Source organism: Paenibacillus sp. JT22N1, from assembly GCF_059692155.1.
In genome coordinates this window covers 57,202-102,859 of sequence record NZ_JCAUAW010000024.1, presented here as the reverse complement: position 1 = coordinate 102,859, position 45,658 = coordinate 57,202, and the positions used below count along the sequence as shown (strand labels likewise).

Genomic DNA, 45,658 nt, shown 5'->3' with positions numbered 1-45,658 from the left:
GGGTTCTGGGAGAGTAGAACGTTGCCAAGCAGTTTTCCCTGATAGCTCAGTTGGTAGAGCACTCGACTGTTAATCGAGTTGTCACAGGTTCGAGTCCTGTTCGGGGAGCCATTTTTTATAACATACCAGGCTTTTCATGGAGAGGTGTCCGAGCTGGCCGAAGGAGCACGATTGGAAATCGTGTAGGCGTCACAAGCGTCTCGAGGGTTCGAATCCCTCTCTCTCCGCCACCAATAAACTTTTACATAAGAAAAGCCTGTTTACGAGGCCCGTTGGTCAAGTGGTTAAGACACCTCCCTTTCACGGAGGTAACAGGGGTTCGAGTCCCCTACGGGTCACCATAAATTTTCTAGTTCCATCCCATGGAGGCTTAGCTCAGCTGGGAGAGCATCTGCCTTACAAGCAGAGGGTCGGCGGTTCGATCCCGTCAGCCTCCACCATATTTTATCCATAATAAAATATCATGCTAGTAATGTCGCGGGGTGGAGCAGCCCGGTAGCTCGTCGGGCTCATAACCCGAAGGCCGCAGGTTCAAATCCTGCCCCCGCAACCAAACTCTTTCTGAGAGTTGTTATACATAGTGTGGAGCTGTGGTGTAGTGGCCCAACATGCCTGCCTGTCACGCAGGAGACCGCGGGTTCGAATCCCGTCAGCTCCGCCATTTTTTTATTTCTGGACATGAGTCATTAGCTCAGTTGGTAGAGCACCTGACTTTTAATCAGGGTGTCGTAGGTTCGAATCCTACATGACTCAGTAGTATAGGGAACTTTAGACTATGTCTAAAGTTTCTCTGATTTTGCGGTCATGGCGGAATTGGCAGACGCGCACGGTTCAGGTCCGTGTGGGCTAACCCCCCGTGGAGGTTCGAGTCCTCTTGACCGCATCATACTCTACGAACGAAACCCTCCTTAGGAGGGTTTTTTTCTTTTACATGATATTGTTATCGCGTATGTATATGCTGAGAATAACGCTTGCAGGCCGAAAACCGTCAGTTACACTTGGAGAATGATATGCTGTTATCTGAGGCTGATCAATTGAGGCGTCTTCTTTGAGATAATGCATCTGCGGCAGTACGACAGCTCCGAGAGCGGATTCGTGAAGAAATCGAGATAGCAAAATAATGACGATAGACAGACCGGCTCCTTCCGGTTATAGTATCTGAATCTCTTTCGTAGATAGAGGAGGGTTCCCATGATCAAAAAAAGATTTTTTCTCAAGCTGCTGTCCGCCTATCTGGTGCTGGTGATTCTCTACACGCTGATCGCGGCAGGCTTGTTCATTTACCAGAGCAACGAACACGTCAACCGGGAACTGTACCGCAAGCAGGCGGTCTATCTGGAACAGATGCGCGATCAGGCGGATATGAAACTGCGCTTCGCACTTACGCTGTCGGACCAGATGAAGGAACAGGAATCGATTGTCGCGTATGCGCGTAATCCGCAGCGGGACTATGCGAACATTACGAGCATCTACAATGAGCTTCAGAAGAGCAGCAATGCGTTCCGTGACTTCGGTTACCGGATCGACATTACCAAGGACAATGACGATCTGGTTATCACGCCCAGCTACACGATTACAAAGGACCGGTACTGGAGCGAAATGGGCTTGACGCCTGAATCGGATGAGGCCGAGGACATGGGGGTGCGCCGGACGCCGAAGCCATACGAAGCCGATACCCTGATTACACTTACGAAAAAAGTGGAAGCGTTCTCGGGCAGTGCTTTGTACTTCTATTTATCCTTCCACGAACGTTATCTACTGCCGGTACTCGGGCTCGACGGCGAAAGTGCCATCGCCATTCTGGATGGGGAGCGGCTGCTCGCCTACAAGTCCGCTTTCCAACCTGAGCGGAAAGATGAGGTTCGCGACAACGTACTGCCGACGGTTCAGTCAGGAAAAGACGGCCTTTCGTTCCGAGACGGTCTGTCCGTGCATACGCTGCGCTCTCAGGTGTTGCCGACTTGGACGTTTGTCTACGTGGCGGAACGGTTCGCCCCCTGGTCGGCGATGAAGGAGCAGTTGACGGTAACGGGCTTTGTCTATGTACTGCTGCTGCTGCTCGGCGGGGGCCTAGCCTACTGGATTTCCCGACGGATGTACCTGCCGATCGGGCATGTCGTCAGTTTGCTGCGCTCGGATGATGACCTAGAGGAGAAGGAGTCGGAGGAAAGGGATGAATTTACGTTTATACGTGATACGACAGCCCGGATGAAGAGAGCTAACGAACAGATGCGGGAAGCGATGATGCAAAGCAAGGTTTCGCTCAAGGACAAGCTGCTGCGGGACTTGCTCCATGGCTTGCTGCCTCAGGAACAGGCGGCCGCTGAGCTGGAAAAGCACGGCCTCGTCTGGCTAGCCTCGCCAAGCATGGTAGGCGTGGTTGAATTCGCCAGCTACTCGGAGGTGGCGAGTCACTACACGAAGGAAGCTCTCGTCACGTTTAAGTCGCAGCTTCAATTGCTGCTCTCGGAGCGGCTGAGTGAGGAAGGCTTGTGTGAAGTATTCGATTTCGACTACCGCCGCATGGGCATCATGCTGCAGGGGGACGATAGCGAACGGGCGAAGCGGATCGTCAGCTCGGTGCTGATGGAGATCGAGGCAAGCGTCGGCTTGCGTCTGGTCGCTGCGCTGGGCGACCCGGTTCTGGCGGGCGGCGAGTGGGAACGGGCGTACCGGCAGGCGGTGCAGTGGCTGGATTATGGGGTACTGCGAACGTCCCGTCTCGTCATCGTCCGAAGTGATTTGGACGGCCAGATGAATGACCGGTTTTATTATCCTCTAGATGGGGAGCGCGAGTTGATCGGGAGTGTCATTCGCGGACAACGGGAGAACGTTTTCCTCCTGCTGCAGCGTTTGTTGGATGAGAATCGAAGCAGGGAGGCGATCGGCGGAACCGGCTGGACGCATTTCGTATACGCTCTACAAAATACGGTAAACCGGATTCTCCAGCAGTTGAACAAAGTACTGGATACGGATGAGGGTGAAGTGGCGGAGGCACTCCGGAAGCTTCATCATGCGGCTGAGGATGCCGAGGCAAGGTCTGCCTTGTTCGAGCTGTTCGAGCGGTTGATTGGACTCATTCATTCGGAGCAGAAGATGCTGGATCAGACACAGATGCAAAGCATCGTCGACTACGTGCATGAGCATTACACTCGCGACCTGTCTTTGTCGGAGATTGCGGAGATGCACCGATTCTCACTTGGCTATATTAGCGGAGCCTTCAAGAAACACACGGGTGAGAACTTCAAGGATTACCTAAACCTATACCGGGTGAAGAAGGCCAAAGAAATTATGGACACGGAGAAGGTGAAAATTGCCGAGCTGGCTTTGCGGGTGGGCTGCAATAACGTTAACACCTTCATTCGCATGTTCCGCAAATATGAGGGCATCTCACCCGGTCAATATGCGAGTAATAGCGGGTCTGAACGAAGCTAAATAGCTAAAACACGTCGATTTTTCTCCCCTTCGTGAAATGATGGTGATACCAAAATCATGGTGATAGACGCCCCAAACCCATTTCATTATAGTGAGGACTGTATCCGGGATACGACAAATGATCCTAGAAGTAGGGGGAGTTGAAAGCGCTTTTGGTGGTAACGATCAGAAAGCATGTTGTACAGGAATGGCGGCTGTATTTACTGCTGATACCATTCCTGGCTTGGTATGTGTTATTTATGTACAAACCGATGTATGGACTGCAGATCGCCTTCAAGGATTTCAGCCTGTTCAAAGGCATCGAGGGTAGCACCTGGGTTGGATTGGAGCATTTCAAACAATTTTTTAATGGCCCGTATTTCTGGAGAACGCTGAAAAACACGCTGATGCTCAGCTTATACCAGCTGATCTTCGCCTTCCCAGCGCCGATCGTGCTGGCGCTGCTGCTGAACGAGGTGAGAAACCGGCTGTTCCAGAAATTCGTCCAGACGTTTACGTATTTGCCTCATTTTATTTCCATCGTGGTGGTGGCAGGTATCGTCACGAACTTTCTCGCCCCTTCCACCGGTATCGTCAATTCCATTCTCCAGCTGCTGGGCGGGGAGAAGCTGTATTTTCTGACGAAGCCGGAGTACTTCCGGACCATTTATATTATTTCCATGGATATATGGAAGGAGATGGGCTTCGGCGCCATCGTGTACATTGCGGCATTGGCCGGGGTGAACCCGGCGCTGTACGAGGCGGCTAAGATCGACGGGGCTAACCGATTCCAGATAATATGGAACGTCACGCTGCCTTCGATCATTCCGACGATTGCGATCATGCTGATCCTCAAGATTGGACAGCTGATGGAAGTTGGCTACGAAGCGATTATACTGCTTTATCAACCCGCAACATATGAGACGGCAGACGTGATCAGCACCTATGTGTACAGGTCCGGCCTACAGGAAGGGCAGTACGATCTGGCGACAGCCGCCGGGCTGTTCAACGCCACCGTGAGTCTGCTGCTCGTTATTACGGCTAACCGGCTCAGCAAGAAGCTGACCGAGACTGGACTTTGGTAGGTGAATGGAATGAGAACCTCGTTAGGTGATAAATGCTTCAATGTGATCAATACGCTCTTGTTATCGGTGATTGGGCTTGCCTCGCTGTATCCGTTCGTGTATGTGCTGTCGGCCTCGCTGAGCTCTGGCGATGCGGTCGTATCCGGCAAGGTGCTGCTGCTGCCGGTGAACATCAATCTGGAGGCTTATGTCAAGGTCCTGATGCAGAAAAGCATCTGGGTGGCCTACGCCAACACGCTCTATTACACGGTCGTGGGCACGTTGGTAAGCTTGCTTCTGACGATTTGCGGGGCTTACCCACTGTCCAAGAAAAGGTTGAAGGGGAAGGGCGTCATCAACTTTCTGATCGCCCTGACGATGTGGTTTCACGCTGGGATGATTCCTTTCTATCTGAATTTGCGGGATATGGGCATGCTGAATGAGCGGTTTACCATCATTATCGCGTTCGCGGTGACGACCTTCTACGTGTTTCTGCTGCGTACGTTTTTCCAAAGCGTGCCCGTGGAACTGGAGGAGGCGGCTAAGATTGACGGCGCAGGCGATTATCGGATTTTATGGTCGGTGTACTTGCCGTTGTCCCGGGCTTCGCTTATGACCGTCGGGTTGTTCTATGCCGTTACGCGCTGGAATGGGTACTTCTGGGCGATGATCGTCCTGAAGGACAAAGATAAAATTCCGCTGCAGGTGCTGCTGAAGAAGCTGATTGTGGAAAACAACCTGAGCGAGCAGTTGGTCGATTTCGGCTCCGCGACACTCGTTTCCCAGGAAACGGTCATTTACGCCACTATTATTGTTTCCATCATCCCGATGATGGTTGTCTATCCACTGATTCAGAAATATTTTGCCAAAGGGGCCTTGGTTGGTTCGGTGAAAGGGTAAGTTGGCTCCACTACACAAAAGGGGGACGTACAAATATGAAGCAACAGGTATGGAAAAAAGGAGTAGGGGCTGCGCTGACGTTGGTTGTGGCTTTATCGGCGGCAGGATGCGGTAAGGATGCTAAGGAAGCGGTGCCTTCGTCTGCACCGAACCAAGGCACGGAGAAGGGCAAGCCGGTGGAGCTGACGATGCATATGCATTACGGCGATCGGTATATTTACGACAATAATTTCCCGGTATTCAAGGAAGCGGCTAAGCGTACGAATGTGACGTTGAAGGGAACCGCTTCGCAGACGGCGACCAACAGCAAGGAAATGTTCAATCTAATGATGGTATCCGGCGACATTCCCGACATTGTGCATTACAACGTGAAGGGGGATTTCAACAAATATGGCTCCGAGGGCGCGTTCGTTCCACTAAATGAGCTGATCGATAAGCATGCGCCCAATATTAAGGCGTTCCTGGAGCAGCGGCCGGATGTGAAGAAATTCGCTACGGCACCTGATGGCAAGATGTATTTCCTTTCGTTCGTCCCGGATGGACTGGTTGCCAAGGGCTGGTTTATCCGTCAGGATTGGTTGAAAGCGCTTAATATGCAGCAGCCGAAAACGGTTGACGAGCTGTACCAGGTACTGAAGGCGTTCAAGGAGAAGGACCCCAATAAAAATGGCAAAGCTGATGAAATTCCGTACTTCAACCGTGTGAACAAAGGAGGAGCACAAGATCTGCTGCTGTTCTGGAATTCATACCGTGGCATATATGCGGATCAGGGTAAAGTGAAGTATGGCCCTTATGAGGCAAACTACGAGACAGCGGTCGCGAATATTGCCAAGTGGTATAAGGAAGGTCTGATTGATCCAGAAATTTTCACCCGCGGGGCGAAGGCGCGCGAGGTGCTGCTCGGCGATAACGTCGGTGGCGTTTCACATGACTGGTTCTCCAGTACGGCGGGCTATAATGATACTCTCAAGGATAAAGTACCCGGCATCCTGTTCGCACCGATCGCCCCCCCGGCTAGCAGCGACGGGGTTGTCCGCGAAGAAACGAAGCGGGCTACGGTGAGCGAGAGCGGATGGGCTATTTCCGCCTCCAACAAGCATCAGGTCGAAACGATCAAATATTTCGATTTCTGGTTTACTCCGGAAGGACGGAGACTAATGAATTTTGGGATCGAAGGCGTGCACTACAATCTCGTAGACGGCAAGCCGAAATTCAAGGATAGTCTGCTGACAGGCAGTAAGCCAGTGCTTGAGGCGCTGCAGGCGGAGGGGGCGCAGATGGAAGTTGGCTTCTATCAGGATTTTGCCTATGAGGAGCAATGGACGAACAAGACCGCTCTGGCTGGAGTGAAGGAGTACAATGAGAAGAAATACCCGATCGAGCAGTTCCCAGTCCTGACGTTTACGGATGAGGAGAAGAAAAAGCTTGATTCGATCATGAAGAGCATCCAGACGTTCACCGACGAGAAGTTCCAGAAGTGGGTGCTGGGAACGGAGCCGGTAGCGGGCAACTTCGAGAAGTTCCGCCAGCAGCTTAAGGCGATGGGACTGGATGAAGTGATTAGTATTCAGCAGGCTGCTTATGACCGATATATGAAATAGGCTTTGCGATACGGAAAACAGTTGATGGTTCGCCCGGAAGACCGGGCGGACGGATCGGCTTATCAAAAGGAGAAAGAGGGGCATGGGATGAAGAGGATAAAACGGTTTTGGAGCGCGGGAGTAGCGGGGCTGCTTCTGTTTTCTTCAATGGCATGGGCACCGACGCAGGGAGCAAGCGGACAAGAGCTTAGGGCAGGCGAGATTTCTTCTGCTGCGCGAGAGGTTCAGGTTGCTTCTGCAACCGAAATTGTGAAAGCGCTTACGGTTGTAGCTGCCAGCGCCAGTATGAGTGATGAGAATATCCCTGACAACGCGATCGATCAAGATCTGACGACCCGTTGGTCGGCAAATGGCGTCGGCCAATGGCTGCAGCTTGACCTGGGGGCCATACAGACGATCGGCTATATCGGCATGGCCTTTTATCGCGGTGATCAGCGTAGTCTGAAGTTCGATATTCAGGTGTCCGCCGATGCCGACACCTGGACGACCGTGTTCTCGGGCAGCGGTAGCGGCAACTCGGTGCAACTAGAGGCGTTCGGTTTCACCCCGACGACGGGCCGATATGTGCGGATCGTGGGGCTCGGCACCGGATCGACGGACTGGAACAGTATTACCGAGGTCCAAGTATATAAGCCGCATCCGGACGGCTTCGTGCTGAGTCCGCTTGAGCTTCCCCCGACCGGTCCCGATCCTGCAGCGCTGCCTCATACAAAGCCGGGGCTGTATGAGCCGGACGAGACGTCCCATTCGGTACCCGAGCTTCCTGTGGTGACGGGGCGGACGCTTAATGTCGTGGATTACGGCGCGACTACGTCGGCTACCGGGACGGACGACGCCGTTGCGATCCGGGCAGCGATCGCAGCGGCGCAGCCTGGGGACGAGGTTTACTTTCCCAATGGGCATTACCAGTTGACCAGCACGGCGAACGACAGCGCTTCGCATCTGCTGCTGCACTCAGGCATTCAGCTTCGCGGGGAAAGCGAGGACGGGGTGCTGCTCGTCTCCGACCATGCCAAGAACATCGGCGACTATGCGACGAGCGAAGGAATCATCTTGCGTATCGCGGGTCAGCAGGGCATCGCCGTTCGGAGCATGACGCTGACGGCAAGCTGGCAGGGTGCGTATCCAACGAGCACAACGGTAGCCAATCCCGAGCGGGGCGGTCCGAAGACCGCTGTCTTGATTTCGGCGGCCAACGGGAATCCTTCGCAGGACATCATTCTAGACCATGTGACGATCGAGAAGTTCCAGCGCGTCGGCGTACTCGTCCGCAGCAGCCGCGATGTCGTTATCCAGTATGCCACGCTGCGCAATGCGACTGATACCGCCGAGGGCGGAGCTGGCTACGGGGTGTCGTTGGAGGGGTTGTCAAAGGAAAGCCGGTTGGGCCGGGCCAACGATTCACTATTCAACGTGGTTCGCAACAGCCGCTTCTATGGGCCGTCCCTTCGCCATGGTATCCTGCTGAGCAATTGGACGCATAATAATCTGATTGCGGACAATGAGCTATACCAGACGAAGCTGGACTCGATCGACATGCACGGCGAGGACGAATATATGAATGAATTCGTTGGTAACACAGTGATCGGCAGCGGCGAAGCGGGCATCGGCGTCGGCAATCCAGGGGCGACGCATGACGCAGCCGGACCGGGCAACTACATCCATCACAACCGTATCGAGAATTCGGCCCTGTATGGGATTCAGGTTTATCTGGGGTCACCAGATACGGTGATTGATCATAATGTCATCGCCAACTTCATGAAGCCCGGTACGACGGGAATCCGATTGAAAAATGCTCCGGGCACCCAGGTTCGGGATAATGTGATTGAGAACAATACGGGGCCGGGCTTCTGGGCTATTCATACTTTGTACGATATCGGGAATCCGAGCGACGGGGGCAACGGCGCAGGTGAGCCCCGCGACATCAGGATTGAAGGCAATCGGATCGTGGGCAATACGAACGGAATTTTCATCGAGGCGGGCACGGGGATTGTGCTGTCCGGCAATGAAGTGTCGGGCAATACGGGCATCGACTATGACAACCGGACGGTGACAGTGCGCGATTATGTGCCAGTGGCCGATGTGTCGGTCCGACAAGGGACATCGACCAATACGGGGACGGATAGATCGTTGATCATCCAGGGAGGCAATAACCTCTCCACGCGCCAGTCGTTTCTGAAGTTTGATCTGGGCGCCCTCACCGGATCTGTCAGCTCGGCCAAGCTACTGGTATACGGCAGGGCCTCGGCTACGGGCAGCGATACGGTGAACAGCCTGTATGGTGTGGACAGCGACGACTGGATCGAGTCCGGCAGCTCCGGCATGGTCTGGGCGAATAAGCCTGCGTTGGGCAGTAAGCTGTCGACGGCGCCCTTCACCAAGGATGATTATGCGTGGCGGGTTTTCGATGCTACGGATTATGTGAGAGCAAAGCTAAATACCGGTGGTGGTTACGCTGCGACCGCGGGGATCATGTCGCTTGCAGTTGTGCAGGATACTACTCTGGGCGTGTACACACTGTTCAACAGTCGGGAGGCAAGCGATCATCAGCCATACTTACGGATCGAGACGTCTGCAACGCGTGAGCTTGAGAGCGTCACACTTACATCCGACAAGCAGTTTCTAGGCATAGGCCAGCAGGCACAGCTGCAAACGGCTGGAGTGATGAACTCGGGCTTCGCGGCACAGCTTGGGAGTGCGTTGATCCGGTATGAGAGCCTTACGCCCGGCTTGGCGGAGGTCAATAACAATGGACAGGTTACCGCACTGGGCGAAGGCACAGCGGTCATTCGCGTTACGGTAACACTGAACGGAGTTTCGCGAAGCGCAGAAAGTTTTCTCCAGGTGATCGACGGCACCGTGACGAAGCTGCTGCCAACCGATGATGCTTATGTGCGTGGAGGCAGCTATGCTAACTCGAATTACAGGACGAGTAACCTCGAGATAAAGAAGGACGGCAGCGAGAGCTTTACCCGTGAAAGCTTCATCAAGTTTGATGTGAGCGGTCTGGATGGCGAAATTACGAATGCTAGGCTGATGATGTACGGCATTGGAAGCCCTTCTGCGGTCACAGCGGACGTGTACCGGACTAGCGCGGCTTGGTCGGAAGGGACGGTGACGTGGAATACGAAGCCCGCCCGGCTGGACCGGTTGGCCGGACTTGGACTCGCCGCCGATTGGGGATGGAGCGAGACCGATCTGACAGAGGCCATACGTCTGGTAAAAGCCGATGCCTCCAATGGGCAGCTCAGCCTAGGCCTGACGCTGCCGGTAGCGAGCATCAATGCCGTCATCGAGAGCAAGGGAAAGGCGAATGAGCCTTATCTGCTGATCACAACCAAGCAGGCTGAGCCAGATACGGAGCCGCCTGTGGCGAGCGTGGGCCAGCCGCTCGACGGAGCAGCCCTATCGGCTCAAGCGATCCGGATTCATTGGGAGCCGTACATCGACAATACTGCGGTCAAGGGCTATTGGATTTACCGGAATGAGCTGCCGTTGACGACAGTAGCTTCTGATGTATATGCGTATACTGATCAGCTTCTTACTCCGTCAACGACGTATGCCTATTCGCTCAGGGCGTTTGATGCCAGCGGTAATATCTCGGGGCTGAGCAATATCGTTACCATCACGACCATGCAGTCAGGCGGCCTTGAGTCTATAAGCTTATCCCATGTTGTGCCGTATGTGGAAGCGGGCAAGACTGCGCAATTGCAGCTTAGCGGGAAGATGGATGACGGCTCCTCTGCGGATATGAGCGTAGCTACTGTGGCTTATAGCAGCGATAACACGTCCGTAATGACCGTGGACGCGCTCGGACAAGTAACGGCGATCAAGCCGGGCAGCGCGAATATCACGGTGACCGTGAGCATTGGATCCACGATCAAGACGGCGTCCCTCACATTGACGGTCTTTGAAACGATTGCCCCCGTCTCTACAGCTACGATGTCGCCTGCACAACCGGATGGACAAAATGGCTGGTATGTACTGCCTGTAACGGTCAGTTTGTCGGCCACAGATCACTTGTCGGGAGTAGCATCAACCGAATACAGCCTGAATGGCGGGAGCACATGGCAGCTGTATACAACCCCGTTAGCCTTCGATCAAGACGGGCAATATAACCTGAGCTACCGTTCTACAGATCTTTCGGGTAATGTGGAAGCTCAGCAGACAGCTACTTTCCATGTTGACAGGACAGTGCCGACCGCTGCGGTAGCTTACAGCAGCGCAGCACCTACCTCGGACAGTGTGGTCGCGATCATTACGCCGAGCGAACCTGTAACGATCACGAACAACGGGGGTTCGAGCAGCTATACGTTCAACTTTAACGGAAGCTTCACATTCGAATTTATCGATGCCGCGGGCCATCAAGGCACTGCGACGGCTACCGTAACGAATATCGTATACAGAAGTACGGGGGTACCTGGGAAGCCCGTGCTCTCGGACGACAATGGGTACGATACAGGAATTCTTGATGGAAATTACAAGGTTACAATGAATATGTGGTGGGGCAATAACGGTAAAATCTATAAGCTCTATGAGGATAACTTATTAATCGAGATACAAATCCTCACGGACAACTCGCCGAGTGCCCAAACGACCGTAACGTCCGTTACCTACAAAAAGAATGGCACTTACCGGTATTATGCGGAACTTGTCAATGCATTCGGTACAACGAGAAGTGATGTGTTAACGGTGAACGTCACGCAAGCTGCGCCGGCCAAAACGGTCCTATCCCATGATAACTGGGATGGGGATGGAAATTTCAACATCAACATGAACATGTGGTGGGGCACGAACGGCACCACATATCGTCTGTATGAGAACGGCGTTCTGATCAATACGCAAACGTTCACCGATCATACGCCACAAGCGCAATTTGCAGCTACGATGATCCATAATAAACCGATTGGCACGTACGAGTATCGATGCGAGCTTGTTAATTATGCAGGAACAACATCCAGTGATAAGATTATTGTTCAAGTAAGCAAGTGATAGTTTGAGAAATGAAACAATGCGCCACCTCTATTCATTTTCTATGAATATTGGTGGCGTTCGTTTTGACCGATACTTTTTTCATGGTTTAATTCTGCATGCTTAAGGTTCTGTTCAGCTTCCGAAATCTATATAGTAGGCTTGAAATGAGGTTCATTCGAAGGTTTTGAACAAGCTCACCGTAATTTCAGTTGACATTGATTATTATTATCACTAATATCAATTGTAGTGATATATGCGATGGCGGGGAGAGATCGAACATGAAAACGATTAAATACTGCTGTAGAAATGAAAAATTCGGATCCAAACAAATATATAAGTCCTTGAAAAACGAATATCCGGACCTGAAGCAGAAGAAGAAAGACTGCTTAGGTAATTGCAAGCATTGTAAGAAAGAATGTATCGCCATGATCGGTAAAAAGGAACTGTTGTGTGCAGCTTCGCCTGACTTACTTTATGCTCAGATCAAACAAATTATTGCTGAATCTAGGGCAGAAAGCGTGATGGTTTGAACTTAACCCTTCTTAAATTGCTTCTTCCGTTTGTATTTGTATGCGGAGTTCTGGTAATCTTGTATGTATGGGGAATACGCAAGAGATAACCATACAGAAAGGGTGTGTGCATCTATGTTAAACGATACACTTACAGAAGCGCTCAATGAGCAGATGAACTATGAGTTTTACTCCGCGCACGTCTACTTGGCTATTGCTGGTTATTGTGCTGCGGAAAGCTTAGATGGCTTTTCAAACTTTTTTATTGTACAAGCTGAAGAAGAAAAATTCCATGCGATGAAAATTTTCAAATTCATAAATGATCGTGGAAAAAAGGTTAGCTTTGCTGGTATGGATACACCTGTGAATGAGTACAAATCGATCCTAGATGCTTTTGAACATGCTTATAAACATGAGCAAGAAGTAACAAGACGTATTTATCATCTATCAGATTTGGCATTGAACGATAGAGAACATGCGACTATGCAGTTCTTGAAATGGTTCATTGATGAGCAGGTAGAGGAAGAAGCAATGTTCGACAGCATTATTAATAAATTGAAACGCATTGATAAAGACAGTAACGCCTTCTACATGTTGGATGCTGAATTTGCTCAGCGTTCGTTCACGCCACCAGCAGCGGTATAATTACATACGACTTTTATGAGGATGAGACTTACCTGTTTCGCGAAATTTGGCGAAGGGTAAGTTTTTTTATGTCTACTGACATGCAGCTGTCAGGAATCCTTTTATATACTGGGAGAAAATGTGAAGGACGTGCATTATGGAAAAGTTAGATTTAGCCAAAACGTATAAAAGCTATTACACAGCACCCACGAAACCGCAATTGATCGAATTTGAGCCTATCTGGTATGTCACGATTCAAGGTCAAGGGGATCCGGACGGCATAGCCTTCTCAAATGTCACTGAAGCACTTTACACGCTTTCCTACAGCATCAAGGGAATTTATAAGAAAAAGGAGAAAGACTTTACTGTGGCCAAGCTGGAAGGCTTATGGTGGGTGGATGGGGATAGAAAAGCCCTGGATGTACCAAGGGAAGAATGGCACTGGAAGCTGTTGATCCGAATGCCAGATTATGTGAGGCCTGAGAATGTCGAAGAGGCCCGTTCTATTGCAATGACGAAGAAAAAGGAGCTAACCGTTATCTCGGATATCAAGTATGAAACCCTGCATGAGGGTACTTGTGTACAAATGCTTCATGTGGGGCCTTATGTAGCAGAACCGGAATCTTTGAAACAAATCGAGCTTTTCTTAATTGAACATAGACGGAAGATCTGCGGCCTCCATCATGAGATTTATTTATCAGACCCAAGAAAGGTGGAATCTTCCAAAATGAAGACGATCTTGCGATATCCCATAGCAGCTGCAGAAGTGGTGAAGGGGTGACTTTTGCGGTAAAATAGAAGAAAATGTCGATTGCACAGGGGAGGGACGGCAGATGCAGATACGTTATTTGGCGGGGGCTGTAAAAGTCTTTGGCATACTTGTCATCTTGTTCGGGTTTATGTATCCAGCTTCTGCTGTCCAAGCCTCATGGTTGGATCGGGTGAAAGACATCTATCAATTACCAGAGAATGTGGAACAAATTCAGAAGGACTATGAGGCAACAAAGCAGCAATTAGAGGATCAGAAGGACAAGCTTTCCGAAGCCATACGGCATTCGCAAGAAACTGAGGAACGGCTTCTTGGGCAAAACGAAACGCTTAAAAAGGAAAATGAACAATTGCAAGAACGCTTGAAGGCCATGGAACAAGTAGCCCTAGATAAAGAAAAGCGAAATCGGAAATTAACCTATATGGCTGTGACGGCTGTTTCGCTGGTTGTATTTTATTTTGTGCTGGGCCGCGTGTTTCGATTCATTGTCTGGCGGAGGCAGAAGCGCGGAATGAGATAGATGTAGTCTTACGAGGAGGTCGGTGTGTATGGAGGTATCTTTCGAGGAAGTAAGCTCACATGCAAAGATAGCCACGTTGTGCATCGAACTGGGGGAGTCTGTTCATGTGCTGCATCCGAACCAAATTGTCGCTTTTCAAGGGAAGTCTGAACAGAGAGAAGATTCGTTAATGAAGCTGCCGAGTATGTATAGGAAGAAGCGTTTTATCCAGTCACGGCTGCGTGGTCCTGCTAATGTAATGCTAGGGCTACCTGAAGGATATAGCATGGCTGTTGTACCTATAGGAGCGGATGATGATCTTCTGTATGAATTCCGACATGTTTTGTTTTACACAGAGGGAGTCAGCTACACATCTCATCTTCAAAATGTTAAGAATACACTGATTACGCAGGATCTTGTGAAAATGCAGTTTAAAGGTCCAGGCAAACTAGGTCTTCTGACTGCAGGACCGATTTACCAAATGGCATTGGATGTTAAGCAGCCCTTATATGTCGATACAAGCTGTCTTGTTGCCTATCCGCGGAATGCTCAGCTGCGTCTGTGTGTGTACGGCAATACACTGGCCAGTCAGCATATGAATTATCATTGGGAAATGACGGGGCAAGGCCATGTTCTCATGCAGCCATGTAAGCCTGATCGCAAATTGGATGAGCATATGAAAAATGACAGTTTACTGCGTCGCATTGCCAGAGAAGTACTGCCATTTGGCGGTATTTTCATCAAATAAAAAAAGGAAAGAAAAAACATTTGCATTTGACTTCGATTCCTGATATATTATTCCTTGTCGCCTCGGAGAAACGTTAGCGAGAATGACAGGCAATTAAACGATGCGGAAGTGGCTCAGCGGTAGAGCATCGCCTTGCCAAGGCGAGGGTCGCGGGTTCGATCCCCGTCTTCCGCTCCAACTAATTTGCGCCCTTAGCTCAGCTGGATAGAGTATTTGACTACGAATCAAAAGGTCGGGAGTTCGAATCTCTCAGGGCGCGCCATTTTCATAAAACGCATCGGGACGTAGCTCAGCTTGGTAGAGCACCTGCTTTGGGAGCAGGGGGTCGCATGTTCAAATCGTGTCGTCCCGATCAACAATCCCTTTATAATACGCGGGCGTAGTTTAATGGTAGAACTTCAGCCTTCCAAGCTGATCGCGCGGGTTCGATTCCCGCCGCCCGCTTACCAAAGAAAAGAGGCCACCTTCGGGTGGTCTTTTCTTTGGTAAGGCAGGGAAGAGAACCCGAATGGTTCGACCGTCCGTGAAAGCATCTTAGAATAGTCTTAGTAGGACGCGCGTCCAAATATACCACTAGTCGCTTCCATAGGAAGCATTTTAATAAGTATTTGGAGTATTCCCGCCGCCCGCTTCACAGAAAAAGACCACCTTAGGGTGGTCTTTTTCGTTTGAACGGGAAAGGAAGAGAAGCCGTATGGGTTCGACCGTCCGTGAAGATGGGGACGTTTGATCAGCTCGGAAATTATTGAAAACGTTACCAAACTGTAGTAACATTACAACACTGGTTGTTGGGGATTTTTTCAAACATGTAAAAAGACCAACGATATTTTAAGTAAATAAGGAGGGTATCTCTAATGATTGTAGGTTTAGGGGAATGGGGTTTGCATTACCGCACAATAGAAGATCATTGTAGGATTGCAAGAAAATTCGATCTTCGATACTTGGAGCTGGGAATTGGTGGGGATTTTCCTGGTCGAATTCAAAGGGACATCAGTCAACAAGAGATAAACAATCTCCAAACCTGTATAAATGACTACGGTATCAAAGCCCCATTCGTGGTTTTGGAGAACGATTTTACTTTGGTGGATTCTGAACAATTAAGAAAGATGAAAGACCGTGTAGTTCATGACATACATCTTGCTTCCCGTCTCGGTGCTTCACATGTTCGATTATTCACAGGATTCGCGCTTGCTTCTGAGATGACGGAGGAGCGTTGGACAAGTATGCTGGAGGCATTTGCCCTGATGGAGGATCTTTGCTCACAATTAGGCATGGTGATCTCCATAGAAACACACGGGCGAAATACACAAGTAAACAATGGATTCATACATGAGCATACGACATCTACGGAGTGGAAATCGTTGCAACGGTTGCTTATAGAATTGCCGTCTGCAGTTGGATTTAACTTCGATCCCGGCAATCTGAAGGCTGTTGATCCATCAAGACCGTTGATAGATTATGCTAAATTGTTGGGAAACAGAATTAACTATTGTCACCTGAAAGATTGGAAACGGATCGAAGATTATTGGGTGGCATGTGCGCCAGGCGACGACGACCTTAATTATGATGAACTGCTGAAGGAAGTACCGTTTCAAGGTTTTTATCTGATCGAATATGAACAAGTGAACGATGTCGAAGAAGGAATAGGCAGAAGCCTGAAGTATTTGCGATCTATACGTCCCGAATTACGAACGGAATAGGTAGTGTCACTTTTAAAAGCTACGAAGATTGCTCTAATCATATGAATTATAAATCGTGGAAAATCCTGGTTGACAGTATCCGCTACTAGCGTGTATGATGTGAACAACAAGTTAATAATTGTGATGGAGACAAGGAGATTCACGTAGATTGCATGCCAACGGGCATGGCAATTTATGTGTTTTTTTTCGCTCTTTTCACCCGTTTCCTCCGAAGTGAGCGAGACGGAAAATAACGAGTTACCAAAAGCGATACAGGGAAACCGATTGCCCTTAGCGTGGAAATGTAACTTTTTGAAAGAGAGGGGTATGCAATTTGGCAGTAAATGAAAGCGCTTTAAAGAGAGAAGCAACTGCAAGTGTATCAGCAAGGAAAAAGAAGTGGGAGGAGAACATATTAGCTTATTTATTTCTGGCACCTTCCTTAGTCTTGTTTGCTGCGTTCCTATTTTATCCGATGGTCAAATCTGTTTACCTGAGTATGACGCTCACGGATCCTCGCGGTAGGGTCGTTGAATTTGTCGGGCTTGATAATTTCATTGATTTACTTGCTTCGGGACAGTTTTATTCGAATTTAAAAGTGACGTTGCTGTTTATCTTGTTTACGGTACCTACCTCAATCGTATGGTCCCTATTTTTGGCAGCGATCACCCACAACAAACTGCGGGGTATGAAAATATTCCAGTTCATATTTTCTCTGCCTATCGTTATATCGGTAGGTACGGGGTCGATTATCTGGTTCTTGCTGTTCCATCCGACAGCAGGCATGCTGAATTACTTTCTAAGCATTGCACACATCGATCCGATCCCTTGGTTAACGAGTCCTTCATGGGCACTGGTTTCGATCTCACTGTTGACGGTATGGATGAATATGGGGTTTCTGTTCATTGTGCTGTCCAGTGGTCTTCAAGGGGTTCCGGAAGAAATTTATGAAAGCGCTAAAATTGACGGTTCAAGCCCGATGCGGACGTTTATCCAAATCGTTCTGCCGCTTCTGTCACCCACGATATTTTTTGCCCTTATTGTGTCAGTGATCGGCGCTTTCCAAGCCTTTGGACAAATTCATATTTTGACAAAAGGTGGTCCGATGAATTCGACCAATGTGATTGTGTATTCCATCTACCAAGACGCTTTTGTTAATTTCCGTTTCGGAATCGGCAGTGCACAGGCTTTGGTTCTCTTCGTTATTATCATGATTTTGACTGTCGTGCAGTTTAAAGTTTTAGAAAAGAAGGTGCATTATCAATGATTGCGAAAAGGATCGCACCCACCCTGAATTACTTGTTGCTAGTTGTGCTGGCCCTTGTCGTTTTGTATCCGCTGTTATTTACGGTATCCTCATCGTTTATGACAGAGAAGGAAGTTTCTAACTTCCCACCGCCATTATTTCCTTCTCAGTTGTATCTTGAGAACTTCAAGAACGCTATCTCTGGCTTTCCAATCGTGCGCTTTATCCTGAACAGTTTTATTGTATCTTCGGGGATTACGGTTAGTCAGGTTATTACGTCAAGTTTGGCCGCTTACGCTTTTTCGTTCTTGAATTTCAAAGGAAAGAAAATATTGTTCGCCGTCTTTCTTTCGACCATGATGATTCCATGGGAAGTCACCATTATTCCAAATTATTTGACCATCAAAAATTGGGGATGGATGGACAGCTACCAGGGGCTGATCGTTCCCTTTATGGCTGGGGCCTTCGGGGTTTTCCTGCTTCGCCAGTTTTTCCTTCAACTGCCTAATGAGCTGTTTGATGCAGCAAAAATTGACGGATGCGGGCATCTTAGGAATTTTTTCTCGATCGTACTTCCGCTTTCCCGTCCTGCGCTTTCTACTTTGGGGGTTTATGTCTTCCTTACGCACTGGAACCACTATTTATGGCCTCTGCTAATTACAAATAGGGCGTCCATGAGAACGGTACAAATCGGGGTTTCTATGCTGCAGCATGCTGAAGTCATGTCTTGGAATTTGATTTTGGCGGGAGTTACGATAGTTCTGCTTCCTTCGTTCCTTTTATTGGCTTTAGGTGTGAAACAATTAGTACGTGGCATTACCGCAGGTGCTGTAAAAGGTTAAGTAAGCGATGATCCGTCTGTTACCTAGCAGACTTATCATATATATGTATCCACTTTGAGCGAGGAGAGATAGAGACAATGGGGAAAAAAAGGTTAACAGCTTTAGCTTTAACGGCAACGATGGTTTTCCTATCGGCATGCAGCGTAAATATGGGGGAAAGTACAGAAAGCAAGAAACCAGAAGCAACGAAAACTGGAGCAGTTGAGGCAAGTGGACCGAAGAAAGTCGTATTCTGGCATGCGATGGGTGGAGCCAATACGAAAGTTGTTGATCAACTGGTCGCCGATTATAACGCTTCTCAGAATAAAATCAAAGTAGAAGCGGTGTATCAAGGAAATTACGACGACCTGCTTAGCAAACTGAAGGCGTCCATGGGTACAAGCGAAGGCCCTTCGGTCGTCCAGATGTATGAGATCGGCAGCCGCTTCATGATTGATTCCAAAGCCATTACACCGATGCAAAACTTCATTGATGCGGATAAATGGGATTTGTCACAGCTGGAGCCGAACATCGCCGGTTACTATACGTTAGGTGGCAAACTTTACTCGATGCCGTTCAACACGTCGAATCCGGTCCTTTACTATAATAAAGATTTGTTTAAAGCAGCCGGTCTTGATCCTGCGAAACCTCCAAAAACATTTGAGGAATTGAAAGTTGCTGCAGATGCCATTACCAAATCTGGTAAAGCTACCGGGGCAAATTTTGCGATTTATGGCTGGTTCATGGAGCAGCTCTTTGCCAATCAAGGCGCTGAATACGTAAATAACGGAAATGGTCGCACCTCTAATGCAACCCAATCGCAGGTGAACACGGAGCCAGGTGTGAAGGTACTGACTTGGTGGAAGGATCTTATCGACACCAAAGCGGCTAACAATCTGGGACGCAAAACAGACGATTCCAAAAAAGCATTTTCCGCAGGTCAGGTCGGTATGATTCTGGAATCCACAGCGGCGCTTAAGGGGCTTGTTGACAGCGCCAGCGGCAAATTCGAAGTGGGGACCAGCTTCTTGCCGAAGCCGGCAGATGCGAAAGAAGGCGGTGTTATTGTCGGCGGAGCCAGCTTATGGGTCATGAATAACCGCCCAGATGATGAGCAAAAATCCACTTGGGATTTCATCAAATTTTTGACTACACCTAAGGAGCAGGCTTACTGGCACGTCAATACGGGGTACTTCCCGATTACCAAAAAAGCCTATGACGAAGACATTGTAAAGGAAAACCTGAAAAAATTCCCTCAGTTCCAGACAGCGATTGATCAACTGCACCAAACGAAGTTGAACACAGCAACGCAGGGCGCGGTAATGGGTGTATTCCCTGAAGCAAGACAAATTGTTGAAGGGGCGATCGAAGAAGTGCTCAACAACAAGAAGACTCCGAAGGAAGCATTGGATGCAGCGGAAAAAGAGATCACTTCGAAGATTCAAACTTACAACAAAACAGTCAAATAATGATATGAAAAGGCTTGAGTTCACTAGCCGGAAAGGAAACAGGAATGCTTAGTAATAAACCAATGATTATTGCACATCGTGGGGCCAAAGGAATGGCCCCAGAAAATACGCTCGCTGCCTTCAGGCTTGGGTTAAGCCAGGGATGCGAAGGGATTGAGCTTGACGTTCATTTGACCGCTGACGAGGAAATCGTCGTGTGCCATGATATGACGTTAAATCGGACTACAAACGGGAAAGGCCTGATAGCGGAGAAAAGCTTATCGGAAATCAAAACCTATGATGCGGGTCTTTGGTTTGGCGATGAGTTCAAAGGAGAGACCGTGCCTACTTTGGACGAAGTCTTTGATCTAGTACCCGATTCCATCATGATTAACGTGGAAATCAAATACTCCTATGATGGCAGAATGGAGCATAAGATAGTTGAATTTCTGCGCAGACGTAACCGTTTGAATAATGTCATCGTTTCATCTTTCGACCATAAGTGTGTCAGAAGGATCAAACAAATGGAATCGGAAGCCAAGATCGGTCTTTTGTATCAATCCAAATTGCTTGATCCTACCGCATACGCGCGCAGTTTTGATGTGGAGGTGTACTCGCTGCATCCTTACTTTCAAATGTTGGATGCCGAGGATATGCTAAAGGCGACAGAGAGCGGGCTTTATGTCTACCCTTATACGGCAAATGAAGTAAATGATCTGCTGCATCTAACTAGGCTTGGGGTTTCGGGTATTATTACGGACTTCCCTGGAAGATTAAAAGATTTGTTGCAAACGCAGGATTCCAAGTGAAAAATTTCTATGCGAAAAGCCCCGGTTTCCGGGGCTTTACCTTTCATTTTATCTTAGGAATGGGGACATGAAATGAGTCTTCTTGTTTTGGAGAAACTAGGGATGGCGCTGTTATTAGGTCTGTTGATCGGGATTGACCGTCAACTCAAGCATAAACCATTGGGTATGAAAACAAGTATGGTGATTTCGGTGGCGAGCTGCTTAATCACTATTGTATCGATAGGAGCTGTTCAAAAGTACTCCATCCCTGGATATACGAATATGGATCCTATGAGGCTAGCGGCTCAAATCATTAGCGGGGTAGGCTTTATTGGGGCTGGCGTTATTTTAAGACGAGGTAATGAAATTATTTCGGGACTTACGACCGCGGCATTGGTATGGGCGGCTTCCGCTCTTGGTATCGCAACGGGAGCAGGATTTTATCAAGAAGCGACTATAGCTGTTATTCTTATTATTTTCGCAATCAATCTGTTTCCGATCTTTATCAAGCTGCTTGGCCCACAAAAGCTGAGGGAGAAGGACTTGGCGATCAATATTATATTCAGTCCTGAAGGGGACATGTCCACGCTTATCGATCAAATCAGCGCAGAATACATGAAGGTGAAGCATATCAAAATCAAGGACTTGAACGAGAACCAACAAATTCAGTTGGTCATTTCCACGGCAGACAAACATCGTACGACAACGGTTTACACCAAAATCAAGAAGATCAAATATGTACTCGCTGCCGAAGTTGAAACGATAAGCAATTAATACGAGAGACTATACCATGGAAACTATTACCACTATACAATACTTGAAACTAATAGACTAACTATGCTAGTCTAAAATAGACAAAAAATGCCGAATCTCGGAGCAGCAAAAGCTCTGGTACGGGGGACTTCTTTACTTGGGGTGAATGAATGCTCAGCTGTTTAATAAACTGAGCGCGCTAGGGAAACCTCTTCCCGAACCCGTCAACTAACCTCGGAGGCTTCAAGGAGGAACAATTTTTGAAACTTTTTACCAAAAGCTTTATTTGTTCATGCGCACTTGTTTGTGCGGCAGTATCTCTGTTTTCAGCTCCCTCGGTTCAAGCCGCATCATCTACATCCACTGTGAAAGTCCAGGTCAACGATGAGTTGATTCAGTTCCCAGAAGTACAGCCATTTATTGACAACGCAGGAACGCTGCAAGTTCCTCTGCGAGTACTCTCTGAGAAATTGGGTTATCAAGTAGGCTGGGCGAAGCAAGAAAGCGACATCGTGGTCACGTTGAAGAACAAGCAGCAGACGATTCAACTGACAACCGACGAGAAGCAAGCGATTGTGAACAGCAAGAAGATTAGTCTGGAAAGCAGTCCAACGCTTTATCAAGGTAATACGTATGTACCCTTTCGTTTCATCACTGAAACATTCGGTTCTCCGATTGAGTGGAATGAAGCGAATCGTATCGCGATTGTGAATGTCGATGGCAAGTCGCACAAACCAGCCTGGATTGCACCGCCACCAGCACCAGCTCCAAAGGTAGCAGCGGTAGCTAAACCATCCGTGTCTGCTCAAATCGTGCAAACAGCAAATACGTTCATGGGGACGCCATACGTTTGGGGAGGCACAACACCCAGTGGGTTTGATTGCTCCGGATTTGTGCGCTATCTGTACGAAGCTAAAGGTATTGATCTACCCAGAACTTCAGTCCAAATGTACGATGAAGCAGGAACCAGGGTTATGGACTTGAAGGCTGGAGATCTTGTGTTTTTTGCTTCAGGCAGTGTAAATCATGTTGGTATTTATCTGGGAAATGATCAATTCATTTCGTCGACAACGTCTAGAGGCGTAAGGATAGATAGTCTCGCCAGTTCATACTGGGGATCTAGATATGTGGGAGCCAAAAGAGTTCTGTAAATAAGCCATGTGATGAAAAAGGATTAAATCATCGAACATTTGTTTTCTATGAATCTTTCGAATGAAAGCATAGAAGGCAGATGTTCTTTTTTTACGCGAAATATTGCGATTTTTATCGAAATTTTATGGTTTTTAGCCTATAATGAAGAAATGTTTGGAAGAAAGCAGGTGACACGAACGCATGCAATTAAGTGTCTGGAAAAGTTGGTTTTATAAAAAAAGACATTCGAATAATGCAAATAGCATGTATATCGTGGAAAAAGGTCCTGCCATACCAGAAGAGATTCGGGGAGTCATTGATCGATTTTTTCTTACGTATAATCATTTCAAAGGGGCAAGAAGTCTACAGACGGATACGTTTATAAAAGAAGTCTTTTACGCAACGAAACAGGATGCGAAGGATCAAAGGACAATTGAAGAGATGGAAGCCTATATTCAGCAGAAAAATGTGCATCGCTTGCGATTGAAATCCTTTGTTGTTGATGAGTATCTTAGTATCGGCGAGAAGGTTTGCATGATTGGTGTGACAAGGGAATTCAGTAATAATCAGAGAAATCGCGTACTTTATTTTCTAATAAAAGAGGATCAGTCTTGGCGCTTTCATCATATTGCTAGGTCTCACCATGGGAAAGTTCTAGATAAGTTTCAAGTGAATGAGCAAACGGGGTTCGTGGTTGGAAATGAAAAAGCCGCTCTCCTCTTTCTGACACACTCCGCGTCTGCCGATGCATCCACCTTTATATTGGGTGATTATGTGCATGTGGAAGGTTATTTGGAAGTGGAGAAAGAGGTGAGCAGCCAACTGTATTACCGAATCGTACGAATGAATCGCGTGCACTAAAAGCGAAGTGAGACCCGATAAAGCTGTGGATCCCACTGGATCTGTCCGCCTAAGGATTCAATAATAGCTCGTAAGGGCATATAAATATGACCATCTAGTATGGTAGGTGCTTCAGGGAGTACGACCGATTGCCCATTCACAGTCATCACGGAATGATCCGGCCGAAGCGCAAGATTAGTAGAACCATGATGAACAGTTAAGGTACGGGTTGTCCCGTTCCATTCGAATTTGGCACCGACTCTTTCTAGAATGCCCCGAAAGGGTACCATACTTGTTTCTTGCAATAAATACCCTCGGAACTCATTTACGAATTGTCCATTTACCTCTAATTGGATTTGTGGATGATCTAGACGTTCCACCACAAGTGCATTGCTCAGCGCCCGACCCGGACTTCGCAGCATGGAGCCGTTCGCATACAGAGATGAACTTGCACCACCATCCATATTCATCGCATCCGTTAAACCTAGCTTTAGAAGAACTTGGGCCATATCCGCCATCGTAGCTGCGGAGAGTGTCCCCATGACAAACTGATGGGAAGCGTCTAACCCAATGAAGCTGCGTACGTTCGCACTCGTTGTGATTTTGGGATCGGTAAAGCCATCCCGGTTGACATCCAAATCAAAAGCGCCATTCGTAAGCAGATGCGGTCCTGCTCCAATAGCAGCATCAACCGCTGTAAGCATGGCGCTTGCTCCGGTATCTTGATTATGGAGAGATGAAGTCAGCTTCACCGTATCGCCAATATGAATATTAGGCAGCACGTAGGTCTTATTGTTGGCACTATTTCCGAGTAGAAACACTTGCCCATCTTCGGGAATATCGACACTCTGCGTCGTAACGGCTGTAACTTTGCCCTCGCGGAGAACAACTTTGGTTGAGTTAGGAAAGTCGATCGTCGGCCCAAAAGCGCGCGTGTACCAGACGACTTGATCATTGGCGGAATCACCGTAATATTTGTTCACACCCCAAGCAGTGAATGTGTAGGCTTTGCTCTGATGAGTAACGCTTATTTGGTGTTCCGTTTGGATCCGTTGTAAGCTAGCGGTTTTGTCAGCGTGAACGAGAAAGGCAGGATTAATGCCTGAGTGCATGATTTCACCGGAGCCGATGAGCAAACCATTCGGGTAGCGCTGGGTATCATCCTTTTCATAGGCGTCAAAAAAAGTCCCATTGATCCCTGCAATTGCATGGTTCCTCGTTAACATGGAGGAGAAGGACTCATCATGACCGATGCCGTTCTCAGCCGTTACAGGCTTAACACGCAAGTAGGGATCGGTGAGATCCACGGTGACCCATTCCACAGTAAACGACTTGCCATTATGAGCAATCGTTCGGCTTTGTGTTTGAACGGTACCTTGTGCTGAAGTAGATGATGGGAAGATAACGGCTGCCGAGAGCAGACAGCTGAGCATCGCGGTGTAAGTAAGAGTGCGGAAACGCGCAAGTGGCATGGCAGCTATCATCCTTTCTGAATTTACTTCTTTTTTAATTCGCGCAGTGAGTAGAACGTTCCTCTCCAATTGATGCCACCTTGTTTCCAAGTTAACCAAACGGAGCGGACGATCGTATAGAGGAGCAGGGAAGCGCTGATAGGGAGCAGGAAAGCTTCATCCCCGCGTTTGCTCATGAGGCGGAACATTAGCTTGCGGTATAGCCATATTTGTAAAATGACAGCGACAGCATAGGCGGCACCTCTCCAGTCCCAAAGGAAGATCAGACCGAGCCAAGGGAATATAAAAAAGATAAGTTGACCCAGACAAGCGAGTAAAGCAATGGTGTAGCTGTAGCGAAAGCCGGAGAAAAGGTTTTTCTCCAGACCGATGATCGCTTCTTTGAGAGAACGGTACCATTCGACTTGAAGGATGTGTTTGCCGGACAGAACCTTTTGCCTAAATCCAGCTCGTTTGAGGGAGATGCCTAATTGAAGGTCATCATCAGGTCTTAAGGCGATCGATTTGTGCGTGCCAATCATTTCATAAGCGCTGCGGCTGACCATGTTGAAGGCTCCGATTCCGATGCCCGGTTCACGGGCGCTGTCAAGGTTAGCACGCCACGGGCGAACGAATAAGGAAAAAGAGAAGAGGAAGAAATGAACGAAACCTCTGAGCAGTGTGTTTCGTGCGACCATGTTAGGGGTCAGCGTGAGGTGCTGTACGTCATTTTCCTTCATATAAGTAACCGCATCTGAAATCGTTCCTGGTGCAAAGATAATATCCGCATCTGTAAAAAGTAAATATTGGCCTCTCGCTTGCTGATACCCTTGGTAGAGGGCATGGTTTTTGCCAAGCCAGCCTTCTGGCAGAGAGGTGATGTGAATGATTTGCAGCGGTGTTTGAATATCCGTTTTGTGCTTTGACCACTTCCGCAGCTCTTCAAGCCGGACGCCGGTAGCGTCCTGAGAGCGGTCATTGACGGCAATGATTTCGAGGCGTGGATAATTTTGCGAGAGAAGATGTCGGACGGTTTCTAGGATGGTACTCTCCTCTTCTTTGGCGGCAATAATGACCGAAACGAGTGGAGGCTTGTCAGGGAGCTTCGTTGATTTGGGCAGAGTATGCAGTAGATGTATGCCTTTATGCACATCGAATGTGATATAAAGCCAGTAGAGGAGGGTCAGGAGCGCGATAATTCCTAGGGTGGACATGGTGTGCCTCCTTAAAGTTTTGCTAGTAAAACTTGCATCGTAAGCGTAATCTTGAAAGAATAAGAGTTGACCGCATTATATCATTCATCAGGAGTGAGGGGAAATTTTGCTGGATGCGTGTTAAGGGAGGATCTGATGGGGGAAGAACGGGTTGAACCGCGGGAGCAGTATTGGAAAAAGATGAATGGCGAACAGTTGGCCATCTTTCTCAAGGCGATTGGGAAAAAGTCTGTGATGAAGCCGGATTCGTTGGCTTTTATATGTATAGGAACAGATCGATCTACAGGTGATTCACTGGGCCCGCTTGTAGGGAGTAAACTTGTTGAACTGGGGTATCCGCATGTGATAGGAACACTTGAAGCACCTTGTGATGCTAGTAACTTGGCAGTGCGTTTGCAGGAAATTCCTCAAGGCTGTGTGGTGATAGCAATAGATGCTTGTTTGGGTCAAAAGCTGTCTGTGGGCATGTATCAGGTGTCTAATCAGCCTTTGGCTCCGGGGAAATCAGTAGGGAAGGTGCTGCCTCAAGTTGGAGATTATACGATCGCGGCTATCGTCAATGCAGACGGGCCTAGACAGTATAGTGTTCTACAAACGACATCGCTGTACAGCGTGTTGAAGATGGCAGATGAAGTGACGACGGCAATCGAGCATGCTTTTCCCATTTAGAAGGCAGCTTAGGTAAGAACGGAGAGATGATTAGTGGGACCAGGTGGTATGGGGCGGCTTTCCGATAGGAATCGGCCAAAAGCGAAGTTAAAGGATGTTTCGGTAAAAAGGATTTGGCGGTTGTTCAAGGGGTATTGGGGACAACTGCTGGCGATTATAGGATTGGCGCTGTTTGCAGCCTTGATTGGTCTAATCCCGCCTCTTGTTATGAAAGAAATTATTGATAAAGCGATTCCGCAGGGCAATATGAAGATTCTGGCAGGGATGGCGCTGCTCATGATTGTACTTCCAGTTCTAAGCGGTGTACTTGGGGTGTGGCAAAATCATCTCAATACCAAAGTAACCCAGGGGGTTATTCGGGATTTAGGGCAATCCTTATTTCATAATTTGCAGCGGCAATCGATGGCATTCTTTACGGATGCTCGGTCGGGGGAAATTGTTCAGCGGATCACGGGGGACGTTCAGGCTGTGCAAAGTGTCGTGACTTCGCTGGTTGTGTCCTCGATCACCCAGATTGTCATTGTTGTTTCGACCATTGGTATTTTGTTTGCCCTTGATTGGAAGCTGGCCATTATCTCTGTACTTATTCTTCCGCTGTTTGTGCTGCCTGTAAAAAAAGTATCCAAGCTTCGAAAGGAGCTGCGTACGGAAACACAGAAGGTTCGTTCAGATATTACTTCGCAGCTCAGTGAAAACTTCGGAATCTCCGGTGCTTTGTTGACGCGTATTTTCGGCAGGGAGAAGCAGCAGGAAATCGAGTTTACGGCCATGAACCAGAAAGTTATGGATTTGGAGCTGCGGCTGAATCTGATTGGTCGCTGGTTCGGGATGGCGACGAACACGCTGGGGCCGTTAGGCACAGCGATTATTTATATGTACGGAGGCTACTCCGTCATATCCGGCAGCATGACGTTGGGCTCGATCGTCGCCTTCGCGGCGTATCTTGGCCGGTTGTACATGCCTGTAGGTATGCTGCTGAACCTACATGTCGAGGTGGCCACGGCGCTTGGCGTATTCCAGCGCATCTTCGAGTACCAGGACATGGTGCCGGATGTCATGGATGCTGAGGGGGCACGACCGCTTGGCCAGGTCGAGGGGCGTGTGGCTTATAAGCAGGTTTCCTTTGCTTATAAGCCAGGGCAGTACGCGTTGCGAGACGTAACGTTCGAGGCGCAGCCAGGTGAGATGGTCGCGCTCGTCGGGCCAAGCGGCGCGGGGAAATCGACGCTGATCGGCATGATCGCGCGGCTGTACGACTCGACGTCGGGTGTCGTCGAGGTCGATGGCGTGAACGTCCGCGACGTTCAGCTGGCTTCGCTGCGCGCGCAGATCGCGTACGTGACGCAGGAGTCGTTTCTGTTCCACGCGACGATTGGCGACAACCTGCGCTTCGCGCGGGAGGACGCTACGCGTGAGGAGATGGAGGCCTCGTGTCGGCAGGCCTACATCCACGATTTTATCGTGTCGCTTCCCGAAGGGTACGACACGATGGTGGGAGAGCGCGGCCACCGGCTCTCCGGCGGCGAGCGCCAGCGGATCGCGATTGCCCGCGCGATCCTGAAGCGCCCGCGCATCCTCATCCTCGATGAGGCGACGTCGCACTTGGACTCGGAGTCCGAGTCCTATGTGCAGGCGGCGCTCGAGGAGCTGATGCAAGGGCGCACGACGCTGGTGATCGCGCACCGGCTCTCCACGGTGCTGGCCGCCGATCACATTCTGGTGATCGAAGCGGGCGGCGTCGTGGAGCGGGGCACGCACAGCGAGCTGCTTGCACTGGATGGGCTGTACGCGCGGCTGTACAGCACGCAGTTCGCTCACGCTGCTGACGAGTAGCTGTACGCGGCGGTTTTGATAATTCATGGTAAGGGGCTGTCCCAAGAATAGATAAATATTCTAGAGGGGCTAGCCTCTTCTTCATGGATAGGCATCCATTTTCCAGAGGTAGGTTCCACTTAGAGGAACGTAGATTCGCTATTTACGTGAAATTAGCTCTAATTCAAGCCAACGCGGAACGTAGAGACACTATTCCGTTATTTTTACCTTCAAATAGATTAATTTCATCGAATAGCGCTCTTACGTTCCGCGAATTCAAATTTTAGCGCATTTAATCCAAAATAGCGGATTGTCGTTCCGTTGGCATTATTTTAGAGTCCCCTATTAATATTCTGTTACATGGGAAGAAACAATTAAAGAATAACGGCTCGACGTCAGGGGAATAAGATTAACAATGGTGTCACGGCTTATGGAAGTAAAAGGAGTCTCATTTGATGAACAAGAGAAAGAAAGCTATAGTTCGAATATCTTGACAAACCCTTCTGTAACTAATATTATTACAGTATAAAAATGAATAGGGGACGTAAAACATGAAATGTAAAATTAATCGAAATGCAGCTAAGGTTTTAAAAAATATGTTGAGCAGTGAAGAAGCTGAAGGGAAGATGATTCGTGTATTTATTACGCTGAATCATGGAGAGCACGCGCATTATGATGTGAAGCTTGATACACCTACTGAACATGATGAAATCGTAGAAACAGACAAAGACATTAAAATTTTACTAGATAAACGAGAAAACCTTTTAGATGGGGTTTGGATTCAATATTTTCATGTACCTGAAGATGGTTTTTTCATAACGAACCCTTCAACAGGATTTCTTGAAAAATAAGTGCACACTCGCTTAAAAAATCTCAGATTGTTGAGAACCCCCATGTTTTCTAAACGTGGGTTATTTTTATATTCATAGGGCAGCAAGCCGGCTGCTTCTGTTAAACTAAAGAAAAGTTGAAATGATCATGGGGGTATTTTAATGAGTCAACGCTATCGAATTACAAGAGAATTTCAGGAAAAGGACAATTTGGCGAAAACAATATCTTTGGAAGAGTGCAAACTGTATTTTACGTCCAAACCTGATTTTTCCTATACATCCGTGTTTACGGTAACAGGCTCTACTAGCATGTCTATTGAGGGAGATTTTTTCATGTGGAGCTATGGCGATATAAAGATCCCATTCCGGCATTATCAGGGAGATATTTACGTATCCGGCACCAATGAAGCCGTCATCCCCAAGATGATTGAGGTTGCGAGCGAATTGGGGGCGGATGTGCTGGAAGGGTAATTATTGGGGCGTTTCAGCTAGTCTTGAAGGCTGATGAAGGTGGAGTTTGGGGAGATCCATTCGAGAGCCTAACCATAGATAGGGGATCAGTCGTCGTTAGTGATAACGGATGATCAAGGCAATTTAAAAATAACAAAAGGAAATAGAGGAAGAAAAGAACTAGTGAGATTAATGGATTTTAATTTAAATGATATGTAATTTGGTGCTTGAAGGATAATAAGAGTTGAATAACAATAACGAGGCTGCCGAAGGATGATCCTATGGCAGCCTTTGCTCACCAAAGAGATAGCGTGACGTCGACATTTTATTTTTTTGGCAGCATCATGAGAGATTGGGCGTGACGTTGGATCTCGGAAGCCTTTAATGGACCACCATGCCCCATGTAGAATTTTTCGATTCCCGAATCAAGCAGGCGGGTCAATTCACGGGCTACTGAGTGCGGGTCATCTTCGAATGGTGGACGTATGGCATGTTTGGTTCTTACGATACCACCTAACAAAATTCCTGAGGCGACAAGGTCACCGACCAAAGCTTCATTAGAAGCAAGTTCTATGGAGACAGAGCCAGCTGTGTGTCCAGGTGTGTGCTTAACCATCCCTGGAATTCCATATTGGTCCAAGTCGATAACATCATGTTTTGTAAGCAAAATATCCGGTTCAAAGCCGCTATACGGCTCGAGCATTAGTGGTGTCTTGATAAATATACGGCCAAACCAACCGGTTGGGCAAAAAGTCATTGGCGTCTCCCGGTTAAAATGTTTAGCATCCCCCTCGTGAGCCAATATCGGTGCTCCTGATAGCTCACGAATAATTGCTGCACTTCCGGCGTGATCTACATGCGCATGGGTCACGACGATGAGCTTGATGTCTTTGAATGTAAGTCTTTCCTTAGCTAAGGCCTTTTTAATTTTATTCTCAGACCCGGGTAGTCCCGCATCGACAAGAATGCATCCGTCAGGGCCCACAAGTAAGTGGGAGTTTACCATGTGCATGGGGAGGATTGGAATGCGGACGATTTTTACAGTGTTCATAATTTCATTGTCCTCTCTGGTGGCTTAGGCGAGAAAATATCGAACCGAACCGTCCGGTTCGTTTTTATGGTACTCTAATACTTAGTTAAATGCAAGAGAAATGTTACAATGTATTTCAAATGCTATTTAGGATGTATGGGGGACTGAAAAATGCGTAAAGATGAAAAAACACGACAACACATCATTATAAAATCCGCTGAATTATTTAATCAAAAAGGATATGCCGGGTCATCGATACAAGACATTATAGAGGCTACAGGATTAACAAAAGGAGGGATTTATCGAAGATTCTCTAACAAAGATGAAATCGCGGTGGAAGCGTTTGAATATGCGGGGCAGGTGTTGATGGAACAATTATCGTCAGCCATTAATAATGCAGATACAGCGATAGACAAAATAATGGCTGTATGTAATGTGCATATTGATCCAGTGAACAATCCCCCAATAATAGGCGGGTGTCCTTTGCTGAATACGGCAGTTGAAAGCGATGATACCTTTCCGATACTGCGTGATAAAGCCTTAGCCGCGTATGAGGAGATGAAAAGCCTCGTCGAAGGTATTTTAAAACATGGGATAGCAGTTGAAGAATTCCGATCAGATATAGATGTTGATTCAATATCATCATTTATCGTTTCTTCACTCGAAGGCAGTGTGATGGCAAGCAGATTGAGCAGAGACAGTAAACATGTAGGGTTTGTTATGCAACAACTTCGGGTTCTACTGAACACATATATAAAGATTTAATTTAAGCAACGGAGAGGATTGTTTAATAAATTTATAACCTTTAATTATTAAAAGTAGTATCGTAAAATTACCGTAACTGTAATAAATGGAGGAAACAATCGTGGTTACAATTGAGGATTTTATGAAATTAGATATCCGTGTCGGTACTGTAATTAAAGCAGAGCCTTTTCCGGAAGCACGAAAACCTGCAATAAAATTAGAAATCGATTTTGGTGAGTTTGGTATTAAACGTTCCTCTGCTCAGATTACACAAAGATATGAATCCGAACAACTTATTGGACGTCAAGTTATCGCCGTAATGAATTTTCCTGTTAGACGCATCGCAGGTTTTAAATCTGAGGTGTTGGTAATCGGCGGTGTTCCAGCAGAAGGTGATGTGGTTCTCTTACAACCAGATGAACCTGTTAAAAACGGTACACCAGTTGCATGAGCATCAGTGGATACAACAAGCTAGTTAAATAATTAGAAGGGGGCAACTATGACCAAAACCGAGGTCTCAACCGTCGCTGGTTCCGAGCCACATATACCATTTCTCGAATCCGGTTCTTATCCCGTACGGCACGGTAATATTGTTCGTCCGCTTGTGGATAGTGCCCCCACCTTTCGACGTATTTGTGAGGCTATCGAAACAGCACAGATCAGTGTCTGGATCACGTTTACTTTTGTGGACCCGTATTTCCAGATGCCGGACGATCGTGGTACCCTGTTTGATGTGCTGGACCGTGCGGTTGCTCGTGGACTGGATGTACGGATCATTTTCTGGCGCCCAAATTCGGAGAGTAGTGGTTACGGCCAAGCCTTCCCAGGATCTTACGCTGATCGTGAAATGCTCGCTGCACGTGGTTCGCTTTTCCGTGCCCGCTGGGACCGTGCACATGGTTACTTTTGCCAACACCAAAAGTGTTGGCTGATAGATGCAGGACATTCGTCCGAGACGACATTTATCGGTGGAATTAATCCGACGTTCAAGGCCTTCGAACCAGGGCACATGGGCGAGGGACAACGCCACGACGTCTTTGTCGAAGTGATCGGACCGTCGGCGACTGACGTGCACCACAATTTCGTACAAAGATGGAACGAGGCCAGCGAGAGAATGGAGGAAGATGGAGTGTGGGGCCACAATGGCGATGACGAGTTGACTTTCCCTACACGCGTATCCGTTCCTCGAGGAGACAGCCAGGTGCAGATTCAAAGGAACGTGTATGAGAGCCGGTACAGTAATAGTTATCCAACTCCCGGAGGTTCTTCCTTCGATATTGGTGCAGGCGAGCGATCCATTTTCGAGCAGTACAAACGAGCAATAGATGCCGCTCGTTGCACAATCTACATCGAGAATCAGGCTCTCCCGGTTCCGGAGATCTCTGCCAGATTGGAGGAGGCTCTGAAGCGTGGCGTGGATGTCGTCCTCCTAGTTCCAGCTGAGCCTGAGTCATATGTGCGCGCATTCCGTCAACATCCGGATAGCAAAAGCTTCTTCGATCATTTAGAAGCACTTGGCCGATACGAGAATTTTGCACTTGTCGGAATAGCTGGACTGAATGGACAGAGGGAGCGCAGCAATATTTATGTACATGCTAAAATAATGCTGATTGACGACGCGTGGGCGACAATTGGTTCCTGCAACCTTCACTGGAATTCACTCTTTGGTCATACGGAGATGAACGCTGCGTTTTGGGACCCAAAAGTGGTGCAATCACTGCGCCGTCAACTATTTTCCGAACACCTGGGTCAAGACACCTTACAATTAAACGACCGCGAGGCGCTTCAACTTTACCGGAATATTGCTCATGAAAACCAAATTAGAGGAACGCGAGGCGATTTCGACTGGAAAAGTCTTGCATTCGCCCTAGACCCGACAACTTACGGCAAATAGCAGCATGAGTTATTAGCCAGCATTATTATATTTATTTTACAAAGAGACCCTCCGATAGGATGAATTGTGTTGCTCACCACTTCACAAGTTATCGAGAATGGGTTTCTTTTTGTTCGCTCATTTTATGAAAAGAGGCTACTTCCAAGTTCACTTCCTACATTTACCAATGATTTTTGTGAACAATCCGTCTTGTTCTAGAGTCAAATAAAATAAACACCTAAAATAAGTGTACATATAGAAATGAAGGAGAATTTGATGAAAAAAAGTTTGAGATCGCTATTTCATTGGCATTCGTTTATGGATCAACTTGAGACTTATACGGCAGCTACATTGTTGAAGTTGAAAAAATGTTTGAACCCAGTAACGAACAAAATCGGTTTTGGTATTTATTTTTACAAGGATATCACCATAAATTTAAACCGTTTGAACAAAGATATGCTGGCAATCGTCGCCGATTTTGTTACACTTTCGCATTTCGACAAGCGTACATTTCCTAGCTTTGTATCGGTTGCCGATGGGATACACGCGACGATGTTTACGAAAGTGCCTAACCATATTATTAAACGGATTACCACTTTGGTCACTGCGTTACCAGGTTATAAAGCGCTGCAAACCGCATCCCGATCGTATGGGTATAAATGTGAGCTTCACTACAATCAGGGAAGAGTATTTTTTGGCTCGTTACAAATTCATTTTAAGAAAATACAAAACGAGCTCTCCTCTCCTAGTTACAGAGCTCTCTCAATGATAGGCAGGACTGATTAAGAAACAACATCATGGTTTTAACCGCAACCTCGACATGAAATTGATTTCGTGCAGGGTTTAGCGGTTTTTTGTTATTCAGCGTCCGGACTTGAATTGACTAGGAGTAAGGCCTACGAATTTTTTAAACTGGCGCATAAAGTGAGTATCATTTTCATACCCGCACATTTTGGAAATGGCGGCGACGGATAACGAACTGTTAACCAAAAGATACTTGGCGTATTCCAGCCTGCTGTTGATGATGTCTATTACCACAGAACACCCGAATAGCTCCTTATAGATATGCTGGAAATAAGATTTGCTTAAATTCATGCACGAAGCAAGATTTTCTACGGACCTATTTGTTTGAGGGGAACTGTAGAGCTCGTTGCGCAACTCGGTAAATTGGCTGAAATATCGGCTCGTTTTGTCGGGCAAGGTGGGTCTGTCAAGCAGATTGCGAAGCTTCATAAAAAGAGTTCTTATATCCGAGTCAATGATTTTATCGCGCAGCGGCCCGCCTAAGCGGTTGATGCTATGCAATTCCATAATGCATCTTGTAATTAAAAGCGGATCTGCGGATTTGACGGGCGTGTCAAGGGGGAAATCCAATTGCGTAAGAAAATCCTGAATGTCGTTGCCGTCACAATGAAACCAGTCGTTGACAAATGGTTTATCCAATTCCCTGTAAAGTTGGGGGGTTGTAGGGCGAAACAAGATATAAGAATTTTTTTCGGCTACGAATTGCTTGCCGTCGAGAATAACTTCTGAATTGCTTTTCAAAAAAACAAAGGCATAATTCCCTGCTCCTACCGGACGGTCAATAGTGATCCCATCCCAATGGATAAAATTATATCCGCAACTAATTAAATGAATCATCCTGCATCTCCTTAAAAAGCACGATAGGTCAGTTTTTGGCTACTATAATTTATTGTATCTGAATTAACATGTACGTACAATTTAATTAAACAGTATGGACAAAGTGGAGAAGAGTAGAGAGCATAATAGGCATGTTTACATGATCTTTGGGTTGATTGCCGCATACTGAAAATAGTGAATCAAAGGAGCAAGATACATGGCAAAACTTACTATTAATGCAGACGTACGCTTAAGCACAATCGACCGCAATATTTACGGACACTTTTCCGAACATTTGGGACGCTGTATTTATGAAGGCATCTATGTAGGAAAGGATTCGCCGATTGCAAACACGGAGGGGATGCGAAATGACGTTCTAGAAGCGTTGAAGCAGCTTGAAATCCCCGTGCTCCGTTGGCCGGGTGGATGCTTTGCCGATGAATATCACTGGAAAGATGGCGTTGGTCCGAAAGAAAAACGGAAAAGGATGATTAATACGCATTGGGGTGGTGTCGTCGAGAACAATCATTTCGGCACTCACGAGTTTTTGCGTTTATGCGAGCTCATCGGTACTGAGCCCTATATTAGCGGTAATGTCGGAAGTGGAACGGTTGCTGAGATGTCCGAATGGGTTGAATACATGACGTTCGACGGAGAGTCGCCTATGGCCAACTGGCGGAGGGAGAACGGACGCGAGCAGCCGTGGAAGATAACCTATTTCGGGGTGGGCAATGAGAACTGGGGCTGCGGCGGCAACATGCGCCCTGAGTATTATGCGGATCTGTATCGGCAATATGCCTGTTATGTCCGGAATTACGGCGATAACCGAATTTTCAAAATCGCTTGCGGACCCAATGTCGACGACTATAACTGGACTGAGGTGCTAATGAGTCAGGCAGCACGTTTCATGGACGGTTTGAGTCTGCATTATTATACGGTCCCTACCGGTATTTGGAGTGACAAAGGCTCGGCCACCGAATTTGACGAAAAATTGTGGTTTGAAACACTGAAGAAGACACAGTTCATGGAAGAGCTCATCGAGCGCCATGATACGATTATGACGCGTTACGATCCGGACAAAAGAGTTGCGCTCATCGTGGACGAATGGGGGACCTGGTACAACGTCGAGCCCGGCACCAACCCCGGCTTCTTGTATCAACAAAATACGATGCGCGATGCGCTTGTTGCCGGAATTAATCTGAACATTTTCCACAACCATTCCGACCGTGTACGCATGGCAAATATCGCTCAGGTTGTTAATGTACTGCAATCGGTCATTTTAACGGAAGGCGCCAGTATGATTCTGACCCCAACCTATCATGTATTCGATATGTATAAGGTTCATCAGGGAGCCAGCCTCGTTGCCGCAGATGTGGAAAGCCCGTCTTACGGAATGGATGGACAGAGTATAGATCAGCTTAGTGTGTCTGCATCCGTGGATGCGAATAATCGCCTGCATATTTCTTTATGCAATCTGCATCACGCTGAAGCTTTGGAAGTGGCATGTACAATCCGCGGTGGGAAGATCGGCGATGTTGCGGGGCAGGTACTAACCTCCGAAACGATTCAATCGCATAATACTTTTGGGGAACCGGAAAATGTGAAGACGTCCGTATTTAACAATTTCCGTATCGAAAATGATCAACTTATCATTAAGCTGCCTGCTAAGTCGGTAGTGACGCTTGGTGTCAACGTATGACGGATTGCAAGGGTTGCTCGGCAACGGTGCATGTTTCCTCAGAAGAAATTGCACAATTATTCGGGGAAACGCTTCGCATTCGCAATGTCAAACTCACGACTGAAGAGGAGTATGACCGGCGCATGTCGGTCTGCCAAAGCTGCGAGGCCTATCAATTCGGCACAACTTGCCGTTGGTGCGGCTGTCTGATGGCTGTAAAAGCTAAGCTGGCCGCAGCCCGTTGTCCGGCACCGCAAGGGAACAAATGGTAAATAAAACCCCAGCAATTCAAGTCTCAGCCATGGAGGAGAAAAGCATGAAAGCACCATTATTTCGTGATCCGATTTATGATGGAGCTGCTGACCCCACTGTTATCTGGAACAGACAAGCCCAAGAGTGGTGGATGATTTACACCAACCGGAGAGCTACGGCCGAAGAATTGGGTGTCGCATGGGTGCATGGAACCGATCTAGGTGTCGCATCTTCCCGTGATGGTGGGAAGAATTGGGTTTACCGTGGTATTCTTTCCGGTTTAAATTTCGAGTGGGGCCGAAATACATTTTGGGCGCCGGAGATTATATGGCACGACGGTCTCTATCACATGTATGTCAGCTACATTCAAGGCGTACCGAACGAATGGGCCGGCCATAAGCGCAGCATGCTTCACTATACTAGTCCCGATTTGCTCGCATGGACCTATCAATCTGTAATCCAGCTCAGCTCGGACTATGTCATTGACGCCTGCATATACCCGATGCCGGATGGCCGATTCCGGATGTGGTACAAAGATGAGGCTAACGGATCGTTAACCTATGCTGCTGACAGCGCGAATTTGTATGATTGGCATGTAGTCGGCTCAGTCCTCACGGAACGCCCGCATGAAGGACCAAACGTATTCTTTCTAAAGGGCTACTATTGGATGATAGTTGACGAATGGCGTGGACAGGGCGTTTTCCGTTCTGACGATTTGGAGAAATGGGAACGGAACGGCCTCATTCTCGACCAACCCGGCAGTCGGGAAGACGACGGAACGATTGGCCTTCACGCTGATGTCGTGGTGCAAGGTGACACCGCATATATTTTTTATTTCACCCATCCGGATCGGAAAAGCGACAAACCTGTTTCCCAAGGCTCCTCCTATGCAACCCGTCGATCCTCGATTCAATCTGCACGGCTAGATGTGATCGATGGCATCCTGGTATGTGATCGTGACGAACCCTTCGAGCTGTCGCTCCGTCAGGAACCGCAGCTTTGGGAAAAGTCGATATAACAGGAAAATGAAAGTTTAGAAGCAAAAGAGGGCTGCCGATGGCAGCCTTCTTTTGCTAAACCGTAACTAACTGAGAAGTAACGAATACTCGTTTTATTAACAGTTGCAAAATAAAGAAACACCGCCTATGATAAAAAACAAACATCATTAATATAAACAATATTCAACTAATAAATACATTAATCATGATGAGTGGTGATTAAGGTGATTCAAAGATTACATGGAATGAGTTTCAATAACGGGATTACATTTTTGATTCGCTCACTGCTGCAAAGAACCATTATTCGTACGATCTTATTATCGTATCTGGGCATCAATGTGTTATTGCTCGCTACTCTTGGGTTGCTGTCCGTCCGTGATTCTACGGCTGCGCTGACTCAGGAAATGACGCAATCCAGTTTTAAAATAATGGAGCAGGCTGCTCGGGGGTTAAGCTTTAATTTTGAGGAAGCGACCCGTCCGCTAGTCCTCATGGCAGGTCACTATTCAGTCATATCGTTAATGGCATATGGCGACAAGATTTCGGTCGAAGAACGAATTCAGCATGAGCGGAACATAGCCGATCTGGCATTTGGTGTAACTTCGTTTCAATCGTTGATTAGCGATATTTTAATCCTAGGGAAAAATGGTTATATCAACAATCTGGATGGACGCAAAACGCTCCGTTGGGATTATCCTTTCACCAACCAACCATGGTTTCAAGAAGCTGTTTCGGCAAATCCGAATAAGGGCTTAGTAACACTAGGTCTCCATAAACAAAATTACTATGTAACATCGAGTATTTCCAAATATAATCAGCCTACCTTATCGATTGCGATTCCGGTGACAGACAGCATGAGAACGACCGTCGGCGCGGTTATCGCCAATTTGGATTTAAAGAAAATCAACTCGATGTTCGAACTTAGCTCTTATCAAAAAAATGAAAATATTTTTATGGTGGATGAAAATAGAACGATAATGGTTCATAAAAGTAAGGAGTCTATCGGCCAAATCTTATTTTTCCCAGGCATTGCTAACATTTACAAAGAAGATTCCGGAAGTTTCATTTCTACAATTGAGGGAAGGGAGCAGCTTGTCATTTATCACACAACCGCGGTTAAAGGGCTGCACATGATCTCGACGATTCCCATGTCGGAGATTAGTAAGCAATCCTCACAACTCAGATCGAATCTAATCGGATTTCTTTATCTTTTCCTCATATTGAATGCGCTTACGTCAGTCTTGATGACCATTCACATTGCTCGCCCCTTTAGGCGGCTGCTGTCCACGGTTGACAGTACGGGAGAAGACAGTCTCTTCGTCGTTCCCAAAAATTATAAATATCAGGAGCTGAACGTAATTGGCAACAAATTTAAGGAATTGGTAAACAGGATCGAACTTCTGGTTAAGCAAAATTATGTTGCGCAAATCGCAATGAAGGAAGTAGAGCTTAAAACACTGCAGTCGCAAATCCATCCGCATTTTCTGTTTAATACGCTTCAGCTTCTACAAACAGAAATCGTCTGCGGCCATACAGAGGACTCCAACCATTTGGTGCTTTCGCTTAGTAATTTACTGAGGTATTCCATGCGGAGATCAGATGAAACCGTTGAATTGAAACAAGAGCTGCAAAACGTCAATGATTATTTGTTTATCATCAACCTCAAATATGACAATCGAATCCTCATTCAGACCCATATTCCGAATCCTGCTGTACTGAAATGTCAAACGGTGAAGCTAATTCTACAACCGATTGTTGAGAACGCTATTTTACATGGCTTTAAGGAGAGTCCGCAAGGTGCGAAGTTATCGATCCGCATCGTACCTGTGAAAAAGGGCGTTTTGATCGAAATTAAGGATAATGGGGTTGGTATGACGAAAGACCACTTGAGGGCGCTTGCTTCCAAGCTAGAGGATACGGAGTCTTCAGAAGGAAGTATCGGTTTATACAATGTTAACCAGCGATTGAGGCTGAAATTCGGTCCTGATTATGGGCTCCGGATTCGAAGCGTTCAGCATTCGTTTACAAGCGTATACGTTGTACTTCCTGATCGATAAGAAAATAAAACCTTTGAACGCGAGGTGTTCCACATGAAATTGATGATAGCTGATGATCAAATGTCACTTCATACTTTTTTGGATAAAATGATGGACTGGGCGTCTCTTGGTATTACAGATATTCTGCATGTCTACAACGGGGAAGAGGCAGCCATGCAGGCGGTTACTTATAAGCCCGACATTCTTCTCATTGATATCCGGATGCCTATTCTTGATGGACTTGGTGCACTGAAACAGCTGCAATCGATGGATAAGCGACCGAAGAGCGTCATTTTGAGTGCCTATGATCAGTTTGAATATGCGAGGGATGCGCTCCGGCTTCATGTTTTTCAATATCTTCTAAAGCCGGTGGATACACGATTATTGGAGAATGTGATTAATGAGCTTGTACAAGAGATTCACGCAGAGAACCATCTGCTTATTACAAACTGCTTGGACAAGGCCGCGCATCGCATTCCTTTATCCAACACGGATCTAAATATCCTGAGGGATAGTTTTCAATTGTTGGGAATTACTCGGTATGCTGTATGGACTTTATCAGGCAATTGGCCTATGCCGGAGTTCCTTTCGGATAAGTGCATGTCAAGTATAGATGTTCAGAACGAATTGTTTTCGTTTAAATCTACAATCAGTAGTGAAAATAGGATTATTTGCTTCGGGATGAAAAAGGCGTACAACTACGAAGATCTCAAGGAACTCCGTGAATCTATGTTGGAAAAATGGAAAGAAGACGTGCCTGATCGAATCCTCAGCATCGGTATGAGTCGTATCGAGACCGAGATCGAGGAGCTTTCTTCTGCAATTAACGTAAGTGCGCAAGCCGCCCAAACTAATATTTTACAATCCGGAGCATCTAAGCTTGAACATATCGTACGTAAAATCAAAGCGTATGTGGAATCCAAAGTAGATGATGATCTTTCTTTGCAAACCGTTGCTGATCAATTTCAAATCGATAAGTATCAGTTAAGCCGTATTTTTAAACAGGAAATTGGCGTCAATTATTGGGCTTTTGTCACCAAAATAAGGATGCAAAAAGCAGCAAATCTCCTAATGGAGACAAGTTGGAAAAATAACAGCATAGCTGAACGAATTGGCTTTGTAGATGAGAGTCATTTCAGCCGGACATTTAAGAAATATTTTGGCGTAACACCGAAGGAATATCGATCATCCCAGATCGCGGGCAAAGATGCATGAGATTAAAAGCCGTGCAACAATTGACAAGAAATCGTGCAACAATATGAATTCAAACAAGGGCCAGAAAGGGGTTACAATCAGATTGTAAGTGCTTTCAAAAACCGTTACGGGGGTATGTAAAGATGAAAAAAGTATCGAAGTTGACCATGGTTGGGCTCGTCAGTTTGTCTGTGATCGCAACAGGATGCAGCAGTGGTACGAGTTCTGATGCAGACGGTAACGGCGGGAATAATGCCAAAGGATCCGAAAAAGGTGTGAAGCTAAGCCTACTTTCCTGGAATAATGAGAAGGAGATGAAGCCAGTCATCGATGGTTTCATGGCGAAAAACCCGAATATCTCCTTTGACTTCCAGACGGCTCCTCCAGTTAAAGATTATATTGCTAAGCTGCAGACGATGTTATTGTCTGACTCTGCAACAGACCTTTTCATTATCGCCGCCGAGAACCGCAATGAAGTCATTGACGGGGGCTATGCACTGGACTTAACGAATCAGCCATTCGTCCAAACGATGCTTGAAGGCAATAAGCCGATGCTCAGCAAGAATGGGAAAGTCTATGCTTTTACACAAACGGGCTGGGTTGGCGGATTATTTTACAATAAAGCACTATTTAAGAAAGCCGGTATTGAGCAGGAGCCTCAGACTTGGAACGAGTTCATAGAAGCTTGCAAGAAGCTAAAGGCAGCAGGCATCATTCCATTTTATGATAATATGCAGGATGTCACGATGATGCATGACGGACTATACGCAAATTTGACACTCTCAGGTGATCCGAATTTTGATGATAAAATATTTAAAGGTGAAAAAACGTTCGAACAAGGCTGGACAGAGCCGCTTAAAGCGTTCAAGACAGGCCTTCTCGATAATAAAATTTTAACAGCAGACATGATAGGCCTGACCGGCGACCAAATTGTTAATGAATTCGCATTGGGGAATGTGGCCATGTTTACTGGCGGTCCATGGAGTATCAATACGATCCAACAAGCGAACCCGAATCTAGCGTACAGCATGATGGCGATTCCGGGGCCAAAACCAGGAGGCAATTACTATGCTGGGGCGCCGGGCGTTGGATTCGCAGTGAACAGCAAAACCAAACGTAAAGATGAAGCACTAAAATTCATCGAATACATGGCTTCGCCAGAAGGACTGAAGAAGTTCGAAGAAGGTACAGGAGCCATTATTACTGCAAAAGGATATGAGAGTAAGGTTCATCCCTCGATTGAGAAGGCATATAAGGAAGGACTGCTTCAAGGGAAATTCTATCTGCCTATGGTTTCATGGTCCCGCAATCAAGAGGCATTACGGAATCAGCTGACCATCTCCACACAGGATATGGTTGTCGGTAAAATTACGCCAGAGGATGCGGCCAAATCTCTCGACAAGAAAATGAAAGAAATGGACAAGAAATAAATGGTCAAATTCATGCGGCAGTTTCAATATCAGGTTTTTCTAATTCCGATCTTGTTCTTCTATACCTTGTTTACGATATATCCGCTCATCAAGTCTTTTTTACTCAGCTTAACGAATTTTAATGGCTACACCAAAGTCTACAACTTTGTTGGATTCAAAAACTATACGAAGATTTTCTTTGACGACGCAATCGTTTCAGGCCTTTCATACACACTTTTCTATGCCATAGCAACGACAGTTATTATAACACTCTTAGCTATACCGTTAGCTCTAATCCTAGATCAGAACTTTCTTTCGAAAAATTTGTATAGAGCTATCTTTTTCTTTCCATCTATTCCTAGCGGGCTGCTTCTAGCCTATATTTGGGGGTTTATTCTAGCTCCCATCTCTTCAGGGGTGCTTAACAAAGTACTGAAAACCTTGTTCCATCTCGGTCCGCATCCATGGCTGTCTGACCCTTTGCTCGCCAAACTTTCGACGATTGTCGTATCCGTTTGGGCGGGAACAGGGTGGCATGCTGTGCTGTACTTAGCCTTTCTACAGTCGATTCCCAAAGACTACTTCGAAGCCGCGTCGATCGATGGTGCCAGCAGGTGGCAGCAAATTCGCCATATCACCCTGCCACTGCTTGCCCCGGCCATGACGGTTAGTGTGATGCTGCTGTTAACCGGAGGACTGAAGGTATTTGAAATTCCGTTTGCTCTAACGAAGGGCGGACCTGGCTTTGAAACGTATACCATCACCCAAGTCATTGTTCTCCGGGGTATTTCTGAAACCAATTACGGGCTTGCATCCGCCATGTCGATTATTTTCTTCCTCATCGTATTGGTTCTGACTTATTTCCAAGTGATGTGGATGCAAAGGCGGGAGGATAAGATCCAATGATGGTTACGAACAAACGCAACTGGCTGCTTGATATTTTAATGCTACCCGTAGGGATTATGACCTTTTTTCCATTCTACCTAATCATCGTCAACACCTTGAAAAGCACTCAGGAAACAGCAAGAAGCCCTATGAGCCTGCCTCAAAGTTTGGATTTTTCTAATTATGTAAAAGTATTTAAAGAGACGGCGCTTCTGCGCAGTTTCGAAAACAGTCTGATTTTAACCGTTGTGTCGGTCCTATTCATGGTGCTGATCGGCGCTATGGCGGCGTATCCCATTGTTTTCAATCCGAACAGGCTGAATAAATGGATCACAACCTATTTACTAGCCGGATTTCTCATTCCATTCCAAACGACGTTGATTCCACTGTTTGAATTGATGACTAACTTTCATCTGACGGATAAATTGTCGGGGTTGATATTACTCTATATGGGCGGCTCGGTTTTCGTGTTTTTTCTGATGACAGGCTATATGAAGACGATTCCCCGCGAGTTGACAGAAGCTGCAATCATTGATGGGTGCAGCATTTGGGGGATTTTCTGGAGAATCATCCTTCCGCTGCTCAAGCCGATTACGGTAACAAGTATCATCTATCAAACAATGTGGGTCTGGAATGATTTTTTGGCTCCAATGCTGTTTCTTAACTCCCAGAGTAAAGCTACACTTGTTCTGCAGATTTATAAAGCCAAGGGTGAATTCTCTGTGAATTGGCCGATGTTCATGACACTAACGGTGATCGCCCTCATTCCGATCTTTATCTTCTTTATCTTGATGCAAAAGCAAATCGTGAAAGGCATTGTCGGTGGAGCTATCAAAGGTTAGAAAACGGGGAATTATAGCTCAAAAGCATTACGAATATGACAATTGTCACCTCGATCCGATGACTTGATTCACTTTTGAAACACTCTCTTAAAGGTGATAATAAGACTATAAAATCCTTTAAGGGAGTGTTCATTACTATGAATTCAACTGTATCGTTGATGATTTCGGCTTTGATATTCTTTTTCATCCTGCGTGGACAATTAAGTGGCATGCATAAGCCGCTAAAAAAATCGGGAGTAACGTTGCTGCTGCCTATCCTATACATTTCTACATCGCTTATGCAATTGTTCGATCCATCGCTGCACATCCGCGAAGAGCAAGTAATCATTGCTTTGTTGATCGGTATGATTGTTTCGATTCCGCTTATCGTGACGACCAACTTTGAAGTTCGAGACGGTGGCAACACGTTTATTAAGCGTAACAAAACGGTGTTTGTGCTGCTGATCGTGATCTTTGCACTGCGTTTCCTCGCGATTGCAACTATAAAATCAATCGATCCAAGCACACTTAGCTTTATGTGCAACCTGATGACCTTTGGCTACATCGCGACATGGCGGATCATTAGTTTTATTAAATTCAAAGGTGTCAGCTCTTCCAAGCAAGCTGTACTGAATACTTAACACGTTCATTTCATTTTATCAAAACCTATTCGGCTCCATTTGCCAAAGTTGATATTGAAAACAGATCAACTCATAGAGCCCATTACATAGGGCTGCAAAGAGGAGTGTTGGATAGTACTTCTCCCAATTTCGGTCCGCAAACCGAAGAGCTGCTAGTAACCATAAAACCGAGTATAAAATCGCAACCAAGGGATTTCGAACTCCTTTATTTATGTTAAGTCCTTATTATTCTAATTAATCCAG

General features: G+C 47.0%; 39 protein-coding genes, 12 tRNA genes and 1 riboswitch. Of the genes, 47 read left to right on the top strand and 4 right to left on the bottom strand.

Features of this window, described 5'->3' with window-relative positions; genetic code table 11:
- The first annotated feature begins 35 nt into the window (after window positions 1–35).
- From AC58UU_RS33270 to AC58UU_RS33125, 30 genes are all read left to right on the top strand, one after another.
- Window positions 36–111, top strand: a tRNA-Asn gene (locus AC58UU_RS33270).
- Between the two features lie 27 nt (window positions 112–138).
- Window positions 139–230, top strand: a tRNA-Ser gene (locus tag AC58UU_RS33265).
- A 36-nt stretch (window positions 231–266) separates the two neighbouring features.
- Window positions 267–341: transfer RNA gene (locus AC58UU_RS33260), tRNA-Glu, on the top strand.
- Between the two features lie 23 nt (window positions 342–364).
- Window positions 365–440, top strand: a tRNA-Val gene (locus tag AC58UU_RS33255).
- Window positions 441–476: 36 nt separating this feature from the next.
- A tRNA-Met gene (locus AC58UU_RS33250) sits at window positions 477–553 on the top strand.
- 31 nt (window positions 554–584) lie between these two features.
- A tRNA-Asp gene (locus AC58UU_RS33245) sits at window positions 585–661 on the top strand.
- A 19-nt stretch (window positions 662–680) separates the two neighbouring features.
- Window positions 681–753 (top strand) — tRNA-Lys (locus AC58UU_RS33240).
- Window positions 754–798: 45 nt separating this feature from the next.
- Window positions 799–883, top strand: a tRNA-Leu gene (locus tag AC58UU_RS33235).
- A gap of 308 nt (window positions 884–1,191) precedes the next feature.
- Complete coding sequence (locus AC58UU_RS33230; RefSeq protein WP_497321810.1) at window positions 1,192–3,435, top strand: helix-turn-helix domain-containing protein; 2,244 nt, start codon at window positions 1,192–1,194, stop codon at window positions 3,433–3,435.
- 155 nt (window positions 3,436–3,590) lie between these two features.
- Window positions 3,591–4,499 carry an ABC transporter permease gene (locus AC58UU_RS33225; RefSeq protein ID WP_497321813.1) on the top strand — a complete coding sequence of 303 codons (909 nt, stop codon included), beginning with the start codon at window positions 3,591–3,593 and terminating at the stop codon, window positions 4,497–4,499.
- Window positions 4,500–4,508: 9 nt separating this feature from the next.
- Entirely contained in the window at window positions 4,509–5,378 is an 870-nt protein-coding gene (locus AC58UU_RS33220; RefSeq protein WP_497321812.1) for a carbohydrate ABC transporter permease, read from the top strand.
- Window positions 5,379–5,413: 35 nt separating this feature from the next.
- Window positions 5,414–6,979, top strand: a complete 1,566-nt coding sequence (locus AC58UU_RS33215; protein WP_497321809.1) for an extracellular solute-binding protein — start codon at window positions 5,414–5,416, stop codon at window positions 6,977–6,979.
- A gap of 24 nt (window positions 6,980–7,003) precedes the next feature.
- A complete protein-coding gene (locus AC58UU_RS33210; RefSeq protein ID WP_497321811.1) occupies window positions 7,004–11,971 on the top strand; it encodes a CBM96 family carbohydrate-binding protein in 4,968 nt (1,655 codons plus the stop codon).
- A gap of 260 nt (window positions 11,972–12,231) precedes the next feature.
- Window positions 12,232–12,483: a DUF1450 domain-containing protein gene (locus AC58UU_RS33205; protein WP_057307931.1), complete on the top strand. Its 252-nt coding sequence runs from the start codon at window positions 12,232–12,234 to the stop codon at window positions 12,481–12,483.
- Between the two features lie 114 nt (window positions 12,484–12,597).
- Window positions 12,598–13,107 (top strand): ferritin, encoded by a 510-nt coding sequence (locus AC58UU_RS33200; RefSeq protein WP_497321808.1) that lies wholly within the window; start codon window positions 12,598–12,600, stop codon window positions 13,105–13,107.
- A gap of 136 nt (window positions 13,108–13,243) precedes the next feature.
- The gene (locus AC58UU_RS33195) at window positions 13,244–13,867 is read left to right on the top strand and encodes a GyrI-like domain-containing protein (protein ID WP_497321807.1); all 624 of its coding nucleotides are present in this window, start codon (window positions 13,244–13,246) and stop codon (window positions 13,865–13,867) included.
- A 52-nt stretch (window positions 13,868–13,919) separates the two neighbouring features.
- On the top strand, window positions 13,920–14,375 hold the full coding sequence (locus tag AC58UU_RS33190; protein ID WP_497321806.1) for a hypothetical protein: 456 nt from the start codon (window positions 13,920–13,922) through the stop codon (window positions 14,373–14,375).
- Between the two features lie 28 nt (window positions 14,376–14,403).
- Window positions 14,404–15,102, top strand: a complete 699-nt coding sequence (locus AC58UU_RS33185) for an AIM24 family protein (protein WP_497321805.1) — start codon at window positions 14,404–14,406, stop codon at window positions 15,100–15,102.
- A gap of 102 nt (window positions 15,103–15,204) precedes the next feature.
- Window positions 15,205–15,279, top strand: a tRNA-Gly gene (locus AC58UU_RS33180).
- An 8-nt stretch (window positions 15,280–15,287) separates the two neighbouring features.
- Window positions 15,288–15,364, top strand: a tRNA-Arg gene (locus tag AC58UU_RS33175).
- A 16-nt stretch (window positions 15,365–15,380) separates the two neighbouring features.
- A tRNA-Pro gene (locus AC58UU_RS33170) sits at window positions 15,381–15,454 on the top strand.
- Window positions 15,455–15,475: 21 nt separating this feature from the next.
- Window positions 15,476–15,546 (top strand) — tRNA-Gly (locus tag AC58UU_RS33165).
- 410 nt (window positions 15,547–15,956) lie between these two features.
- A complete protein-coding gene (locus AC58UU_RS33160; RefSeq protein WP_497321804.1) occupies window positions 15,957–16,802 on the top strand; it encodes a sugar phosphate isomerase/epimerase family protein in 846 nt (281 codons plus the stop codon).
- A 391-nt stretch (window positions 16,803–17,193) separates the two neighbouring features.
- Window positions 17,194–18,048 (top strand): carbohydrate ABC transporter permease, encoded by an 855-nt coding sequence (locus AC58UU_RS33155; RefSeq protein WP_376768219.1) that lies wholly within the window; start codon window positions 17,194–17,196, stop codon window positions 18,046–18,048.
- A complete protein-coding gene (locus AC58UU_RS33150) occupies window positions 18,045–18,869 on the top strand; it encodes a carbohydrate ABC transporter permease (protein WP_029197894.1) in 825 nt (274 codons plus the stop codon). Before AC58UU_RS33155 ends, AC58UU_RS33150 begins: the two co-directional genes overlap by 4 nt.
- Window positions 18,870–18,946: 77 nt before the next feature.
- Complete coding sequence (locus AC58UU_RS33145; RefSeq protein ID WP_497321803.1) at window positions 18,947–20,317, top strand: ABC transporter substrate-binding protein; 1,371 nt, start codon at window positions 18,947–18,949, stop codon at window positions 20,315–20,317.
- A gap of 44 nt (window positions 20,318–20,361) precedes the next feature.
- The gene (locus AC58UU_RS33140; RefSeq protein ID WP_497321802.1) at window positions 20,362–21,105 is read left to right on the top strand and encodes a glycerophosphodiester phosphodiesterase; all 744 of its coding nucleotides are present in this window, start codon (window positions 20,362–20,364) and stop codon (window positions 21,103–21,105) included.
- Between the two features lie 72 nt (window positions 21,106–21,177).
- Complete coding sequence (locus AC58UU_RS33135) at window positions 21,178–21,858, top strand: MgtC/SapB family protein (RefSeq protein ID WP_497321801.1); 681 nt, start codon at window positions 21,178–21,180, stop codon at window positions 21,856–21,858.
- Window positions 21,859–21,936: 78 nt separating this feature from the next.
- Window positions 21,937–22,095: riboswitch (cyclic di-AMP (ydaO/yuaA leader) on the top strand.
- Window positions 22,096–22,097: 2 nt separating this feature from the next.
- Window positions 22,098–22,988: a C40 family peptidase gene (locus AC58UU_RS33130; protein ID WP_497321800.1), complete on the top strand. Its 891-nt coding sequence runs from the start codon at window positions 22,098–22,100 to the stop codon at window positions 22,986–22,988.
- A gap of 181 nt (window positions 22,989–23,169) precedes the next feature.
- Complete coding sequence (locus tag AC58UU_RS33125; RefSeq protein WP_497321799.1) at window positions 23,170–23,829, top strand: hypothetical protein; 660 nt, start codon at window positions 23,170–23,172, stop codon at window positions 23,827–23,829.
- Here the strand turns inward: AC58UU_RS33125 and AC58UU_RS33120 are convergent.
- Both AC58UU_RS33120 and AC58UU_RS33115 read right to left on the bottom strand, forming a co-directional pair.
- Window positions 23,826–25,280: a stalk domain-containing protein gene (locus AC58UU_RS33120; protein ID WP_497321798.1), complete on the bottom strand. Its 1,455-nt coding sequence runs from the start codon at window positions 25,278–25,280 to the stop codon at window positions 23,826–23,828. The genes AC58UU_RS33125 and AC58UU_RS33120 overlap by 4 nt on opposite strands.
- A gap of 23 nt (window positions 25,281–25,303) precedes the next feature.
- Window positions 25,304–26,473 (bottom strand): glycosyltransferase family 2 protein, encoded by a 1,170-nt coding sequence (locus tag AC58UU_RS33115; protein WP_497321797.1) that lies wholly within the window; start codon window positions 26,471–26,473, stop codon window positions 25,304–25,306.
- 135 nt (window positions 26,474–26,608) lie between these two features.
- On the opposite strand from AC58UU_RS33115, the gene yyaC reads away from it, so the two are divergent.
- From yyaC to AC58UU_RS33095, 4 genes are all read left to right on the top strand, one after another.
- The gene (gene yyaC / locus AC58UU_RS33110) at window positions 26,609–27,142 is read left to right on the top strand and encodes a spore protease YyaC (protein WP_497321796.1); all 534 of its coding nucleotides are present in this window, start codon (window positions 26,609–26,611) and stop codon (window positions 27,140–27,142) included.
- 48 nt (window positions 27,143–27,190) lie between these two features.
- Window positions 27,191–28,975, top strand: coding sequence for an ABC transporter ATP-binding protein (locus AC58UU_RS33105; RefSeq protein WP_497321795.1), 1,785 nt, complete (start codon window positions 27,191–27,193; stop codon window positions 28,973–28,975).
- 530 nt (window positions 28,976–29,505) lie between these two features.
- Window positions 29,506–29,805 (top strand): iron-sulfur cluster assembly accessory protein, encoded by a 300-nt coding sequence (locus AC58UU_RS33100; RefSeq protein WP_171647946.1) that lies wholly within the window; start codon window positions 29,506–29,508, stop codon window positions 29,803–29,805.
- A 141-nt stretch (window positions 29,806–29,946) separates the two neighbouring features.
- Entirely contained in the window at window positions 29,947–30,255 is a 309-nt protein-coding gene (locus AC58UU_RS33095) for a hypothetical protein (protein WP_497321794.1), read from the top strand.
- Window positions 30,256–30,559: 304 nt separating this feature from the next.
- On the opposite strand, the gene AC58UU_RS33090 is transcribed toward AC58UU_RS33095, so the two are convergent.
- Window positions 30,560–31,285: an MBL fold metallo-hydrolase gene (locus AC58UU_RS33090; RefSeq protein WP_497321793.1), complete on the bottom strand. Its 726-nt coding sequence runs from the start codon at window positions 31,283–31,285 to the stop codon at window positions 30,560–30,562.
- A 150-nt stretch (window positions 31,286–31,435) separates the two neighbouring features.
- On the opposite strand from AC58UU_RS33090, the gene AC58UU_RS33085 reads away from it, so the two are divergent.
- The 4 genes from AC58UU_RS33085 to AC58UU_RS33070 all read left to right on the top strand — a co-directional run bounded on the left by AC58UU_RS33085 (window position 31,436) and on the right by AC58UU_RS33070 (window position 34,667).
- Window positions 31,436–32,029, top strand: a complete 594-nt coding sequence (locus AC58UU_RS33085) for a TetR/AcrR family transcriptional regulator (RefSeq protein ID WP_497321792.1) — start codon at window positions 31,436–31,438, stop codon at window positions 32,027–32,029.
- 100 nt (window positions 32,030–32,129) lie between these two features.
- Window positions 32,130–32,459, top strand: coding sequence for a chaperone CsaA (gene csaA, locus AC58UU_RS33080; RefSeq protein WP_497321791.1), 330 nt, complete (start codon window positions 32,130–32,132; stop codon window positions 32,457–32,459).
- 48 nt (window positions 32,460–32,507) lie between these two features.
- Window positions 32,508–33,902, top strand: a complete 1,395-nt coding sequence (locus AC58UU_RS33075; protein WP_497321790.1) for a phospholipase D-like domain-containing protein — start codon at window positions 32,508–32,510, stop codon at window positions 33,900–33,902.
- Between the two features lie 255 nt (window positions 33,903–34,157).
- Window positions 34,158–34,667 carry a hypothetical protein gene (locus AC58UU_RS33070; protein WP_497321789.1) on the top strand — a complete coding sequence of 170 codons (510 nt, stop codon included), beginning with the start codon at window positions 34,158–34,160 and terminating at the stop codon, window positions 34,665–34,667.
- A gap of 75 nt (window positions 34,668–34,742) precedes the next feature.
- On the opposite strand, the gene AC58UU_RS33065 is transcribed toward AC58UU_RS33070, so the two are convergent.
- Window positions 34,743–35,522 (bottom strand): AraC family transcriptional regulator, encoded by a 780-nt coding sequence (locus AC58UU_RS33065; RefSeq protein ID WP_497321788.1) that lies wholly within the window; start codon window positions 35,520–35,522, stop codon window positions 34,743–34,745.
- A gap of 196 nt (window positions 35,523–35,718) precedes the next feature.
- On the opposite strand from AC58UU_RS33065, the gene AC58UU_RS33060 reads away from it, so the two are divergent.
- The 9 genes from AC58UU_RS33060 (at window position 35,719) to AC58UU_RS33020 (ending at window position 45,415) form a co-directional block, all read left to right on the top strand.
- A complete protein-coding gene (locus tag AC58UU_RS33060) occupies window positions 35,719–37,200 on the top strand; it encodes an alpha-N-arabinofuranosidase (protein ID WP_497321787.1) in 1,482 nt (493 codons plus the stop codon).
- Complete coding sequence (locus tag AC58UU_RS33055) at window positions 37,197–37,451, top strand: DUF6171 family protein (protein ID WP_497321786.1); 255 nt, start codon at window positions 37,197–37,199, stop codon at window positions 37,449–37,451. The genes AC58UU_RS33060 and AC58UU_RS33055 overlap by 4 nt, the downstream gene beginning before the upstream one ends.
- Window positions 37,452–37,495: 44 nt before the next feature.
- Complete coding sequence (locus tag AC58UU_RS33050; RefSeq protein ID WP_497321785.1) at window positions 37,496–38,449, top strand: glycosyl hydrolase; 954 nt, start codon at window positions 37,496–37,498, stop codon at window positions 38,447–38,449.
- Window positions 38,450–38,653: 204 nt separating this feature from the next.
- Window positions 38,654–40,486, top strand: a complete 1,833-nt coding sequence (locus AC58UU_RS33045; protein ID WP_497321784.1) for a cache domain-containing sensor histidine kinase — start codon at window positions 38,654–38,656, stop codon at window positions 40,484–40,486.
- 33 nt (window positions 40,487–40,519) lie between these two features.
- Window positions 40,520–41,680, top strand: coding sequence for a response regulator transcription factor (locus tag AC58UU_RS33040; protein WP_497321783.1), 1,161 nt, complete (start codon window positions 40,520–40,522; stop codon window positions 41,678–41,680).
- Window positions 41,681–41,802: 122 nt separating this feature from the next.
- The gene (locus tag AC58UU_RS33035; protein WP_497321782.1) at window positions 41,803–43,089 is read left to right on the top strand and encodes an ABC transporter substrate-binding protein; all 1,287 of its coding nucleotides are present in this window, start codon (window positions 41,803–41,805) and stop codon (window positions 43,087–43,089) included.
- A gap of 12 nt (window positions 43,090–43,101) precedes the next feature.
- Window positions 43,102–43,974 carry a carbohydrate ABC transporter permease gene (locus AC58UU_RS33030; protein ID WP_497321781.1) on the top strand — a complete coding sequence of 291 codons (873 nt, stop codon included), beginning with the start codon at window positions 43,102–43,104 and terminating at the stop codon, window positions 43,972–43,974.
- Entirely contained in the window at window positions 43,971–44,795 is an 825-nt protein-coding gene (locus tag AC58UU_RS33025) for a carbohydrate ABC transporter permease (protein ID WP_497321780.1), read from the top strand. The genes AC58UU_RS33030 and AC58UU_RS33025 overlap by 4 nt, the downstream gene beginning before the upstream one ends.
- Before the next feature lie 137 nt (window positions 44,796–44,932).
- A complete protein-coding gene (locus tag AC58UU_RS33020; protein WP_497321779.1) occupies window positions 44,933–45,415 on the top strand; it encodes a CcdC protein domain-containing protein in 483 nt (160 codons plus the stop codon).
- Window positions 45,416–45,658: the final 243 nt, after the last annotated feature.

What these genes read in the sequence shown, in the direction of transcription:
- AC58UU_RS33230 (WP_497321810.1), top strand. Translation starts at nt 1,192, where the DNA reads ATGATCAAAAAAAGATTTTTTCTCAAGCTGCTGTCCGCCTATCTGGTG.
- AC58UU_RS33220 (WP_497321812.1), top strand. Translation starts at nt 4,509, where the DNA reads ATGAGAACCTCGTTAGGTGATAAATGCTTCAATGTGATCAATACGCTC.
- AC58UU_RS33215 (WP_497321809.1), top strand. Translation starts at nt 5,414, where the DNA reads ATGAAGCAACAGGTATGGAAAAAAGGAGTAGGGGCTGCGCTGACGTTG.
- AC58UU_RS33210 (WP_497321811.1), top strand. Translation starts at nt 7,004, where the DNA reads ATGGTTCGCCCGGAAGACCGGGCGGACGGATCGGCTTATCAAAAGGAG.
- AC58UU_RS33205 (WP_057307931.1), top strand. Translation starts at nt 12,232, where the DNA reads ATGAAAACGATTAAATACTGCTGTAGAAATGAAAAATTCGGATCCAAA.
- AC58UU_RS33200 (WP_497321808.1), top strand. Translation starts at nt 12,598, where the DNA reads ATGTTAAACGATACACTTACAGAAGCGCTCAATGAGCAGATGAACTAT.
- AC58UU_RS33195 (WP_497321807.1), top strand. Translation starts at nt 13,244, where the DNA reads ATGGAAAAGTTAGATTTAGCCAAAACGTATAAAAGCTATTACACAGCA.
- AC58UU_RS33190 (WP_497321806.1), top strand. Translation starts at nt 13,920, where the DNA reads ATGCAGATACGTTATTTGGCGGGGGCTGTAAAAGTCTTTGGCATACTT.
- AC58UU_RS33185 (WP_497321805.1), top strand. Translation starts at nt 14,404, where the DNA reads ATGGAGGTATCTTTCGAGGAAGTAAGCTCACATGCAAAGATAGCCACG.
- AC58UU_RS33160 (WP_497321804.1), top strand. Translation starts at nt 15,957, where the DNA reads ATGATTGTAGGTTTAGGGGAATGGGGTTTGCATTACCGCACAATAGAA.
- AC58UU_RS33150 (WP_029197894.1), top strand. Translation starts at nt 18,045, where the DNA reads ATGATTGCGAAAAGGATCGCACCCACCCTGAATTACTTGTTGCTAGTT.
- AC58UU_RS33145 (WP_497321803.1), top strand. Translation starts at nt 18,947, where the DNA reads ATGGGGAAAAAAAGGTTAACAGCTTTAGCTTTAACGGCAACGATGGTT.
- AC58UU_RS33140 (WP_497321802.1), top strand. Translation starts at nt 20,362, where the DNA reads ATGCTTAGTAATAAACCAATGATTATTGCACATCGTGGGGCCAAAGGA.
- AC58UU_RS33135 (WP_497321801.1), top strand. Translation starts at nt 21,178, where the DNA reads ATGAGTCTTCTTGTTTTGGAGAAACTAGGGATGGCGCTGTTATTAGGT.
- AC58UU_RS33125 (WP_497321799.1), top strand. Translation starts at nt 23,170, where the DNA reads ATGCAATTAAGTGTCTGGAAAAGTTGGTTTTATAAAAAAAGACATTCG.
- AC58UU_RS33120 (WP_497321798.1), bottom strand. Translation starts at nt 25,280, where the DNA reads ATGCCACTTGCGCGTTTCCGCACTCTTACTTACACCGCGATGCTCAGC.
- AC58UU_RS33115 (WP_497321797.1), bottom strand. Translation starts at nt 26,473, where the DNA reads ATGTCCACCCTAGGAATTATCGCGCTCCTGACCCTCCTCTACTGGCTT.
- yyaC (WP_497321796.1), top strand. Translation starts at nt 26,609, where the DNA reads ATGGGGGAAGAACGGGTTGAACCGCGGGAGCAGTATTGGAAAAAGATG.
- AC58UU_RS33105 (WP_497321795.1), top strand. Translation starts at nt 27,191, where the DNA reads ATGGGGCGGCTTTCCGATAGGAATCGGCCAAAAGCGAAGTTAAAGGAT.
- AC58UU_RS33100 (WP_171647946.1), top strand. Translation starts at nt 29,506, where the DNA reads ATGAAATGTAAAATTAATCGAAATGCAGCTAAGGTTTTAAAAAATATG.
- AC58UU_RS33095 (WP_497321794.1), top strand. Translation starts at nt 29,947, where the DNA reads ATGAGTCAACGCTATCGAATTACAAGAGAATTTCAGGAAAAGGACAAT.
- AC58UU_RS33090 (WP_497321793.1), bottom strand. Translation starts at nt 31,285, where the DNA reads ATGAACACTGTAAAAATCGTCCGCATTCCAATCCTCCCCATGCACATG.
- AC58UU_RS33085 (WP_497321792.1), top strand. Translation starts at nt 31,436, where the DNA reads ATGCGTAAAGATGAAAAAACACGACAACACATCATTATAAAATCCGCT.
- AC58UU_RS33075 (WP_497321790.1), top strand. Translation starts at nt 32,508, where the DNA reads ATGACCAAAACCGAGGTCTCAACCGTCGCTGGTTCCGAGCCACATATA.
- AC58UU_RS33070 (WP_497321789.1), top strand. Translation starts at nt 34,158, where the DNA reads ATGAAAAAAAGTTTGAGATCGCTATTTCATTGGCATTCGTTTATGGAT.
- AC58UU_RS33065 (WP_497321788.1), bottom strand. Translation starts at nt 35,522, where the DNA reads ATGATTCATTTAATTAGTTGCGGATATAATTTTATCCATTGGGATGGG.
- AC58UU_RS33060 (WP_497321787.1), top strand. Translation starts at nt 35,719, where the DNA reads ATGGCAAAACTTACTATTAATGCAGACGTACGCTTAAGCACAATCGAC.
- AC58UU_RS33055 (WP_497321786.1), top strand. Translation starts at nt 37,197, where the DNA reads ATGACGGATTGCAAGGGTTGCTCGGCAACGGTGCATGTTTCCTCAGAA.
- AC58UU_RS33050 (WP_497321785.1), top strand. Translation starts at nt 37,496, where the DNA reads ATGAAAGCACCATTATTTCGTGATCCGATTTATGATGGAGCTGCTGAC.
- AC58UU_RS33040 (WP_497321783.1), top strand. Translation starts at nt 40,520, where the DNA reads ATGAAATTGATGATAGCTGATGATCAAATGTCACTTCATACTTTTTTG.
- AC58UU_RS33035 (WP_497321782.1), top strand. Translation starts at nt 41,803, where the DNA reads ATGAAAAAAGTATCGAAGTTGACCATGGTTGGGCTCGTCAGTTTGTCT.
- AC58UU_RS33030 (WP_497321781.1), top strand. Translation starts at nt 43,102, where the DNA reads ATGCGGCAGTTTCAATATCAGGTTTTTCTAATTCCGATCTTGTTCTTC.
- AC58UU_RS33025 (WP_497321780.1), top strand. Translation starts at nt 43,971, where the DNA reads ATGATGGTTACGAACAAACGCAACTGGCTGCTTGATATTTTAATGCTA.
- AC58UU_RS33020 (WP_497321779.1), top strand. Translation starts at nt 44,933, where the DNA reads ATGAATTCAACTGTATCGTTGATGATTTCGGCTTTGATATTCTTTTTC.